Source organism: Pseudoduganella sp. GW821-FHT11H04, from assembly GCF_058807935.1.
Genome location: NZ_JBXARE010000011.1, coordinates 1 through 56,510, shown reverse-complemented (window position 1 = coordinate 56,510; position 56,510 = coordinate 1). Strand labels below are relative to the sequence as shown.

Here is a 56,510-nt window from a genome sequence, read left to right as displayed (position 1 = left end):
GGCGCCAATCATCCAATGATGGCCGCCGCCGTGCTGGCGGTGCTGAAGGCAGGCCTGATCGCCGTGCCGACCATGCCGCTGCTGCGCGCGCGCGAACTGGGCGTCATCATGCAGAAGGCGCAGGTACAGGCGGTACTGTGCGCGCACGCGCTGCGCGAAGAAATCGAGGCGGCGCCGAATCGCCCTGACCGCACCTTCTGGTTCAATGTTCCGGCTGATGCCGCCGCTACGGACCGATCCCTTGATGCGCTGATGGCGTCGCAGCCTTCGAATGCAGCCGCTTGCGACACGGCGGCCGACGATATTTGCCTGATCAGCTTCACCTCCGGCACCACGGGCGTCCCGAAAGGCACCATGCACTTCCATCGCGACGTGCTGGCTATTTGCGACTGCTTCCCGCGTCACATCCTCAAGTCCAGCGCCGACGACCTGTTCATTGGAACGCCGCCGCTGGCCTTTACCTTCGGCCTCGGTGGCCTGCTGCTATTCCCGCTGCGGGTTGGCGCCGCTGCCGTGCTGCTGGAAAAGCTGACGCCGGATACGCTGCTGCAGGCGATTGAAAAGTACCGCGCCACGATCTGCTTCACCGCACCGACGTTTTACCGCCAGATGGCCGTGCAAGCCAACCAGCATGACCTCTCCAGCCTGAAGAAGTCCGTATCGGCAGGGGAGGCGTTGCCAGTGGCCACGCGCGAGGCATGGCAGCAGGCGACTGGCCTGCGCATGATCGACGGCATCGGCGCCACGGAAATGCTGCACATCTTCATCTCCGCCGCCGGCGACGACATCCGCCCCGGCGCCACCGGCAAACCGATTCCCGGTTACCGTGCCTGCGTGCTCGATAACAAGGGCCAGGCGGTTGGTCCCGGCGTCGTCGGCCGCCTTGCAGTGAAGGGCCCGACCGGCTGCCGCTATATGGACGATCCGCGCCAGCGCGACTACGTGCTGAATGGCTGGAACCTGACCGGTGACGCCTACGAGATGGATGCCGACGGCTACTTCTTCTACCGTTCGCGCACGGACGACATGATCATTTCGGCCGGCTACAACATCGCTGGCCCGGAAGTGGAAGACGCCTTGCTGCGCCATCCGGCCGTGGCAGAATGCGGCGTGGTGGGCAAGCCCGATGAAGAACGCGGGCAAATTGTGGAAGCGCATATTGTGTTGAAGCCCGGCTCCGAACCGTCGCCTGAAATGGCGGCGCAATTGCAGGACTTCGTCAAAGAGCAGATCGCGCCGTACAAATATCCGCGCTCGATCCGCTTCCTGTCTTCGCTGCCGCGCACCGAAACCGGCAAGCTGCAACGCTTCAAACTCCGTAGCACCTGAGGAAACGCATGAATATCGTCTGTATTGGCGGCGGTCCGGCCGGCCTGTATTTTGCCCTGTTGATGAAAAAGCAGGACCCGTCGCACCGCATCGTGGTGGTGGAGCGCAACCGGCCTTACGATACCTTCGGCTGGGGCGTGGTGTTTTCCGACCAGACGCTGGGCAACCTGGTGGCGGCGGATGAAAAGACTGCGCGCGAAATCCTGCAGGCTTTCAATCACTGGGACGATATCGACGTTTTCTTCAAGGGCCGGAAAGTCACCTCCGGCGGCCACGGATTCTGCGGTATCGGCCGCAAGCGCCTGCTGAACATCCTGCAGCAGCGCTGCGAAGAGTTGGGCGTGGAGCTGGTGTTCGAAACCGACGTGCAGGATGACCAGGAGCTGGCGGCGCGCTACAACGCCGACCTCGTAATCGCTTCCGATGGCCTGAACTCGCGCGTCCGCACGCGCTATGAGCCGACCTTCCAGCCGATGATCGAAGCGCGCCAGTGCCGCTTTGTGTGGCTGGGTACGACCAAGAAGTTCGACGCCTTCACCTTCGACTTCCAGCAGACGGAGCATGGCTGGTTCCAGGCCCACATCTACCAGTACGACGGCGAGACGTCGACCTTCATCATCGAAACGCCGGAGTCGGTGTGGCGCGCGGCGGGGCTGGAGGACATGTCGCAGGAAGAGGCGCTGGCCTGGTGCGAGAAGTTGTTCGCAGACAGGCTGGAAGGGCACAAGCTGATGTCCAACGCTTCCCACCTGCGCGGATCGAACGTGTGGATCAAGTTCCCGCGCATCGTCTGCCGGAAGTGGGTGCACTGGAATGGCGATACGCCGGTGGTGTTGATGGGGGATGCCGCCCACACCGCGCACTTCTCGATCGGCTCCGGCACCAAGCTGGCGCTGGAAGATGCGATTGAACTGGCGCGTTGTTTTGCCACGCATGGCGCGCCCGCCCCTGCGCTAGCCGCCTATGAGGAAGTGCGTGCCGTTGAAGTGCTGAAGATCCAGAGTGCGGCCCGCAACTCGATGGAATGGTTCGAGAATGTTCAGCGCTACACCGCGATGGAGGCGCCGCAGTTTGCCTACTCGATGCTGACCCGCAGCCAGCGCCTGTCGCATGAAAACCTGAGGGTACGCGACAAGGACTACGTGGCCGGCTTCGAGCGCTGGCTGGCCGAGCGCGCGTTCACCCAGTCCGGGGCGCCAATACCCGCCGCCGGACGTGCGCCGGTCCCGCCGATGTTCACGCCCTTCAAGGTACGCGAACTGGTCCTGAAGAACCGCATCATCGTATCGCCAATGGCGCAATACAGCGCCGTCGATGGCTGTGTCGGCGACTGGCACATGGCCCACCTGGGTTCGCGCGCCATGGGTGGAGCTTCGCTGGTGATGGCCGAGATGACCTGCGTTTCGGCCGACGCGCGAATCACCCCGTTCTGCCCTGGCATGTATGCGCCGGCGCACACCATGGCCTGGAAGCGTATCGTCGATTTCATCCACCACAATACGGATGCAAAGATTGGCCTGCAGTTGGGCCATGCCGGCGCCAAGGGCTCGACGCGCGCAATGTGGGATGGCATCGACCTTCCGCTGGACAAGGGCAATTGGCCGCTGATGGCCGCGTCGCAGCAACAATACCTGGACGGTGTCTCGCAGCTTGCGCACGCCGCGACCGAAGAAGATTTGCGCCGCATCGAGGCCGACTTTGTGCGCGCCACTCTGGCAGCGGAGGAGGCGCGCTTCGACTGGATCGAACTGCACTGCGCGCACGGCTATTTGCTTTCTTCGTTCATCTCGCCGCTGACCAACCATCGCAGCGATGAATATGGCGGCTCGCTGGAAAACCGCTGCCGTTTTCCGCAGCAGGTGTTCGCGGCCATGCGCGCGGTGTGGCCGTCGCACAAGCCAATGAGCGTGCGCATTTCGGCGCATGACTGGGTCGAAGGCGGCATCACGCCTGACGACGCGGTGCAGATTGCGCGTCTGTTCAAGGAGGTAGGGGCGGACATGATCGACTGCTCGTCGGGGCAAGTCAGCAAGCAGGAAAAGCCGATCTTCGGGCGCATGTTCCAGACGCCGTTCGCGGACCGCGTGCGGAATGAGGCTGGTATTCCGACTATTGCGGTGGGCTCGATTTTTGAAGCCGATCACGCCAACGGCATCATTGCTGCCGGCCGCGCGGACTTGTGTGCAGTTGGCCGCCCGCACCTCGCCAATCCGGCGTGGACGCTGGCGGAGGCGGCCAAGCTTGGCTACACGCCGGTGAGCTGGCCGAAACAGTACCTGGCCGGCAAGCAGCAGCTTGAACGCAACCTTGAGCGGGAACGCCAGTTGGCCGCTGCCAGCGCAGGGTTGTCGCCGCAGCAGGTTGCAGCCAAGCTGCTGGAGGGCTGAGCGATGCAACTGCAAGGTCGCCACGCATTTATTACGGGCGGAGGACGCGGCATCGGCCTCGCCTGCGCCCGCGCGCTGCTCGCGCAAGGCGCCAGCGTAACCATTGCCGGGCGCGACGCCAGCGTTCTCGAACGCGCGGCTGCTGCAATGCGCGCCGAAACCGTGCAGACCGGGAAAACCGGTAAACCGGGGTCCGACCCGCAGGGTCAGACCCCTGCTGCGCTACCGCCGCGGGTGGGCGTCTGCGTGCTTGACGTCACCGATGAAGCGGCTGTGCACGCGGCTTTTGCGGCGGCCGCGCAGCAGCTCGGACCAATTGCCATCCTGGTGAACAACGCAGGCCAGGCGCATCCAGCGCCGTTTGCAAAGACCACGAGCCAGCTCTGGCAGCAAATGCTCGACGTGAACCTGACCGGCGCCTTCCACTGCACCCAGGCGGCGCTGCCGCAGATGCTTGAGCAGGGCTGGGGGCGAATCGTCAACATCGCCTCCACCGCCGGCCTGAAAGGCTATAAATACGTCAGCGCTTACGTCGCCGCCAAACACGGTTTGGTGGGCTTGACCAAGGCACTGGCGCTGGAGCTGGCGACGAAGAACATCACGGTCAACGCCGTCTGTCCCGGCTACACCGAAACCGACATCGTGCAGGACGCCATCGCCAACATCATGCAAAAAACCGGCCGCAGTGAAGAGCAAGCGCGCGCTGAACTGGCTGCAGGCAACCCCCAGCAGAAGCTGGTGCAGGTTGAAGAAGTCGCCAACGCTGTGGCATGGCTCTGCCAACCCGAATCAAGCGCAATGACCGGCCAATCCATCGCCGTCGCCGGCGGTGAAGTCATGTAAGGAAACCAGCACAATGCAACTAGACCTGGAAAGCCGCCTGACCAACGACCACCATCAATCACTCAAGCTGTGGCTGCGCATGCTCTCCTGCACCACAAAGATTGAGACTGAAATCCGCAGCCGCCTGCGCACCGAGTTCGGCATTACGCTGCCGCGCTTCGACCTGATGGCCCAGCTCGAGCGTCACCCAGAAGGCCTGCGTATGGGCGAACTCTCCAAGCGCATGATGGTCACCGGCGGCAACGTCACAGGCATCACCGACCAGCTGGAGCAGGAAAACCTGGTCGTGCGCGTGCCCGACCCGAAAGACGGCCGCGCCTTCAGCGTCAAGCTCACACCTGCTGGTCGCAAGGCCTTCACGCAAATGGCCGAAGTCCACGAAAACTGGATCGCCGAACTGCTGCAAGACATTTCGCAAGAAGACAAAGGACAGCTGATCGACCTGCTGTCGCAAATGAAGGGCCACCTCTACGCCCGCGAAGACAAGGACAAACCATGAAATACCTGCAAGGGGAAGCGCAAAACCTGCCAGGCAACCGTGCGCAATTCGCCGGCTACCAGGCCAAACACTTCCAGTTCACGGTGGAGCAGGGCGTCGCCACGCTCACCCTGGACCGACCGGAGCGCAAGAATCCGCTCACCTTCGACTCCTACGCCGAGCTGCGCGAATTGTTCCGCGCACTGGCCTACGCCGACGATGTCAAAGTGATCGTCATCACCGGCGCTGGCGAAAACTTCTGCTCCGGCGGCGACGTGCACGAGATCATCGGCCCGCTCACCAAGCTCGATATGCCAGGCCTGCTGGCCTTCACCCGCATGACCGGCGACGTGGTGAAAGCCATGCGCGCCTGCCCGCAGCCCGTCATTGCCGCGATTGACGGCGTGTGCGCCGGCGCCGGCTCCATGCTGGCATTGGGCTCCGACATCCGCCTCGGCACGGAACGCAGCAAGACCGCATTCCTTTTCACCCGCGTCGGCCTGGCCGGCTGCGATATGGGCGCCTGCGCGCTGCTGCCACGCGTGATCGGCCAGGGCCGCGCCGCCGAACTGCTGTATACCGGCCGTTCCATGTCAGGCACGGAAGGCGAGCGCTGGGGCTTCTTCAACAGCCTGCACGCACCGGAAAGCCTGCTCGCCGCCGCCCAAGCCTTCGCGCAAGGCCTGGCGGACGGCCCAACCTTCGCCCACGGCATGACCAAGAAAATGCTGCAGCAGGAATGGAATATGGGTGTAGACGAAGCCATCGAAGCCGAAGCACAGGCGCAAGCCATCTGCATGGCCACCAACGACTTCCACCGCGCCTACCACGCTTTCGTCGCGAAACAGAAACCATTATTCGAGGGCGACTGATATGGCCGACAAATCCTACCTTGGCTGGCCGTTCTTCGAACCGCGTCACGCCGCACTCGAAAAAGAACTGGATGCATGGGCCGCTGAACACGTACGCGATGCCCATGGCAGAGACACCGACGCGCAATGCCGCGACCTGGTGCGCGCGTTGGGCGACGCCGGCTGGCTGCGCCGCGCCATCGGCGGCGCCGCATATGGCGGCACGCTGGACGCCATCGACACCCGCGCCATCTGCCTGATCCGCGAAACCCTGGCCCGCCACAACGGCCTGGCCGATTTCGCCTTCGCCATGCAGGGCCTGGGCTCCGGCGCCATCAGCCTGTTCGGCAGCGAGGCCAATAAACAAGCCTACCTGCCGCGCGTCGCAAAAGGGGAAGCGATTGCCGCCTTTGCACTGTCCGAACCGCAAGCCGGTTCCGATGTCGCCGCCATGCAATGCGCCGCCGTGCAGGATGGCGATCATTACGTGCTCGATGGCGAAAAGACCTGGATCAGTAACGGCGGCATCGCCGACTTCTACGTCGTCTTCGCCCGCAGCGGCGAGCAGCCGGGCGCTCGCGGCATCAGCGCCTTCATCGTCGACAAGGACACGCCAGGCTTCGAGATCGCCGAGCGCATCAACGTGATCGCCCCGCACCCGCTGGCACGCCTGAAGTTCACCGCTTGCCGCATCCCGGCGAGCAAGCGCCTGGGTGAAGGAGGGCAGGGTTTCAAGGTCGCCATGGCCACGCTGGACGTGTTCCGCACCTCCGTCGCCGCGGCCTCGCTGGGCTTCGCCCGCCGCGCGCTGGATGAAGCGTTGGCGCACGCACAAAGCCGCAGGATGTTCGGCCAGACCCTGGCCGACTTCCAGCTCACGCAAGCCAAGCTGGCGCAGATGGCAACCGGCGTCGATTCCTCGGCGCTGCTGACCTATCGCGCCGCCTGGCAGCGCGACCAGGGCCAGAAGGTCACGAAAGAAGCCGCGATGGCCAAGATGACCGCCACCGAAACCGCGCAGCAGGTGATTGACGCCGCCGTGCAAATGTTCGGCGGCATGGGCGTGGTCAGCGAACACCCGGTGGAGCGCCTGTACCGAGAAATCCGCGCCCTGCGGATTTATGAGGGCGCCACCGAAGTACAACAATTGATCATCGCGCGCGAACTGCTGCGCGAAGGCTGAAGGAGTTTCTATGCAAGTATTACAACCGCCAGGCTGGGCGCGTCCACGCGGCTATTCGAATGGCATCGCAGCCACGGGCCGCATAGTCTTTATCAGCGGCATGATCGGCTGGGACGCCAATGGCGAGTTCCAGACCGACGATTTCGCGGGGCAGGTGCGCCAGGCCATTGAAAATATCCTGGCCGTATTGAAGGAAGCCGGCGGCGGCCCTGAGCACATCGCCCGCATGACCTGGTACGTGGTGGACAAGCACGAATACATCGGCGCGTACAAAGACATCGGCGCCATCTACCGTGAGCTGATCGGAAAACACTACCCCGCCATGACTGCGGTCGAGGTAGCGGGCCTGCTTGAGCCGCGCGCCAGGGTGGAAATCGAAGTCACCGCAGTCGTGCCCGCGTAAATTGAGCGAAGTGCTATATTCCGGCCGTGGAGGTGAATGCCATGGCCAGACTTCTCCCGCGCCTGCTCGGCGCATTCTTACTGTTGATCCTGTCGACGGCGCAAGCGACAACGCCGCTGCTGACACCGTCGGACATTGCCTAGCTGAAGACTTGGCTGGGAGGTCCGTTCACACTGGTGCGCTTGTATGAAAAGCGCGACGGACAAACCGCAGCGGATTTCCACGCGGCGGTGGACGGCAAAGGCCGCACCATTACCGTGATGGAGGCGACCACCGAACTTGGGGAAACCTTCAAGGTCGGCGGCTATAACCCGCAAAGCTGGGATTCCTCAGGAGCCTTCCATATCACGACGGAAGATGAACTTCGCACCGGATTCCTGTTCAACCTAAGCTCGCGCCAGGTGCACCGCCAGACGCCGCGTACTTACGCGCTGGATACGGTTGGTTCCTTCCAGACCTGGAACGACGCCAGGACCGGTCCGGTATTCGGCGCCGGCCACGAACTGTACGTAGGAGGGGATTTGACGACCGGCGGCTACTCGTCGATGTATTCCTATATTGACCCCGCGCGCAGCGACTTCGATTCAAGCCTGCTCGATGGGCGTGACTATTCGGTGCCGAATGTCACTTACGGGGAAATGGAAGTGTGGCGCGTGTTCGCGGTGCCGGAGGCGGGAACGTGGATGATGCTGGTGGCGGGCCTGTGCGTGATCGGCTTCATGCGTTGGCCCCTAACTTTGCTTGTGGTCCCCCCGACTGGAATCTGATTCCGTTTAAAATCAAGTGCTTATATTATTGTGTCGTAAATGCGTCGTAGTTCGGGTCAGCAATCTACACAAGATTCGCTGGCCGTAGCATTTGCCATGTCGTGCCATATTGTGCCTGAGCGTAGCAAAATAGCATATTATCTGTGATACACTGCCCGCGCTTAACAAATCTGGCTAACGGCCTGATAACTATAGGGTTACCAATGACAGCTTCACAGTTCTTAGCAGTACCTCGCCGTACGGCGGTGCACTTTAAGAGAAACTTTGTCCGCAATGCGATCTGTGAGCTGCGATTCCCAACCCTGTTCGAGCTTGAGGCGGCGCGTCCTCCTCATGCGCTCTCAGCAGCAATGCGCAAGGACTTTCCGCACTATGAATTCCTAAACGGAATCAACATCAACGCTGGCAGTGTTGCGTCTGCGAATGCTCATATGTTTAAGTCGCGGAAGGGCGAGTGCCAAGTCACTGTTCGTTCATCTGCGATTACACTCGAAATGCAACAGTACCAATCTTTCGAGAACTTTGCAGTTTGGCTCGAAAGCCTGATCAAAGCAACAGCAGGCGTTATTGACAGCGATTTTTACACGCGTGTCGGCTTGCGATTCGTCAATGCGGTGCCTGTTCCGCGAGAGGCGAGGCTCGAGGATTGGATCCATCCGAAACTAATTGGAGGTCTTCCCGATGGGACATTCGGCTTAGTGAGCGAATATTCGCAACGGATTGCTGGCAAAATCGAAAATGGTGCCTACTTATTCCAGCATGGTGTCGGTGCAGTTATTGGTCAGCCAGCTATGGCTGTAGTCAACGATAGCAAAGTGGATTACGTGCTCGACTTTGATTTCTCGTGTGAAGATGTCTCGATTGGAGACGCAAAAAGCGTGGTTCAACAGCTGAACTCACGGATGTTTGATTTGTTCTATTGGAGCTTGGGAGCCAAGGCAATGGAGTATTTGGGATCATCCGGTAAGTAAGGGGGCACGCATGTTTGTTGATTACGTACCAATGGATTACTCTTCGACCAAGCCCGATCTGGTGTCATTTGCACCCGTTGGGCGTGGACAAGCCACCGAAGTAGCAAACGTTGAAGGTGCGAACCACACAGGTCGCGCTGCAAGTGGCGCCGAGTTCATTCGTCGCGTTAGCGACGGGACGTTTACTCTGCAAGAACTGCGGAATCGTGATCAAGGGACGGCTGCAGCACATTCGCAGGCCCCAGTATCTGACGACATGTTTCGAAATCGAACTGCTCTCCTTGTGCAGCAGCACAATGGCGTGAAGTCGCGAGAGAACTCGGTGCGCTTGAAAATGCTGACCGAGAGAATTCGAGTGTTGTCACCCAGCGTGGATAAAGAACAATTGGACGTACTGAGCGACATCGTTGATCAAGCGGAGTCAACATCTGATCGCCTGGCGCAAATAAGGAACCGCTTTAATTTGCGAGCATGACATTCAGTTACCCAAAGACTCGGCATGTGCGTACGCAGGCGCCTAGGGAGTATGCGAGCTACAAGTCGTATAAGCCGTTCCTGCGAGTTGAGTTTGAGCGCCGCTGTGTCTACTGCCGTATGCCTGACACGCTCAAGGAAGACCAGGCCCATTTCGGTGCAGATCATTACAAGCCGCAAAAGATATTCCCGCAATTAGCCACGGCCTACGCCAACCTCTTCTATTGCTGCAATCGATGCAATTCGCGGAAAGGAGAGTACTGGCCTGCTAATAACGAGGCTGACTCCAAGTTCATTCCGAACCCATGTGATCACTCAATGTGGGCGCATATGCGTTATCGTGGGCCAGAAGTTGAAGCGCGCACTGATGCCGGAGCGTTTACCGTTGAGTTACTTGACCTGAATGATCCGGAGCTCGTCGAGTACCGACGTGATGTAATGCACATGGTCGAGGTTATGGAAGATAAGATTTCCGAAAGCCGAGCCTTGCAGGTGGAGATACGTACGCTACGAGCGGCCGGAGGAATTTCCGATGCTGAGTTTGACGAGGCGATGATGGAAATTGAAGGCGAAATAAACAAATCTCGTCGCTCACTTTCTCGGCTGAAGGGTGAGTTGGCGCCACCTGCTATCCAGTGACTCAGCTACGATAAAAGTCAGGGGGCAGATTGCCCCCTGACTTTTTTCCAAGTGTTAGTGACGCTCTTGGTGCTGATTAACCCAGGCAATCACTTCTGAGGCCTTATAGAGGGGCTGTGCGCGGCCTCCTTTGGTCGGCAGGCGTATGGCCTTGGGAAAGGACGGCACACACGCCATGCGCTCGCGTACGACCTGTGGATCGCGTTTTAGGTATGCTGCAATCGTGGCAATGTCCCAAAGATCGATAGACAGTGGAATCGCAGGGCGGATCTGCTTTGCCACTGCCTCGGCAAGCATTGTGATCATGTCGATTTCTTGAGTTGCTGTCGCGTTCATGCAGCGCCTTTCTTGTCTTCAGTTGCAACCTGGTTGGTACGCTCCGATTCGGCGAGGAGCTGTTCCAGGTGCTCAATATGGTCTGCGGCCTCCAGATCCAGTGCTGGTGGCTTGATGCGACTTTGGCCGGCGACTGTGCGTAATCGGCGGACAAGATCGCGGCTTACCCCGGCGCGCGGGCCGTATGCCACGCTGTTTTTTTGCTGAGCGAGGTATAGCTTCGACATGCTCATTACCGCGCCGCGCTCTGCATTACGCTTGAGATCCTGGTCGATCACGCCGCGTTCCTGCAGATCTGCCATGGCGTGAAGTAACGTGGACATTGGTGCGAAATGGTGCAGCGTGTTAAGAACCTCGCCGGCAGCGTGCAGTTCACTCGCCAAACTGGCAATTACCCGGTGTGCCGGCACTGGCTTGGCCGGTGCCACGGTCGTCGTATGGTTGTTAAATGCGTTCATATGGTTTCTATCGACAGACTTGGTTAAGTGGTCGCCATCAGCGTGATCAACGTACTGATGGCGGCAAGGATCGCGAACATGATTACGTCCAGAATCCGTTCGTTGCTCATCGTTCAGGCCCTTGGCGGCGTTGGGAAGGGCCAAGCTTCGGCGGGAGTCAGTGCGGCAGCTGCTTGCGCGGCGCGATCCTTCTTTACTTTGACGATAGGGCCTGCGGAATCTTGTTTCAGGCCTTCAGTCTTCGTCTTCAATGAGATCGTCTTGCGTGGCGCTGCCTCTTCGGCGGCTTCGTCGGTACCTGCGGTCTTGGCTGGTCCCTTCGTTTCTTTCTTTTGCCAGCCATCAGTGCTGAAGAAGTAGCCGAGGCTATTGGCTGCAGCTTCTACGTTGCCCAAATGGTGCGGAGCCTTGTCGATGATGTGCGCAGCGACTGCGGCCAGGTGGTCGGCGTTGGCGGCCACAACTTCGCGAACATCTTGAGCGTTGTGCAGGCCTTCAACATCGATGCTTGCCACAGCCAGATCCGCAGGGGTGACGTCGACGCCTTCGGCCTTCGCCATTGTCTCCATGGCCAGCACAGTCGCACGTGGTTCATCGTCGAGATCCCAGGTAGACAGACTGAGACTTTCGCCGATGATCATGTCCATGAGCAGCAGCTGAACCGAAATCAAGTCGGCTTGATCAATGAAAGCACACAGGCCATCATCGCTACGATCTTGGAACGGGTACAGGTCGCCGATCAAGTCGTCAGGTAGGCTATGGTCTGGGCTGTCTAGCACTAACGCCTTGGTCAGTTCGCGTAGCATGTGCAGGGTCACGCCGCTGGCAGCACGTGCACGAAGCTTGCGATAGCGGATCACGCGTTCTTGCGTGATGGCATCGCATTGCTTCTGGCGGTCCTCGCGCTCCTGTTGCTGCTTCTGCATTGCTTCCTGTTGCTTCGTCAGCTTAATTGCCTTCGATGGGTCGGCAGCCTCTTCCTTCAACCGTGCCGCGCGAACGCTTTCAGTTTCGCAGGCGCCTTTCTTCTCCAGTGCGACCTGGACGTCTTTGCGCTTGTAGACTGCGACAACCTCACCGTCGGAGTCTTTGATGTACTTGACTGGCTTGGGGCGTTCATCTGTGGACAGCAAGTCTTCGACGTAACCGCTCATGCCAGTAGCTGGGGCTACGCGTTCGAAGGAACTTAAGTGAGAGGTGCCAATTACAAAAGCGCCGCTGCTGCTCCAAGTGGTGCTACGCAGCTCGGTCGCTTCCTTGCCTTCAAGAACTGGGATGCCGCGCTTATTCGCGTGCACGATGATGGCCTGATAGTGGGCCGCAGTCTTCTCTTGGAAACAGTCTGGGTCGGTGCAAATATTGGCGTGTTTGGCGTCGGCGTAGATTTCGGGCTGATTGCCGGCCCGCTTCGGGCACTTCGTACAATTGCCAGCGGTGGCCAGCAGCTTCGCGTCTTTCGAGTCGAACGGGGCTTCGGCCAGATCTAGGGTATAGCGCCGGGCGATGTATTCCGCTGCAGCGCGATACGACATGGTTTCACCGTTGTATTGCGGCGCCATGATTTCGCTCAGGGCCTTGTCCTGCAACTCTGGCGTTGGGATGCGTGCAATCAGCAGCGCCGTGGAAGCGGGGAAGCGCTTGATATCGTCCAGGAACAGTTCGCGTGCCTTAAGCGACAGCGCGCACAGCTTCAGGCGTCCATACACATACGAGCGGCTTTGCTTGACCTTTACGGCCAACTGGTCGGCGTTGTAGCCGTGCTTCAGCATCAACTGCTCGAAGCCGATCGCTTCTTCCAGCGGATGTGGGTTCTCGCGCTGGATGTTCTCCAGCAGCTGGATCTCGGCGGCCTGCTTATCGGACAAGTGCTTGATGCTGGCCGGCGCGCTGAACAGGCCTGCCATCACGGCTGCGCGGAAGCGACGTTCGCCGGCAACGATCTCCAGAATTTGCGGCGCTTCGAGGGTCGGGGTGACCGGGCGCATGAGGATCGGCTGCAGGATGCCGACTTCGGCGACGTTATCGGCCAGCTGCTGCAGCGCCTCCGGATTGAATCGCGTACGGTTGGTGTACGAAATGCGCACCAGGTGCAGCGGAATTTCGCGGTAGCCCTCTGCGATAAGCTCGTCGACAACGATCACCTGGTCGGCGGGAGCCGGGACAACCGGCGGCGGAAGGACAACAAGTTTGCTCATGGTAGGTCTCTCAGTTAATCGCGGTCATTGGCCGCAAGGGATTTGAAATCGGTGGTAGGAACGCGGCGTACGGGATGCTTGCGCGCATAGGTGCGCAACGCGCGGCCGATCGCCGGATCTTTAAGTGCCGCATCGAGCGGGCCGGAAACACGCAACGCGCGGTACGCCGCAGCTAGTGCCAGGTGATCCGGGTCTGCCGGCGTGACGGTGATGCCGCACGGCGTATCGCCCAGGCGCTCCAACTCGGCTTCCACTGCGCAGGCTGCATTGATGGCGCAGGTGCAGAACGTGGCCGTGCCGGCGCTGGTGCGCACCTTTACGTTGAACTCTTGCACCAAGTGGCTATGAATCGCGATCGCCTGGCGGAGGTCGTCAACAGTGGAGCCCAGCATGTCCGGGAAGCCTGCGCCTACAAGAAGGCTGTTGGCATTGGTAGCTGCGGTCTGCAGCGTCTGCATGCTGGCAAACAACGCCGATGCGTGATCGCTCAATGTGGACTCGGGGGCAGCCATGGTTGTGAAAGAGAGCGGTGCGTTCATTTCGCCACCTGCTTACCGAAAATGTGTGCAGACGTCTGCACACCGGAAGTCGTGCGTGCCGTGAGGTAGTCGTGACCACACAATCCAGCGAATGGGTCGGGCTCGGTTTTGATGATGCGAACTTCCCTCCTAGTTGCAAGGTCGCAGTACAGCAATGGGGCTTCATTACCATTTGAGTAAGTCACAGTGCTCTCCATCAGTTGAGGATGCACGAATATTACTAAACGGTAATTTAGTGTGTCAATACCAAATGGTAATAAATGGTGATAAGCGCGAGGAAAATTTTCGTGGAGACGAAAAAAAAACCGGCATCAAAGCCGGTTTGTGTTGTTTGTAGATTGCTTAATGCAAGTTACGAATGGCTAAAAGGATCTCTTTGGCCATGTCGCGAATTTCGATTGTTTGCTTGTGAACATCGGTGATGCTGGCATCGCGCGGTGTTGACGATAGCCGGGCAATCATTTCGGCATTTAGCGACCGCCCATTGGCTTTTGCTGCATCGCTCAGTTCTTTGTGGAGGTCTTCTGGTAGGCGCAAGCCGGACTTTATGGTTTTATTTCGAGTGGTCATCGCGCGATTTTTGCGCGTTTGTGTACAATGCTGTTGAAAATGCCTCCACTTTGGAGGCACTTTTTTTGTGCGCACTCTGTGTTGCGATCATTGCACTAAGATCAACAAAGTTGCCGATAAGCTAGTTTGGGCGAAATTCGGATATATTTCAGCCTTCACCAACCTGTACGAAGAAAAATGTTGAATACATTGACGCAGGACCAGCGGCGTCTTCTAGAAGCGTATCTGGCTACATCTCCAGCTGCTAGAGCAGAAGTGCTTAAGATCGTTGAGGCGATGGCAGTACGCCATCCCGTCCAGCGAGTGGAATTACGACTGGTTACGACCAAGTAGTGATGGGTTTTTTTCGGCAACGTCAGCGGTTGCCATGATCGCACTCTTGCCGAGTTCGGTTGCCAGGCGGTAGGCCGTGAGCAGCCTGAGTTCTTCTTCTTCGGCCCAGATCAACGACACATTCGCCTTCTCCACTGTCTTGGCCTGAACTACGGCAAGTGAGGGGCGACCCGCGCCTGTTGCATCGGGAACTGCTATTAAGTGGTCCGCCATGTCAGGCGAATCCAGCCAGCCAACAGGAAGGCCGGCCTTTGCCTCCAGTTTTCGGGCTTTCTTTTCGCCGAACGATTTCGTGCGCAGTAGCCCAGAGATCTCTCCCTGGTTCTCTCCAGTTTCCTCAACCAGTTTCGCTTGCGAGCCGTCGTAGCGCTCCCTGATCAATTGGCTGAGCCGTTGGCGGCGAATGTCTTGAATCTCCATATCTGCAATTCTGTACGTCGATTACCTTCTAGTAAATAACCAAACGGTATTGACTATATCCATTACCATTTAGTAATATTCCGGGATGGAAAAATTACTAAAGTTTCTGAACGGTCTACCAAAGATGGACCGAGCCTCATTTTGTGCAGCCTGTGGGACGAGCGAGCGTTACCTGCGCAAAGCTATCAGCATCCAACAGCGCCTCGGTGCTGACCTTTGCATAAATATCGAACGCGAGTCGAAGCAATGTGTCAGGTGCGAGGATTTGCGTCCGGATGTTGACTGGGCATACATCAGAGGCACGGACTGTAAGTGAAGCGAATGGTAGTTGAGTGATTTGTTATCTGAAACCCAAGACATAAGGGGCAATACTGTGGAGTTGTTAGCTGCATACCAAGAAATGATCAAGGTCCACGGCTGGAACGGGACTGCTGCGACCCTAGGCATGAGCAAGTCGGCCCTGGAGCAGCGCGTGTACGAGGTGAAGGGTAGCGGCATGCGCGTGGATACCGCACTGCTTATCCAAAATTACGCCGGTACGAAACACTTTGCGCAGGCGGTCGCACACGCCAGTGGCGGCGTCTTCTACGCGCTGCCAGAGGCGGGCGATCTGTCGGACGTCGACCTGCACGACAAGTTCCATGAGTTGTACGACGAACTGGGCGAGCTGTCGCGCGAGTACACCTCGGCAAAGAAGGACGGCAAGATCGATGCGCGCGAACGCGCAGTGCTGCAGATTATCGAAAACCGCATGCACACGACGATCCGCGAACTGATGTCGCTGATGTTCCTGATGCACTGCCCGATCCCGAATCCTGTCGTATCTGACAAGGAGGCCGCGTAATGTCCACCCGTGATCTTCCACGCCGCGGCAGTCGTCAGGCCAACGCGCTTTCTGCGCTCCTTTCCCTCGGCGGCAAGGCTTCAATTGCCGCCTTGTACCGAATCGCCGGCAAGTCCATTACGCGCCTCAACTTTGATGTGATCGTCATCGAGCAGTTGGTCTTCTATGGCTTGGTGAAAAAGATTGCGGACGACGTCGAGTTGACCGAAGCAGGGCGCGTCCACCTTGGAGTAAGCAAGCCGGCGGACGCATGGATTGGCAAGATGCCAGAGCCTCGCGTCGGTACCGGCTTCAAACCGCTGCGTGCGCGCAGCGCCATGGTTTTCCGCCCTGGTGCTTTTGACTACCGCTCGGCGCCGTCCGTTGTAGGCGGTACCGAGGTGCCATACAAGGGCCCGACGAGCTTTGCAGGAGCGCAGTCGCCTGATGCATGATTTCAATGCTATTCCCCAGGAGCTGCGCGAGCGGCAGCAATGGCTCGTCTGGCGCCTTGAGCAAGACCCAAAGGGCAAAGCCAAAAAGCCGCTGAAGGTGCCGTACTATGCCAATGGCAGCAAGCGCTTCGGTGGTCAGGGTGACGCGAAGGATCGCAAGCGCCTGGTGACGTTCGAGCACGCGTATGCTGCGCTCACGCGGAGAGCAAGCGAATCATTCACCGGGATCGGCTTCGCGTTCTTGCCTGGCGACGGCTTAATCGGCGTTGACATTGATAAGTGCATTGACCTGGAGACCGGCGAGATTTCTGAGCTTGCGCAAGACGCGATCACTGGGTGCAACTCGTACACCGAATATTCGCCATCTGGTTCAGGCGTGCACATCATCGTCTCCGGAGAGACCGAAACCTTCAAGTCGAACAAGATCGGCCTGGAAGTTTTTTCGGGCAGCCAATACTTTACGTTCACGGGTCGCCAGTATGCAGCGACGCCGACAACCATTAATCCGATCTCGGTGACGGAGCTTGAGCGCCTGCGGGTCCAAGTGAAAGGCACGCCTGCTGCTGATCGTCCCCTGAAGTCATCCCCCCCGCCCCCTGGTGCCGTAGGCGACCGTGCGCGGTTGGAAATGGCGCTTGCGAACATTCCATCGGATGGCCATGACGTTTGGATTCGTGTGGGCATGGGCCTCTATCACGCCTTGGGTGACGCTGGATTCGGCCTGTGGGACTACTGGTCCTCGAAAGCGGAAAGCTATGGTGGGACGGACGAATGTCAGCGTCGCTGGGATTCGTTCAAGCGTAAAGGCGTTCGCATTACCGAAGCGACGATTTTCCATATGGCCATCGAGAATGGCTGGAAGCCGCCGCGCTCGTTCAACCTGCTGCCTCCTTCGGCTAACTCCCCCCGCCCCCCACGCGTAAGCGACTCTGGTCTATCCACGTCCAAGACGTCCCCCCCTCCCCCTGGAAGGGAAGGGGCGGCGCTATCCAGCGCGGAGCAAGCTCCGCGAGGTGGAGAAGTAAGGTCAGCGGGGGTGAAGACCCCCGGAACGGAAGCTGCAGCCGAGGGCGATGCCGACTTCGATGCCGCCATTGGGGCGCTGATCGAGCAGGATCTCGACGCGGCATTGCCGCCGGCTGCTACGGATGTTCTTGCCTACGGTGAAAACGCTGCGCTTTTCCCTGGGGGGGAGGGGGACCAGTCCAAGCGAAAAGGCAAGGAGAAGCCAAAGAAGGAATATGGTGACGAGCACTGGCGCCAGGTGGAGGATGTGTGCGACAACTTCGTGCTGATCTATGGCGAAGACTTGGTATGGGATCGACGCCAGCGCATGCTGATGAAACTCTCCGCTATGCGCACCATCGTCCAGAACTCGGACGTTATGAAGTTTTGGAGCGGTGAGGCGCGCAGCTGGGTGCTGAAGAAGAACATCGTGTTTGATCCGACCGAAACTCCGAGTCCGGCCGAAAGCGGCCCGACAGCGACGCTCAATCTGTTCAGCGGCTGGAAGATGAAGCCGAAGGCGGGAAACTGCTTGAAGATCCAAACGCTGCTACTGCACCTGGTCGACAACAACATGGAGTTGTACGACTGGATCTCGCGCTGGCTCGCGTACCCGCTGCGCAATCCGGGTGCCAAGATGGAGACCTCGATCATCATGCACGGTGACGAAGGCTCCGGTAAGAACTTCTTCTTCGAGAAGGTGATTAAGGCCATCTACGGTGAGTATGGCTACGTGATCGGCAATGCACAGCTTGAGGCTAACTTCAACGATTGGGCCAGCATGAAGCTGTTCATGGTGGCCGACGAAGTGGTAACGCGCGCAGAGTTGAAGCAGATGAAGGGCAAGCTCAAGTACCTGATCTCGGGCGATTCCATCATCATCAACCCGAAAGGCCTCCCAGAGCATAGCGAACGCAACCAGATGAACTTCGTGTTTCTGTCGAATGAACTGGTTCCGCTGGCCCTGGACAAGACTGACCGCCGCTACCTGGTGATCTGGACACCGCCAGCGCTGGATCGCGAGTTCTACATCGGCGTAGCTGAGGAGATTGCTGCGGGTGGCATTGAGGCCTTCTATCACTACCTCATGCACGATGTAGATATGGGGGACTTCAATGAACATACGAAGCCGATCTACAACGACGCCAAAGATCGCCTGATCGAGAAGAGCCTGGCGCCGGCCGAGCGCTTCTATCGCGAATGGGCGAACGGTTTGCTGCCGCTGCCATTCCATACCGTAGGCGTTCAGCAGCTGTACGACGCATTCCAGGTTTGGTGTTCGCGGTCAGGTGAATCCAAGTTCACGACCATGACCACGTTCAGCCCCCAAGTCGAGCGCTATGCCGGCGCCACGCTGCGCAAGCAGCCGATCAAGTACGAGTATGGCAGCGTCGTAAAGCAGCGCATCGTGTTCCTGGTGGGCGAGCAGCCAGAAGGGAAGTCGTTGCGGGACTGGGCAGAGGATGCCTGTGCGGCATTTGAGTCAATTTTCCAAAAGTACAGGCGACGCGATTACGGTGATATGGAGGGTTCACCGTCCACATGATAACGAACCCTCCACATCGCAAACCCGCATGAATACTAGGTTTGTGGGGAGTGTTGGCAGTATTGACGGTTATTTTAATCTCCACGCGCGCACGGACAGCGTTGGGAACGTCGGAAACGGTGAAGAATTTTTTACGGTAATTCTATTTTTACTCTCAATACCGTCAATACAGTCAACAAAGCTAGGAAATATCAGGGTTGGCGATGTGGAGGGTAGTGTTGGCGGTGTTGGCAGTTGTGGAAAACGGGCGAAAACAGGAAAGGCAACGAATGGGCGTCGAAATTGTTGTGGATGATGTGAGGTTTGTTGAAGTGGTGGAAGTGGCGCAACCGGGATGGCGCCAGCGTCAGACGCGTGAGGCTAAGCCGGTGCCGCCACGGCGTCAGGAGTTCCAGGCCCGGCTGGCGAACTGGCGTCGTGTGGTGCGTTCGGGCAGTGGACCGGGCGATGCGTCGGCATCCTACTGCGCTGGCTGGGCAAAGCTTTACGTCAAGCTGCGCATCGCCGAGGCTGCGCCGGCAGACGAGCAGCTGGCGGAGAAGATCAGGCCGCTAAGTCCGCTGGTTGCGAGCGATGTGCTTGACGGATGGCTGGTAGAGGCAGCTTGGCGTACCTTGGGCGATACCAACGAGCGCGAGGTGTTGAAGGCGCTGTACATCTACCAGTGGCCGGCAGACCAAGTGCGGCGCTTCCTGCGCGGTGTGCGTGGGCGGCATGTTCCGTTGGTCATTGCGAAGGCTGAGCGGAATCTGCAGGGCGTATTGGACAAGTTGGGTAGTGTTGAAGTAATTCGCGACAAGATCGCTTAAGGGTCTTGATAAGTTCCTTAGGTTGCGGATACCATTCGATCTACAACTTATCTGCCGGGTGTCCCGCGCCTTCAGCCGAATCGGCGTCTCCTGATTGGAGGCGTGCGTTCGACTGAAGAAGATAGGTAGCTTAAGGCCCGCCACTGAGCGGGCTTTTTCATTGTCGCTTTAACCAATGGTTATACTATCTCTCCCAATACTATCTGGAGGATTTTTATGGCGGCTTTTGAAAAAGGCATTGTAGTTAAGCTTAAGAGCGGTGGTCCGAAGATGACCGTTGTCGAAGTTGGCGACTATAGCCCAATCGGGCCAGAGGACGGCGTGCAATGCACCTGGTTCGACGAAAAGCACAAGCTACAGACGCAAACATTTGATGCTGCCGTCTTGGAAATGGTCTAGCTCAAAGCGATCAACTCAATCTTAGCAATTGGTTGAAGTTCTTAGCCGCCGAAAGGCGGCTATTTTCTTGGAGGCTCTATGTCGATTGTTGAAGCGATATTCTCGGCGGCGGATTTAGTTCCGACTTATGCACCTCCTAGCTTGCGCGAGGTAATGCCTGGAAACCGGGTGATGCTGCGTTCCGGTGGGCCTGAAATGATCGTGTGCGACGTTACCGCAACGGGTGCTGCTAAATGCCAATGGATGGTAGATGGAAAGCTTCTGAACCAGGTATTTCCGCCGGAATGTCTGACTTGCTTCGGCGCGAAGTAGGTCACTGCCTTAGCTCGCCAGCACGCGCAGAGCGCCTCGAATTCTCAACGACGAAAGGTGGGTGATCTTGTCTCGATCCGCTCGATAGCGGGGGATACAAGCAGCGTTTCGTTTTGCCTGGGCTTCCCTAGGCTTTTTTATTCCGTGCAGACGTATGCACATTTTGGAGGTTCCATGCCGGTATCTGCGCCACGACCTTGCAGCGCTCCGTGCTGTTCCGTGCTTGTGCGCGATGGAAGCGGTCGGTGCGCTGCGCATCCCCGAGAGGCATGGACGAAAACAACGCCTACGAAGCGAATCACAGGGCGGCGCTTGCAAGCGATGCGGGCGGCGTTATTTCAAAGATCCCCGTTGTGCGCAGAGTGCCAACGCCAGGGGCGTGCAACAGCCGCTACACAGCGTGACCACATCGTGCCTTTGGCCGAAGGTGGGGCCGATGATGAGACCAATGAGCAAGCGCTATGCGATCCCTGCCACGAGGCAAAGAGCGCGACGGAGTCCAAGCGTGGGCGCTGGCACAAGGGGGAGGGCGGGTCCAAAGTCTAGGCCGCCTCAGCGGAAACCGTCAGCTTAGCTAGATTTTTTCGCAGAACAAAAACTACCCCCTGGGGGTTTAAGCAGTACGCCACATAGCGGCACTGCCGACTTCGGCGGCAGTGTCTTCCCACATCAGGAAGCAAACACATGGATATGAAAACGAGCCTCGGCACGGCGCTCCCCGCCGTGGGGGCGTCCGCTGTGCGCCCTGGTGGCGGTGATGTCACCTCGCCCGAACCTCCGCCGGTCATCGGCTTGAACGATGAGGAGTGCGAGATCTACGAATACATCTGCGACTCGCTCCGCGCCGCCGGCATTGAGCATCTGACGGCGGGCATGCCGATCGCAATAATCGTCCGCACATTCGTGGACTGGATCAAGGCGAGTAAGGAATGCGACGAGAAGGGGCGGTCGCAGACCTCAAAGACCGGATGGTCAACACCGACGCCTTGGGCGGATGACGAGAAGCGCCTCAAGATGGAGCTGGGCCAATGGCTGCCGAAAGCATGTTTAACGATTCCGTCGCTGGCGAGGGTCCGCAAAGACACCGGCGTGCAGGGTCAGCAGGACGACCTGTTCGCAAGTCTCGTAAGCCACGCCACCAGCTCACCAAGAAAAAGTTAGATGAGCTGACGCCGGCCCAGCTGGAAGAGTGGGACGAGCAGTACGGACTTCCGGTGCTACGCGGTGAAATTGTCACTGGCAAGTATGTGTACCTGGCGGTGCTTCGTCACTACCAGGATCTGCGTGATGCGCACAAGCGCGGATTCGTGTTTGAGCCGGCGCACGGTTGGCACATCATCCACTACATCGAACGGTTCTTCGTTCACATCAAGGGACCGTTGGCCGGCAAGCCGATCTTGCTGGACCCGTGGCAGAAGTTCTGGACGGCAGTGCTGTACGGGTGGCGGCGCCAGTCCGACGGCATGCGTCGCTTCAGTCGCGCCTATGAGGAGGTCGCGCGAAAGAATGGCAAGTCCACCTGGAAGGGGCCGCAGGGTGCTTACCTGTTCTCGATGGATGGCGAGATTGGCGCGGAAGTGTATGCGGTAGCGACTACGCGCAACCAGGCGATGACGGTCTTCAAGCCGGCGTTCGACAATATCCGTCGCTGGGTGAAGCGCTCCGCTGGCGTCGCCCGGTCGTTCAAGATCTTCGCCGGCATGAACCACGAGAAGGTGGAGCTGGACGACAATTCCATATTTTTGCCACTGCCGGCAAACGCGGAGAATCTGGACGGTCTAAACCCGTCCGCGATTCTGTTCGACGAGCTGCACGCCCAGAAGCACCGGGACGTGTGGGATGTGATGGAGTCCGCCCTGGGCGCACGCGACCAGCCGCTGCTCTCCGCAATCACGACTGCAGGCTTCATCCTGGACGGTATCTGCACCGAGCAGCGCTCGTACCTGATCTCGATCCTAGAAGGTAAGCGTGTTGATGACACATTCTTTGGCTACATCTACACGCTGGACCAGGACGATGACCCTTTCGAGGAGCGCAACTGGATCAAGGCGAATCCTGGCCTAGGTAAGTCAAAGTCGATCGAATACTTGCGCACGCAGGCGCGTAAGGCTGCCGCGATGCCCGGTGCCAAGGTCAACTTCCTCACAAAGGACTTGAATATCTGGTGCAACAGCGCTGATGGCTGGTTCGACATGAACGTGTGGGATGGCGGCAGCAAGAAGTTTGACCCAGGCGTTCTCCTTGGGCGTCGCTGCTTCGGTGGACTCGACCTGGGATCGACGCGAGATCTTACCGCCTTCTCCCTGGTCTTCCCGCCGGATGAAGACGGTGGCGACTGGTACGTGCTGGTGTGGTTCTGGTGCCCCGAAGAGAAAATCGCTGCACAGTCCGCAGACGACGCGGCGCCGTACGAGGCTTGGCGTCGTGCTGGCTGGCTCTCCGCGACCGAGGGCAACGTGACCGACTATGGCCCGGTGCGTGAACGCATCCTGCAGGCGGTGCGGGAATACGACATCGCCGAGATTGGCTTCGATCGCTGGAACGCGCTGCAGCTGGCCAATGAGCTGCTTGATGCGGGTGTCCCACTGGTTGAGGTGCCGCAGAACACGGGCGGCATGTATCCCGGCAGCAAAGCGCTTGAACAGCTGGTGTATGGCAAACGGCTGCGCCATGGCGGCAACGCGGTGCTGCGTTGGTGCGCCGCCAATACTGCGTTGCTGTTCGATTCGAACGGCAACTTCCGGCCCGACAAAAAGAAGTCAAATGCCAATGGACGCATTGACGGCATCGTGGCGTCCGTGATGGCACTGAGCCGAGCATTTGCTGGTGACGAGCTGCAGGGCGACATGGATGACTTCCTCAACTCACCGATACGGACATGAAACAACTATTGAAATCATTCCGCTCCATATGGGGGCGCGGCGGCGCGTTGGCCGACAAGATCGGGGTGCAGGACGCCCTGCCGGGGACTTCCCTGGTGCCCGACGCTTCGCATGTCAATGTCGATGGGGCGCTGCAGATCAGCACTGTGTGGGCGTGCATCGACCGTCGCGCATCGACAGTGGCAAGCCTACCTTGCTTTGTTTACCGGCAGCAGTCGAACGGCGAGAAGATATTGGCCCGCACGGAGCGGCTCTATCAGCTTCTGCACGACGCACCGAACAATCGAATGTCGCCGTATGACTTTTGGCGAGCGCTGATGATGAATCACGATCTGCGAGGAAACGGCTATGCGCGGATCGATCGGGATAACAACGGCGAAGCCTTGGCTTTGTGGCCGATGCCGGCTGACCAGGTAGAGCAGAAGATCCTGGCGGACGGAACCGTCGTCTACGAGTACACCCTTGGCGCGAATGTCGCGGTGTTGGCTGCAGAGAACGTCCTGCACCTGAAGAACCTTGGCAACGGCACGATAGGGCTGCGCAAGTTGGAGTTCATGCGTGCGACGTTGGACGAGGCCGCGAAAGCGCAGACGGATGCCAGCAAGATCTTCGGCGCCGGAGGCAAACCGACCGGCGTGCTGATGATCGACAAGGTATTGAACGACGTTCAGCGTGCAGCGGTGCGGCGGAACTTCGAAGGGATGGCGGAGGGAAGTACGAACCGCCTGCACCTGATCGAAGCGAACATGAAGTACCAGCAGATCACGATGTCGCCGGCGGAGCAGCAGCTGCTCGAAACGCGGCGCTATGGCGTTGAGGAGCTTTGCCGCTGGTTCGACGTACCGCCGGTGTTGGTTCACCATGCGAATGTGACCGCCTGGGGCTCTGGCATCGCGGAGATCCGGGAGGGCTGGTACATCTTCAGCCTGGCGCCGCTCATGGTCAACCTTGCGCAAGCGATACGACGCTGTGTGCTGACGCCGCGCCAGCGCGCAGCGCTGACCGTCGAGTTTTCGCTAGATGCACTGCTGCGCGCCTCGCCGAAGGATCGGGCAGAGATCTATGCAAAGCACGTACAAAACGGCATTCAATCCCGCTCCGAGGTGCGGCAGCTGGAGGGGCTGCCGCCTCGACCTGAGGCCGACGTATTGACGGCGCAGTCCAACCTCGTCCCACTGTCATTGCTTGGGCGGGTACGTCCTGCAAGCGGCGGCAACGGCGACAACATTGCACAGTAAGGAGAATCAATGCTTCTGCGGAAAATGCTCAACCTGGAACTGGTTGATTTGAAAATGGAGGGCGAGACCTGGAAATTCGCCGGTTATGCCTCGGTATTCGGTGGTGTCGACAGCTACGGTGACACCATCGTGAAAGGTGCGTTCGCTTCGACCCTGCGCTCCGGTAAGCCAAAAATGTTCTTCAATCATGAGTGGCGCATGCCGATCGGCAAATACCCGGTCGTCAAGGAAGATGATCATGGCCTGTATGTTGAAGGGGAGCTTACCGAAGGGCTGTCGCTGGCCGTGGATGTGCGCGCGGCGATGCGACATGGCACGCTCGATGGCCTGTCGATCGGCGGCTACGTCAACAAAGGCGACTATGACGAGACCGAGTCGGGCCGCGTTATCCGGAAGTGGTCGAGCCTGATGGAGATCTCGCCGGTGGTCTTTCCGGCGGACGGCGCTGCGCGGATCAACCAGGAGTCGGTCAAGAGTGAAGACTTCGACCTTGCGCTGTCTGAGTGCGCGACCGAGCGTGAATTTGAACGGCTGCTGCGGGATGCAGGGCTGAGCAAGAAGGGGGCGTTGGCGGTCGCCTCCCGTGCAAAGCAGATCTTCACCGGGCGGGATGCCTCGGTGAGCGGTCTCGATGCAAAGACCGCTGGTGTAGTGCTCGAGCGCCTTCAGCGCCTGGCGAAGTAGCTGCTCAACAATCCCTCTTGGCCACCTTCGGGTGGCTTTTTTCTTTCCTGAAAGGTAGATATGAAACGTAATGTATTCGGTATCCCGCTGCGTGCAGCTGTATTGTTGGGCTTCGCCGTTTGTGCCAGCCTGGCGCAGGCCTGCGGTGTCGATGTGACGGCGCTGATTGGCGGCCCGGAAGCGATGGGCGGCCTGGGCATGTCCGCCGCTCTGCTGATGTCCGGTGAAATCGATGCGCAGGGCATCATGAAGGCGCTGGATGGTATCGAGGCCAAAATGACGAACTTGTCCGACAAGGCGACCGAGGAAATTAAGAGCCTGGGTAAGGTCAGTACCGACACTAAGACGGCGCTGGACAATCTGGGCGTCGAACAGCGTTCCCTGGCCGATCGACTGTTGCAACTGGAGCAAAAGGGTGCCGCGACCAAGGACGACGAGCCTGCGGACGAAAGCGTCGGCACGATGTTCATCAAGCACGCGAATTACGAGAACTTCTGCAAGGCAGACGGTCGTCTCAAAACTCGCGTGGACGTTAAGAATACCGTGACCAACACGGTCGGCAACACCTTCTCCGAGCGCCGTCCGTCGATCATCGAAGGCGCCTTCCGCGTGTTCACGCTGGAAGACCTGATGACGCGCATCCCGACGTCCAGCAATGCGATTGATTGGGTGCGCGAGAACGTATTCACCAACGCCGCCGCCGAAACTGCCGAAGGTGCTGCGATGCCGCAGTCCTCCATCACCTTCACGCCGGGCACTATGCCTGTGTCGACCATTGCGCACTGGATCAAGATTTCGCGCCAGCTGGCGATGGACAATGCGGCATTGGCGGCGTACATCAACCGCCGCATGGTCTACGGCGTGAATTTGCGTGTGGAAAACCAGATCATCGCTGGCAATGGCGTTTCGCCGAACGTTTCTGGCCTGACCCTGGCCGGCAACTTTGTCGCTCACGGCTATACCGCTGCGTCGCTGACTGCCTTGGGCCTGGCGAACAATCGCTTTGATGTGATCGGCAAGATGATCGGCGACTGCGCGGCGTCCGACAACCCGGCGGAAGTCATCATCCTGAACACCGCTGACTGGTGGACGCTGCGCCTGGCCAAAGATAACACTGGCCGCTACTTGCTGGGTGACCCTGGCGCCAACGTTGTCCCAATGCTGTTCGGCCTGCCAGTGGTTGCCAGCACCGCGATGGCGGCTGGCAAGGTATGGGTCGGCGCGCTGCGTCAGGCAGTGACCCTGCATTACCGCGAGGGTATTGCGCTGGACCTGTCCGATTCGGACGGTGACAACTTCACCAGCGGTCTGGTGACTATCCGTGCGGAGCGCCGCCTGGCGCAAACCGTAGATAAGCCAGCCGGTTGCCGTTACGGCGACCTGGTGCCTGCTTAATCGCTAACCGGGCCGACCTGAAACAATGGGTTGGCCCATTTGTGCAGACGTCTGCACTGGAGAAATCAATGAACCAGGTCAAAGTACACATTCTCAAAACGACGATCACCGCGCAGTACGGTACCTTGATGGAGGGTGCGCAGCTGCGCACTTCGCCCGAATTCGCGGCCCATCTTGTTGATGACTGCGGCGCTGCGGAATATGTGATCGAGGTGGCGGTGCTAGACAGTGCCAGCGTGGAAGCGGGCGAGGCCGTTGTCGAAACCAAGGCGCCGGCGATTGGCGATGCCAACGCGGAAGCCATCGACACCGAAACCGAAGTAAAGGTGCCGGTCGCTGACGAAGCCAGCGCGGAAGTCAGCGAGACGCAAGCCGAGCTCAAGGTTCCGGCGGCTGCTGATGCCAGCGCGGAGGTCGGCGAAACCAAAGTGGAAGCCGAAACCAAAACCGAGACCAAGGTGCCGGCGGCTGGCGATGTTAGCGCGGAAGTCAGCGAGACCAAAACCGAAGTGAAGGTGCCAAGGGCAAGGAAGCGTGACGCAAGCAAGCCTCCGGTGGTGGCTAAATGACCTTCGTGCGAACTACGGCGCCAACCGTCTTGCCCGTCGATGTTCGCACTGCGGCTGAAAACATGGGCATCGATGGCACCGAGCTGGATGCGCGCATCGAAGGCTGGCTGAAAGGCATTACTGCCACACTGGAGCGCCGCATCGGTCAAAGCCTCATGCGCCAACGCTGGCAGGGCGTGTTCGGTGGCTTTTTGCCTGAGCACAGGCTGCCGCATCCTGTGCTCGAAATTGAAAAGGTCGAGTACCTCGACCCGGAGGGCAGCCTGCATCAATTGGCTCCAACTGACTACCGCCTTGTGCGCCAGGAGTACGACACGTACTTACGGCCACCGGTCGGGCGTCAGTGGCCGTCAGCAATGGCGACGGAAGGCTCGGTCACCATCACCGTTTCGAGCGGCTATGGTGACGACCCGTCAAAAACGCCGGACGACTTGAAGCTGTATCTGCTTGCGAAGCTGGGAGAGCAATTCGATCCTGCGACTGGGGCAGAGCGTGAGAACGTGCAGACGAGCTTTGTGGAGAGCCTGCTAGACCCTTATCGGAGGTTTGATTGACCAGCCTTGCAAAGGAATTGAACAAGCGCATCACGATCCAGCGTAAGTCGCACGCGAAGGATGCCTTCGGTGGCAACGTCGACAGTTGGGCCAGCCTTGGCGATGTGTGGGCTGGCGTTGCTCCAGTATCCCTTACCAGGCGTACTCAAACGAAGCAGGGCGGAGAGGAGTCCATCACAACGATTCCGATCAAGGTTCGGTTTGGCGTCGATGTCGCTGTCGGCGATTGTGTTCTGTTTCGTGGTGCGACCTACGAGGTAAAGCTCATCGAGAACCCTGGGTTCGCTAATCGACTTTTGATTCTGACATGCGAGTCGCTCCCCTTGGGGGCGAACTGATGGCTGGCGGGGTCGATGGGATTGGCGAGCTGCGTAGCGCGTTCCAAGGTGTTCGCGAAGAGATGCGACTCCGAACTTCACGACTGATGGTCGCAGCTGCCGGCGGAGTGGTCCGCAAGGAGGCAAGGGCTCTCGCGCAAGCTCAGGGGCTGCGTCTCACTGGGGCATTGATTAAGAACATTGTGATCAAGCGCGACAAGTCGCCAGATGGCGTCACCCAGTACAACCTGGGTGTACGGCACGGGCGGGCCCTGGGAAAGAAGGCAGCGAAAAAGCTGGTCGTTGGAAAGAATGGCCGTGTCACCAGTGTGTACGTCGACGACCCCTTCTATTGGTGGTTCCTGGAGAAGGGGCGCAACGTCTATCAGGGCAATCGCAGGCGCAAGCGTGATGGAGCGCTTCGCCGCGTTGAAGCGACTCCCTTCATTGCTCCTGCTTTGGATAACCGTCAGCAGGAGGCGATCGATGCAATGGCGCGGCGCCTCGAAGCTTCGATCAGAAAGGCGAACGGCAAATGACCATTGACGAAATTGTGTACGCCGCATTGTCGGCGGTGTTGCCAAACACGCACTCGGTGGAGTTGCCCGATCGTCCTACCTGGCCAGCCCTGGTGTTCGAAATCGATTCGGAGCCTGAATCCGGGTGGGTGCTAAATGGTGGATACGACCAGCACGAAGTCATGGTCAGCACCCTGGCGCGCAGCAAGGGCGAGATCAACGATCTGAAACGGCGAACTGAAGCCGCCCTTGAGGTGCTGGATGGATACCTGGGGCTCGAGCATCAGGGCGACGCGGACTATCAAGGAGAGGCGGGGGTGTATGCCTACGTCCAGAACTTCCGGCTTCGATCGCGGCGTTAGGAATCGATTCACTCAACTGGCCCGATAACGGGCCTTTTTTATTGGAAGGAAACAAAGTGAGCAAACGTACTTCCCCGGTCGGCGAAGAGGTGGCGCCGGCAAGTGCGGCACTGCCAGACGCCTTTGCTGGCCTGGGCGGTAGCTATGTGATTGACCCGGAAACGGGCGCGCGCATGCCCACCGCCGAAACCCTGATTCACCACAAAAACAACGGAAAGGAATCCAATGGCCAAGAAGTCGCGTAATGCCGTGCTGCTGGTAAAGCTGCAGCCGGTCGCTGGAACGGATTCGCTGCCTACAGGCCCGCTCAATGCCATCATGGCGATGAACATTTCCGCGCAGCCGGTATCGGCGGAATTCGCCAAGCGCAACAACATCAAACCGTACCTCGGCAATATGGGTAGCGTTCCTGTCGCCATCCACGCCGAAATCAGCTTCGATGTCGAACTGGCCGGTTCCGGGGCCGCCGGCACTGCGCCGAAGTATGGCCCGCTGCTGCGCGCCTGCGCCTTTAGCGAAACCGTCACGGCTGCCACAAGCGTTGCTTATGCGCCGATCACGAACGCGATGGAGTTCGTGACGCTGTATTACAACCTGGACGGCATCCTGTACAAGATGACGGACGCCAAGGGGACCGTCAGCTTCGAGCTGAACGCCAAGGGCATCCCTGTCATGAAGTTCAAGTTCATCGGCCTCTACTACACGCCGACGGACACCGCGCCGCCAGCTGGCGTGGACTATTCGGGCTTTAAAGATCCCGTGGCGGTGAATAAGGCGAACACGCCAACGGCGTCCTTGCATGGTGTTTCCGGCCGCGTGCAGACCATCAGCATCGATATGGCAAACCAGCTGGTGTACCGCAACTTGATTGGCATGGAAAGCATCGAGATCCCCGATCGTCAGCCGACCGGTTCGTTCGTGATGGAGTTGGATAGCGTGGCAACGAAGGATTGGTACACAACGATCCAGAACGGCGTGCTCGCGGCCCTGTCGGTAATTCACGGTAAGACGGCAGGCAACATCATCGAACTCGCTGCGCCGAAGGTCCAGGTACTGGACCCGTCGTTCACCGATAGCGATGGTATCGCCATGCTCACGACGAAACTGGACATCCAGCCCAATAACGGCAACGACGAATTCGTGCTGACCGTCCGCTAATTCATTCTTGCAAACAACGCAACGGCCCGCTTCGGCGGGCCTTTTTCACTCCAAAGGAAAAATCATCATGGCATTCAAAATCGCACTGACCCCAACCTACCGTACCAAAGTTACCGTGGAAGTCCCCAACGATTCGGGCCGCATCGAAAAGTCCGACTTCACCGTCGAGTTCAAACGCGTCGATATGGAGCGCGTTGATGAGTTGCGCAAGCTGCCGCAACTCGATGTCCAGCGCTCCGTTGTGGTCGGCTTCTCCGGCCTGATCGACGACACCGGCAGCGAAGTGTCCTTCAACCAAGTGAACCTGGAGGCGTTGCTGTCGATCCCGCATGCCCTGTTCTCCATGACCGAAGCGTTCTGGACCTCGATTTACAAGGCAAAAGAAAAAAACTGATCGGGGCGGCGCGGTACTGGGCTGGCGAGCGTCCTCCCGTCCGCCAGGTCAATGCCGATGTGGTCGCGCAGCTGAAAGCGCTGGGTGCGCCGGATGAAGTGATTGCCGACGCGGAAGCATCGGCATCGGAGGTTGAGCCCGAGGATGCTGATTGCCTGGTGTTTGAGGATAACTGGCTGGCAGTCAGCACCTTCTGCACGATGGCCACCCAGTGGAAGATCGTGGCCGGCGCCGCCGATGTTCTTTATGTCGGACTCGATTATGGATCGATTGAGACCGTCTTCCGACTTGAGCAAGTTCCTGCAGGCGAATGGCGCTCACTGTTCCAGGACTTGCGTGTGATGGAGCGTGCCGCTTTGCCGCTCCTGAATGAGCGTCCCTAATTCTCGCTTCACGCCCAGGTCTGGGCATAGTTTTCACTGGAGTCTCCATGTCTGCACTCGGATCGTTGGTCGTCAAGCTCGCGCTGGAATATGCGGAATACACGAAAGGTCTGGATAAGTCCGACCAGGCGTCATTGAAATTCGCGCAAAACGCACAAAAGCACTTCGACACGGCGTCTCAGGCGGGTACTGAGTTTATGACCGGCATGGCGAAAGGCGCGCTTGGCGCCGTAGCCGCGTTGGTTTCGGTTGGTGCTGCGATGGAGGCGGTCAACCATGCCGTTGACCGTCTCGCGGCCTTGGATGACCTGACGCAGAAAACGGGTGCCTCGGTCGAAAACCTGTCTCGAATGCAGCAAGTGGCCAGCGCGTTCGGGCATGACTTTGGCGGCGTTGATGCTGCCTTGTCCAAGCTCGCAAAGGGTATGGCGGGCGTCGACGATGACAGCAACAAGGTGAACAAGGCCTTGCACGCGCTTGGGGTCTCAGCAAAGGACTCTGCCGGCAAGATGCGTGACCCTTCAGAGGTCTTCGTTGAAGCCTCCAAAAAGCTCGCGACTTATGGAGATAGCGCGACTAAGACACGTCTGGTCAATGACTTGCTCGGGAAGTCGGGCGCCGATCTTCTGCCGTACATGAATGACGTTGCGGAGAGCATCGATAAGTTCCAGGGCGTTAGTGCCGATGCGGCAGCGAACGCTGCGAAGTTCCAGGATCAACTGGGTATCACTCGTGCGAAGGTCGAGGCGTTCGTAACGCAGATTGCGACCGGCGCCTTGCCAACGATGAACGACCTGATTGACGTATTCAGCGAGTCCGCCAACAAGGCAGACGGGCTATCGACAACCAAGGTTGCGGACTGGGCCGATGACGTAGCAGTAGGGTTCGCTAGGCTGGTGGATGTGGCGATGCTGATTCCACGCATTCTGTCGGCTATTAGCGGAAGTTTCAAAGTCGTGTGGGCCGACATTAAGCTGATCGCAGAGGTCGCTGATAATCTAGATCCGCTTAGAGTGTCCCGAAAGGTCGCTGCAGGCGGTAATCCGCTCGAAGATGTGAAAAAGGCGTGGGCGGAACATGCCTCCGAGCTGGAAGCCGCAAATAAGAAATACGACGACCTCTGGAACAAGCCTGCTAATGAGATGGAGCAGGCGATGCTCGCAAAAATTGAAAAGCGCAAGCTGGCTGCTGCTGCCGCTGCTGCAGCTGCAGCCAGCGGTGGAGACGAGGACAAAGAAGACCTGGAGTACGAGACCGAGGACAAAGGTAGCAAAGCGAAAAGCGATTACGACAATCTGAACAAGTCCCTGCAGCAGAGACTTGCGCTGGCGGAGCGAGAGATCGCCCTTGGGCGGTCGTTGAAGGAATCGGAGAAAGAGCTTGCTGCCTTGGTCCGTGGGCGTACCGAAGGCACGATAAAGCTGACCGATGCGGAATTCGAAAAGCTGAAGTCGGGCATTGCGCTGTTGGAGGCGGACCAGAGAACTATCGCGGGCCGGCAGAATATCGAAGCGCTCAATAAGCAATTGCAAGACGACAGCCGTAAGGCCGTCCTCGATGCGACTAAGGAAGCGGAGCGCAATGAAGAACTGGCAGGCACGATCGGTCGGACTGCTGCCGAAATCGAGGCGGCAGGCCTGGCTCGTTTGGAGGAGCAGTTGGCACAGCGCTCAACCCTGGGCCTGACGAAAGACGAGATTGATGCGCTGGAGCTCCTAATCGCTGCCAAACGTCGCAGCAGTGCCGCCGCCTCGCGCGTGGAGGAGTTGCAAGCCTCTAAAAAGGGCTTGGACGAATTGAACGCGTATCTCGATCCTGCGAAGGCTAAGAACTTCGGGGAGGCGTTAAGGAGCGCATTCGGTGGCGCTGGGGGAGAGATCGCGAAGTTAACTGGCGCCCTCGAGGACTTCGGTCAGCGCCAGGCTGCAATTGCGAAGCAACGTGGAAATGCAGCAAAGGCGATCCTGAACGATCAGATTAAGGAGAAAAAATACCTCGAGGACATGGCCGCACTGAACGCGGCGGAGACCAAGAGCCGTCTGGCCGGATACGGCGACATGGCGGGCGCTGCAGCAGGGTTCTTCGGCGAGCAGAGCAAAGGCTACCAGGTGCTTATGGCGGTTTCGAAAGTCTTCCATGCTGCTGAACTGGCGATGACCATGGCGGAGTTGGTGCCAAAGGGTATTTCCGCTGTGCTGAACCAGGGCTCAGGCGATCCTTACACCGCGTTCGGTCGCATGGCTGCCATGGCTGCCATCGTTGCGGGGCTTGGTGTGGCTATCGGTGGCGTAGGCGGCGGAGCGCCGCAAAGCGCAAAGGATCGCCAAGAGGCGGCAGGAACGGGCACTGTACTTGGCGACAGTAAAGCCAAATCGGAATCGATCGCGAAGTCCTTGGATCTGATGGCTGATAACTCCGGCATCGAGCTAAGCCACACGGCAGGAATGCTTGATGCGTTGCGCAGTATCGATAGCAATATCGCGGGACTGGGAAATCTCCTCGTGCGTGGCGGCTCGCTTTCCGGTGAGCTGATGCCAGATGAGAAGGGCACGGCGTATAACTTCGGCAACTCGACGGTGGCTATGGCACTTACTGCCGACTTGTGGGGCGCGGCGCTTGACAAGGTTACTAATGGATTCGTCGGTAAGGCTAAGAGCACTATTCTCGGTGCGATTTTTGGCGGGAAGGTATCTACGCTAGACACAGGGCTCACCGCAGACAGTGCATCCCTTGGGGGCGTTCTATCGGGCGGTTTGAATGCGAGCCAATACACGGAAACTAAAAAGAGCGGGGGCTGGTTCCATAGCGACAAGTACAGCACTTCGACCACGTCGCTCGGCGCCGAAGCTAACGCTCAGTTCACGAAAGTGATTGCCGGCCTGGCTGGAAGCATTCAAGAGGCAGGCAAGCTGCTGGGGATCAACGGTGATGCGTTCACCAATCGCCTGAACTCCTTCGTCGTCGAGGTCGGCAAGATCTCGCTAAAGGACTTGACGGGTGATCAGATCCAGAAGCAATTGGAGGCGGTCTTCTCCAAGTTGGGTGATGACATGGCGCGCTTCGGCGTCAGCGGTCTGGAGCAATTCCAGGAGGTCGGGGAGGGCTACTTCCAGACACTCGCGCGAATTGCATCGAACTACGCGAACCTTGATTCAATCATGTCGTCGATCGGAGTGACGTTCGGCGCGGCAGGGATGGAGAGTTTGGCGGCGCGTGAGCGCTTCCTGAAGCTTACTGGCGGCGTCAAAGAGCTGAGCGACAAGACTAGCGGGTTTGCCGATAAGTTCCTGACCGATGCCGAACGCCTGGCACCGTTGCAGAAGTACGTAGCCGAGCAAATGGCGGCGATGGGGCTGTCTAGCGTCACCACAATGGACCAGTACAAGCAGACTGTTTTGAGCTTGGCAAGTTCTGGTGCGTTGGCGACGGAGGCAGGTGCTAAGCAATACGCCGGCCTGCTGGATCTCGCGGATGCTTTTGCAAAGACGCATGAGCAGACGAAAGAAATGGTTCGGGATGCCAAGGACATTGCCGACGAGCGCGAGGGGCTGCAAGCGCAACTGGACGAATTGACCTTGACCTCGGCGCAACTACTGGGACGGCAACGCGATGCGCTCGATGCAAGCAATCGTTCGCTGTTCGACCAGGTGCAGGCTGCCAAAGCGGTGCGGGACGCCCAGGATCAAGCGAAGTCGAGCCTCGGCAGCTTCATCACCAAGATGGAGTCGTTTGCAGCCACGGCGGCAGGATTGAACAACAGCCTGGCCCTTGGCAGTCTGTCGACGCTGACACCCGAGCAACAGTACGCGGAGGCGCGTCGGCAGTTCGAGAGGACGCGACAGTTGGCAGCTGCGGGCGATGCGAATGCGCAGGGCCAGCTCGCGTCGGTGGAACAGGCCTTTCTGCAGTTGTCGCAAAAGATCAACGGCAGTGATGCTCAGTACTCGTCGGATCTGGCGACTGTCATGCGAACGAATGATGAACTGGCGCAGTGGGCGAATGATTCGGTTGATGTTGCCAAGGCCAGCTTGGACGCACTCAGCGACTCGGCTGCCAGCCTTGCTGACATCAGTGCGATCTTGAAAGAGATTGCTCAAAACGGAGGCGTGCAGCCGATCTTGGAAGGTCGTGCTGCAAAACCAGCTACTTTGCAAGCCTCCGGCGCAATCAACTACGCGACGATGGGGACAAGCAACATGGTTCCCTTGGTCGATGAGATCAAGGCATTGCGTGCTTCGAATGAGGCGATGGCGGTCGAACTGAAAGGCCTTCGCGCCGATCAGCAAAGGCAGACTGGTGACTTGATCACGGCTGGTGCCGGCGCGGCACAGCACGCTGCCGAAACGGTCGTGGACGGCGTAAAGCGGGTAGTGACGGATGCCGCGTACGCAGAAGCAAATTCTACGAGGGCTCTCTCTTGATCACAGATGCACAGTTTTTGGATTGGTTGGGGGATAGTGCGGCGCTGCGTGTTCAGCTGTTTGAGGTCGGGGTGAAAAGCGCCGGTGTCGATATAACGCGGTATCTATCGAACAAGGCCTACATCGCGTCGGTCAACACGCCGTACCAGGATGTTGTTGCCGGCGGACTGAAGGTAACGGAATCGATTTCTTTTGATTCGGCAGCAAACCTCTCGGCAGGTGATATCGAGATCCACAACGCCGATGGCGCGCGCGACGCATGGCTGGATGACGTTTGGGTCAACCAGCCTGTGGGCGTGTTCGTCGGAGACGTCCGCTGGGACCGGGCGGATTTTCGCCAGGTTTTCAGCGGCGTCGTGGTGGATATTGCCTGTAGATCGCGCGACCGCTTAAGCCTGCGTTTGGTGAACAAGCTTGAGCGCCTGAATACGCCAGTGTCGGACGTCAAGATCGGTGGGAACGCCACCAATCCTGATGCACTGATGCCCGTTCTGCTTGGCGAATGCCACAACATTAGCCCGGTCCAAACCAATCCGGTAACGCTTGAATACGCTTTTAGCGATGGTGTGTCGGAGGCTGTTTCCGAAATGCGCACTGAAGGGAAACCGCGCGTAGCGGTAACGGTGACGCCGAACACCGGTCGTGTAGTGTTCAACGAGGCTGTCGGACCTGGCGCGGTCACCTGTGATGCGCAAGGAGTGAAATACAACGGCGCCTACGTCAACACGGTTAGTCAGTTGGTGCAGTACCTGGTTACCCAGCGCGGCAAGGCAGCAACCCGGTTCACCGCGGCGGATCTCGATGTTGTTCAGTTGGCTTCTTTCGATGCTGCCAATCCGCAACCAGTAGGCCTGTATCTCACCGAGCGTACAAACGTCCTGATCGCGGGGCAGCAGTTGGCCGGTAGCGTTGGCGCGCAGTTGGTGTCGTCGATGTCCGGCAAGCTGCGCCTGATCCAGTTCGCAATCCCCGCTGTTGCGACGGCTGAGATCCGCCCATCGCAGCAATTGGACCGAAGTATCACGATTGTGCGGCGTACGGAAGTTGCCGCATCGGTCAAGGTGGGCTACTGCAGGAATTGGACGCCACAGGACAAACTTCAAACTTCACTGCCCGATGCGCATAAGACGCTGTATGCACAGCAATGGCTGTCCGTGACCGCCCTCGACGCGGGTGTGCAAGCCACGTACAAGCTGGACGCTGAACCTGTGCAGATCGATACCTGCCTTTTGCGCAAGGCCGACGCGTTGGCCGAGGCGAACCGGCGTCTGGCGATTGTCAAGGTGCCACGCACGACTTTCCGCTTCGAGGCAACGCCCGCGCAGCTGTTGCTTGAACTAGGCCAGGCGGTAAAGCTCTTTAGCAATCGCTTTGGCCTGTCAGAAGGGAAGGTCGGTCTGCTGACTTTGCGTGCAGTGGATTGGGAAACACTACGTTCAACTTTGGAGGTAACCGTCTAATGGCGGCATTTGTCAATGACCGCACGGTGCTGATCATGGCGGCAAACCCGCGTTACGCGCCGCCAACAGATCGTGGGATGTTCCTGACGCCAATGTCCGCTGTGTTCAAGGTGGCCGCTGATGGACAGAGCGCCTCACCGGCCTCGTTTACCTTCAAGCCGACGTTGCTCAACATGTCCGGGGCTGTCACCTTTACCAGTAGTGCGGGGGTGGCACTAGTCATCGTCGGCAACGAGGCCACCGTCACCTACGCGAACTTTACGGCCGTATCGGGAACGGTCACTGCGACCATCACAGTTGACCAGGTGCAGTACTCCGTTACCGCGACGCTTACAAAAGTCGCGGATGGCGCCGGCGGTGCGGCGGGCCAAACAGGCGCGCGAGGTAACGTCGATATTGCGGCGGTGACCACCGGGTCAATATGGTCAGACGCTGAGGCGGTCGCTGCATTGACTGCTGCCGGCTATGGCGCTCCCAAGGCGCGCGATATGGTCACGCTGTACAAGGTGGACCGCACGTTCGGTGCGCAAAAGATGTACGACGGTGCGGCCTGGGTGACCGTGAATTACGTCTACAACGGAAACATCTTTGTCAAAGGCTCGATCTTGCCTGAAGCGATCGACACGCGAGGTCTGGTGGTAAAGGATTCCCTGGGGAATGTGATTCTTGGCGCGGGCTCGGCGTTAGCGCCCTCCTACGCGGCGCCTGGCACGTTGAACGCCGATCAGCAATGGAGCGATGTGAAAGGAGCTGGTAAGCCTGCGGACAATGCCACCGTGGGCGCAACGATCGGTACAAACCTTTCAGGGCAGCTCACGAAGGCGAACATTTCTACGTTTATCCAAGCTGCAGCCATTGGTCTCGCGCAGATTGATACTGCGAGTATCTCGAACCTTTCGGCACTGAGCGCTGTGATCGGTCTGTTGCGGACGGCCACGTGGGGCGGACGTATGGAGATCGAAAACAACACGCAGCGGATCTACGATGACAGCAACAACATGGTTGTGCAAATCGGTCGCCTGGATCCGTAGGAGATTTCTTTATGGCGTATGGAATCAAGACAGTGCGGAACGGTAAAGCCGTACTGACCCCTGATGGGGAGGGAGGTGTGTTTGTTGAGCTTGTCACGTTCGGCACATCGTACTTTCGACGCACCTTCACTGATTTAGGAACAATGAACATTTTCTGCATGGTGTCGCGCGGTGGATATCACCAGCTTGTTACGGGCAGGGACGCGAATGGGTATCCCTACATCGAGGCGCAAGGTTATCCGGTACCGACATGGCGAACATGGCCAGCCGGCGCGTTCGATACGGTCGTTGGGGTATTTGCGCGATGAGTGACTTTGGGATTCGGTTCAATACATCAGCAGGCTTACGGCAGATTGATACTCGCCACATTGTTCCTCAGCTTATAGGCCGTATGGATCTGACTGGCGTCCCGTACTTTGAGTCGGTGGAAATGGATGGGGTGCAGCCGGGCTGGATTCGGCGTGATTATCAAGTTCAGATTCCCACGGCGATTTTGTCTAGACCGTATGTGATGTTTCACTCGATCCCATCATCTGGGCAGGATGTTTATTCGAATGGCCACACCGTGATGTACAAGGCGGGCGCCTCTTTTTCGGCACCGATTCTGTACTTCTTTGCATTGGACTTTGTGACGAAGTCGAACGCTGCCTGGGGCATTCGCGCGATGCGAGCGGACGGGAGCGTGACATACGACAGTGGGAACGCTCACCTCAACCTTTCGTGTATCTATGGCGGGGTCAACTTGAACGTGAGTCATGACGATGCTGCACATGTCAGCTTGGCCGTGGTTACGAATCTTGGCGCGCCACCTAAAGGCATGCCTGGTGCTGCCGCGATCTGCTCGCCTGGCTTTGACCGGTACACGGAATGGGGCGTGCGGTTTGATGGAATTGGCGACGAAAGGTGTGGCATGTTTTACCGCTCTTATGGCGGAACCTTGCAGGCCGTGATGCTGAGAACTGAGTACAACTGGGACGACACTGCGCCGCCAAACAATAGCTATAACCGCACCTACTCGAGCAACGCAACCAACATAACGATACTTCTGATTGATCGCTACATATACGACTGAAAGGGGCGTATGCCAATTCTAAAAGATATCCTGGCGCCAAATGGCGTCAGCATCACTTACCACATGTTGCGCAATGCCAGCATTGATATTCAACTTGGGTTGATCCAGCTGCAGGTACGCAGCTATCCGAGCGAGGAGGCGTTTCTTCAGGATAAGCCACATGCCTGCGCGTTTAACGACATGGTCTTTCCGTTGGCGGCGATTTCCATGAATGAAGACGGCATGGTCGCTGCGCTGGAACGCCTGCTGATCGGCACGGCAGGTGCAGCAGTTCCAAACGCTTTCTACGGTGGTGTCGTCGTCTCAGATCAGAGCGGCACGCTGCAAGCCGCGAAGGATCGCGCTTGGTCGGCGGTCAAAGCGGCGCGTGCGGTCGCGGAGCAGGGTAATTTTAACTATGACGGCGGCAGCTACCAGGCCGACATCGTGCGCATCAATGGCGCGGTGCAGTTGGCCGTACTGGCGAAGACCAGCGGTGCAGTATTTAGCGAAACCTGGACATTGACGGACAACACGACGCGTCAGCTCGACGCCGACCAGGTCATTTCCCTCGGCATTGCGTTGGGGCAGTTCATATCGGACATTTATGCGACCGGACGAACGCTCCGCGTGGCGATCAACCAGGCCGAAACAATTGAGGCTGTGAACGCGATCAGGTGGCCAGCATGAGCAATATGCGTATCGTCTATGACAATGCAGTTGGGCGCGCTGTGCTAGCCGCATCGAGTTCCGCCGGCGCGCTGGTAGCGTCGAATTTGCAATTGGATGCCAAGTCGAGCGTGTGGCGTGCAAGTGCCCTGGTCGCCAAGCTATCAGCGGCCTGGGCAACTGCGGAATCGATTGGTGCGGTCGCGCTTCCGTTCTGCAATTTGTCGCCCTCCGCGACAATCCGCGTACGCCTGACCAACGAAGCACCAGCGACGAACTTACTTGCGGTGCCTAGCGGACAGTTTGAGAACTGGGGATCGGCGCCCGGTTCGGTGCGATATGTGCTAGCGCCTGATGGCACGAACACTGCGGTAGTGCCCAATCCTGATGCCACGACAGACCGTTGGCAGATGACTATTCAAGCGAACACGCACCCGAATGGAACCGTTCTGGTTATATCTTGGTTCCAGAAGATGGTCGTGCCGACTGTCGGATCAGGTCAGGCGATCAGTGTTTCAAATTGGACTGGTGCCACGCCTGGCGTAGTTCAATCGGCGGTTGGTCAGGCGCCCAACGGGTTCACTCGGAAATGGGTTGCTGCAACAATTACGGATACGTCGTCCAGCCAGAACTTGCGCTTCTACACCCCAATTGTTGGTGCGGATGATTTGGCGGCATGGGGTTGGATGATGGAGAAGGCTCAGTATACGTTGGGGCAGGAACAGGTCGTCAACGGTGCTTTCGACTTGAATACTGCGGGGTGGAGTGCGATGAGCGGTGCGACGTTTAACGCCGCTGGCGGAATGGCCACGCTCACCAATTCGGCTTCTGGTACGCAATCTGGATACGCGACGCAGACGATTCCAACCGTGGCTGGGCAGGTCTATATGGCTTCGTGCGATTTTATGAAAGGCACTGCGCCTAAGGGTACCTTGGCTGCGGGTAGCAACCCAGGCGGGGCCATCGATCTCGGTAGCGCATCATCGACTGCATCGGGAAAGCTTACGTTCCTCTTCACGGCCACCAGCGCTACGACGTACTTGGCGGTGTTCCCAGCTGTCACGACAGCCGGCGTCACCAGCATGTACGACAACATCAGTGTCAAGCCGCTCGACATTAAGCCGTCGTCGTACTATCCGACGCTTCAATCTTTTGTGTCGCGCGCAAGCACCGGTACGTTTATCGATAGCGACGGACTGCTGAAGATCGCCGCCGCGAATGTGGCTCGTAACCAGTACAACCCAACGAGACTATCTGATGCCCCGAGGCAGCTGCTGGAAGCGGCGGCGACGAACCTGGTAACTGGGTCGGGAACCCTGACCACCGGATGGGCCGGTGCCTCCGTGGCTGCATCTGCGATCAAGTACCGAGGTCTGGACACATACCAGGTTATTAGCAAAACGTCGGTCAGCGCCAACGAAGCCCGCTCGGTCGGCGCCGGCGCGGTGAGTGCTGGCCAGGTGCTCACGTTGACGATAGCACTTAGGGCGGGGTCTGATAGTCAGCTGACACTGGGCCTCTATGATTCCGGTGGCGGCAACTGGGGAAGTACGGCGGATTCGTCGTGCACGGTCCTTGAGGGGCCTGGTTCGTTCACGCGGCTGGCAGGGGCTGCATTCGATGTTGCCGGGCTGACCGCTACCGAAGACACCGTAGTTCAGATTACCAGGACCTATAGCCTAGCCGGGACTGCAGCGGTGTTCATTTATCCTGGAACCTCATCGGCAACGGTCGTGGGGCGGTCTATCCTGGCAACTCGCGTGCAGGTGGAGAGTGGCGCTTACCCAACGTCGTACATTCCGACCACAAACGCGGCGGTGACGCGCGCTGCTGATGTGTACACCTCGGCGCCAGGTATTCGCCCGCTCGGCTACATCGACAACTGGCAGAGCTATGACTATGACAGCGGCAATATTCCGGCGTGCCCGGCGCCGGCAGTAAAGCTGCGAGGATGGGCTGCAGCGCAGGCGGCAAGTGCCTATGCCTATGGCGGCGGTGCGTACGCTCGGTGCTGGTTGCCATCGAACCAGTCTGCGGTCGGGCTGGCTGTTGATATTTCCGATCCCAATAACATGCAGGGCTACGTTGAGGCTGCATGCCTGGTGGTTGGTCCCTATTGGTCACCGAAGTACAACGCGTCAAATGCGACATTTACCAATGTAGACACGACAGAGCTGTACAGGAACGGCGCGGGCGGGCAAATGGCAGATGCTGGCTATACCTACCGCAAGTTGCCCATTGACTTGGAGCTGATGCCGGCAGCGGACCGGGCGGCGTTTGTAAACATCGTTCGGAATAGCCGCGCGTATCCGATCCTGGTCAGTTTGTATCCCGAAGTCGCGGACCTCGCCATCGAGCGCGACAACATGATCTATGGCAGGCGCTCCAAGGATTCCGACGTCGCGATCCAGTATGCGCTGGCCTACTCGACCACGATCGAAGTAGAGGAGATTTGATGAAGGAACCCACAAAAGGCGGGATCAAGGGCGGCTACGTCACCGTAAGACTGACCAGCCGCTGGCCCTATAACCCTTTGAGCCTGGCGATCGGAGTGCTGTCTGGTTCGCGCCAGTTCAGCCACGCGATTACGATCATCGGCGAACGAGCATACGAGGCATCGATGACGCACGGTTGCCGCGCCGGCCCGATCGAGCAACTGATGGCCGGCGTCGTGGTGTACCGCGATATGCCCGTTTGGGTACCGGACCTTGGCGCCGCGATCCAGTTCGCCGGCGACCAGGTAGGGAAGGGCTATGACTGGTTCGGGGCTGCCGGCATTCCTTTTACGTATTCAGAGGTCTGGTCAGACGACTCCAGCTGGTGGTGTTCTGATCTTGCCTTTGCGATCGTGCTCGCCGGCGGCACGCGCTTGTTCGATCCCGCCGTCATGAAGCGTGTTCGTCCCATTGATCTACACATGTGCGACTACCCCAAAGCAGCGCTCACCAACGTGTAAGCCCAAAACCCTCAACAACCCGTTCCAAAACCTCTATGAAAGAAAGCATGTCAATCGAAGCTACTGCAGGCGGTACCCTGATTAAGATTTTCGGCGTTCCAGTGTTGGCCGGCGCCGCCGCTACCGGCCTAGCGTTTCTGTTTATGTGGCCCAAGTCACTGAAGGAGGCAGCGATCCGTTTTGCTAGCACGCTGCTGGCATCAGCGCTCGGCGGCCCCTTCCTGGTCATTGCTGCGCACAGCTGGTGGCCGAGCCTGTTTTCCTCCGCCGGCCAGGTGGCGGTGATATATGGCCTGCCGGCAGAGATGGGGGTGTTATTCGTCGCCGCGCCTTTTCTCGTTCTGGCAGGCTTGCCTGCCTGGTGGATTATCGGTGGCTTGGTGCTCTGGTTTGATCGCCGCCGTGGCAAGGATCTGGCCGAGATGGCGCACGACGCTGCTGCAGCGGTCAAAGATGTGAGGGGGGCCTTGTGATGACGCCGGCTGAATTTATCGAACACATTCTGCCCGCGGCGCAGGCCTGCCATCGCGCGCACCGAATACCTGCCAGCTTTACCTTGGCCCAGGCGGCGCTGGAGTCGAGCTGGGGCGCACGCGCGCCTGGGTTTAACCTCTTCGGCGTCAAACCTGGCCCGTCGTGGAAGGGGGCGACCGTCCTGATAGACACGCATGAATTTGTGAATGGCGTGCGGATCTCGGTCAAGTGTGCGTTCCGTGCGTACGGCAGCTGGTCGGAATGCATCCAAGACCATGCGGTCTTTTTCCAGCAGAACCTGCGCTATAAGGAGTGCTTCCTGGAGAAAACTGGCGAAGGCTGGGCGCGTGCGGCTGCAGCAGCCGGTTACGCCACGGACCCGGCATACGCGGACAAGCTGATCGCGATCATGCGGGGCCGCAACTTGGCGCGCTTCGACGTTGTCGCTACACAGGTGTCAGCATGATCGCGGCTTTTGGGCGCCTGCAGGGCGCTGTTGTACCAGGATGGGGCAAGTGGTTGGCGATCGCTGCTTTGTGTGCCGCCATGTATGGGTTCGGGCGGCTGCAGGAGGCGCGTCGCGGCGCCGATGCCATGTCCGAGTATTTGTCGGCGCAGTCGGCTCGCACCGTGATGATCGGCCGCGCACAAGCAAAGGTCGTGGTACAGACCGAAATCAAGTACCGCGACCGCATTCAGAAAATTTACCTGAAGGGAGATGTAATTGAGAAACAAGTGCCTGTCTATGTCACTTACGCTGACAACGCTGAGTGCCGTATTAACGCTGGCTTCGTGCGGGCATACGACGCCGCCTGGGCAGGTGAGCCTGCCGGACCTGTCGCCAGCTCTGACCGTGACGCCGCCGGCGTTTCGCTCGCTGAAGTCGCCCAAACCAACGCCTTCAACGCTTCAGCCTGCCTCGCCTGGCGCGAATTAGCGCTTGGGCTGCGGGAATACTACGGGAAGCAGCAGGCGATTTTAAGATAGTGCAAACGTCTGCACTTAGAAAATGGCCTGCCCAGCGTCGCATAGAGTTACGGTGGGGGAGGGGGTGTTCCGCAATTGCTAGTGTTGCGGCGCCTGATGTGCGAATTCGACGCCGTTGATGATCGCTTCCACGACGTTCGCACATTGCCGTAGGGTGGGGACCAAGGACACTTGTCCAAAGCTACTGTCCTTGGGGAAGAATGCGTGGCTGACGAAATTCCTAAGGTTAAAGACTTGGGCGCCGGGGCCCATCACTATCGGCAAAAAAGCTGTTCCCCCAGCGACGCCAAGCGTTAAATCCTCGAACGTATTTCCGTTTAGATCTATGGCATCCAGCGTTAAGCGGGTGAGGCCAAACGTCGGCACCAGCCCAGTATGCTTGTCGCCGATGTCTGCTTGATGAAGTGCCCAAAGCAGCGGGTGGCCTTCTTTGTAGGGCTTGATTTCTTCTTCTATCAGTGAGCAGACGCGATTTCCAAACAGTTGGGTCTCCTTATCGCGCATTCGCTTCGCTAACTTTTCTTTGGTATCGCTTACAGGAAAGTACAACCCTCTTGAGGGCTCCTCCCCAGCCGCCCTAACAAGCTCGACCGCCAATAGGTCCAACGCCGATCGCAAATTATGAATTGCATCGCCCAAAAGTAGTGACAGCTCTTCGGGCATCTGTTTAGCCTCCGCCCTAATCCCACAGGCGTTCGCTTCGACTTTGGTAACTGTTACTTTAACGTTTTCCCCTGTACTGAAATACTTCGCCAGCGCATTGTCCAGATCTTCGATGTGCTGAGTGCCTCGTTTAACTTTGAGACGTGGACCTTCAAACATTTGCAGTACCTTTGGTGTGTTAATAATAAGTTTCGTCATTACATAACACTTATAGAGTCTGCGCAATATGTCATTGAAATTGATGACTAGTCCCAATATACTGTATGCATGTACAGTAAAATAGTTCAGCTATGTTATCGTGGTGAACCTAGGGCCGATGCGGACGTTGCCAACGATCCGGGCGTTCGCGGGGACCTCACAATGGTCTGGTGGCAGGGGCGGTCTAGGTTAATTTGCCAGGCGTGGGGTATCCAGAACGAAAGCGGTCGATTGCTTCCGGCATTACACCAGGTGCGAATGATCGGCTTGTTGGGTAGTGGAATTAAGTTTGAAGGGATTCAGCGGACTAAGCTTGGTGATAGGACATATGCCACTTGCTACCAACAGTGGCAGGTTGAAATACTCGGCATGAAGCCGTTTAGCTCAGATTAGTCGAGGCGGGCGGCTAAGTTCTCTGCGGTCTCGTTGTAATAGATTTGCAGCATCTTCAAGTCGCGATGACCAACCATACGTGCAAGCTCAAGGACGTTGAGCTTGCGCGCGAGGCGCGTGATTGCCTCGTGCCGTGTGTCGTGAAAAGTTAGCCCGTCGATACACGCTGCTTCGCGCAGCTTTCGGAAATTTGCATCCAGTTGGGACGGGGTGAGTGCGAATATTGGGTACCCCTTCTCGACTGGCGGTAAAAAGCCGATGAGTTCGCGGGCGCGTTTGGACAGCGGCACGTCGCGTGCCGTTCCGTTCTTCGTGTCCTGGAGGCGCGCAACGGGGCCATTGATGCCATCGGCTCGGAGTCCGCAGATCTCGCCAGCGCGCATTGCGGTTTCGATCGCAAATAGAAATGCCACTCCCACCCGTTGCTTTACCTGCAGGGCTGACATCTCACAGAATCCTGACGCGAGCGATATGCGTTCGATCTCATCTTCGTCGATTCGCCGGTCCCTCGGAGGCGGATCTTTCGGGCGGCGCACATCACTCGTCGGACTCTTCGCCATCCATTTCCACTCCCCAACTGCCACGGCAAAGACGTTCGATAAAAGGGCGAAGTCGCGATTAATTGTGGAGCCAAGAACTTTGTCGACATTGAGGCGAGTGTCACGCCAGCGCCCAAGCATGTCCGACGTCAATTCGTTGAGATGGACGTCTTTCAGTTGGCGATGGTCGATATGCGCGGCCCCAAGCGCAGCCAGGCGGACCTGTTCCCAGCGCGGCTTTTTCTTGCGAATCGAGACTTCTTTGCCATAGCGTAGAAAGGCGTCGCCAACTGTCTTGCGAGCGTCAATGCCGGTAGCCACCTGGCGGCGAATCTCAGTCTCGCGCTCCGCCGCCCACGCGTTAGCTTCTGCCTTTGTCGAAAAGGATCGGGCTTCTCGGTGGCCTTTGATGGCTACTTGCGCCTGCCACCCACCTGCCGTCTTCTTCAAGCTTGCCACTAGATCTCCGTCGTAAGTTCGTCGTAAATTGATCGTAGATCGTAGCAGAAAAGTGTGTTTTTTAGTGGCGTTTTGCGGTATTCGCTTGCCTAAGGAATAGTCTTTAAGCCATTGATTTTTATTATTTAATGGCGTTTTGTGGGGTCTTGCAGAAATGGCTTCTGGTCCCCCCGACTGGAATCGAACCAGTATCCCACGCTTAGGAGGCATGTGCACTATCCATTGTGCTACGGGGAGGACGCAAAGCGAGCGCAATTATAGCTGACAGGCTGCTAACGGGTAAAATGCTCGTTTTTCCGTCACGAATTGCATTCCAATGGCTGTCATTTCCTTAACATCTGCACAACTGGCTTTCGGCCACCACGCCCTGCTGGACCACGCTGAATTTTCCCTGGAGACCGGGGAGCGGGTCGGCCTGATCGGGCGTAACGGCACCGGCAAATCCTCTTTGCTCAAAATTATTGCCGGCATGCAGAAGCTGGATGACGGCCTGCTGGTCATGCAGCAAGGCCTGAAGATTGTGTACGTCGAGCAGGAGCCGCAGTTCGAAGCCGGCCAGAGCGTGCACGACGCGGTCGCATCCGGCCTGGGAGAATTGCCGGCGCTGCTGAAGGAATACGACGAACTGACCACCCAATTTGGCCAGGGCGACGACGACAAGTTGATGGAACGCATGCACGACATCCAGCTGAAACTGGACGCGGGCGATGCCTGGAACCTGAAAAACAAGGTGGAAACCATCCTGGGCCGACTGAACCTGGATGGTTCGGTGCTGGTCGAAACCCTTTCCGGCGGCACCAAGAAACGTGCGGCGCTCGCACGCGCCCTAGTCGGCGCCCCCGACGTACTGCTGCTGGACGAGCCGACCAACCACCTGGACTTCAACTCCATCAAGTGGCTGGAAGGCCTGCTGCGCGATTTCAAAGGCAGCATCCTGTTCATCACCCACGACCGCTCCTTCCTGGATAATGTGGCGACCCGCATCATCGAACTCGATCGCGGCAACCTGATGTCCTACCCGGGCAATTTCACCACCTACCAAGTGCGCAAGGCGGAACAGCTGGCGATCGAAGAAATCGAGAACGCCAAGTTCGACAAGGTGCTGGCAGCGGAAGAAGTATGGATCCGCAAGGGCGTGCAGGCGCGCCGCACCCGCGACGAAGGCCGCGTGCGCCGCCTGGAGCGCTTGCGTGAGCAGCGCGCTGCGCGCCGCGACCAGCAAGGCCAGGTGCGCCTGGAAGTCGGTACTGGCGAGCGTTCCGGCAAGATCGTGGCGGAACTGGAAAATGTGAACAAAGCCTATGGCGCCAAGGTCATCGTCAAGGACTTCAGCTCGATCATCATGCGCGGCGACAAGATCGGTCTGATCGGCCCCAACGGCGCGGGCAAGACCACGCTGCTGAAGCTCGTGCTGGGCGAAGAACAGGCCGACAGCGGCATGATCAAGCAAGGCACCAAGCTGCAGGTGGCGTACTTCGACCAGATGCGCGCCCAGTTGAACGACAACGCCACGCTGGCCGACACGATTGCGCCCGGCAGCGACTGGGTGGAAATTAATGGCCAGCGCAAGCACGTCATGAGCTACCTGGGCGACTTCCTGTTCGAACCGCAACGTGCGCGCTCACTGGTGAGCTCGCTGTCCGGTGGCGAACGGAACCGCTTGCTGCTGGCGCGCCTGTTCGCCAAACCAGCCAACGTGCTGGTGCTCGACGAACCGACCAATGACCTTGATATCGATACGCTGGAATTGCTGGAAGAACTGCTGGAAGATTACGCCGGCACCGTCTTCCTCGTCAGCCATGATCGCATGTTCCTCGACAACGTTGTCACGCAAGTGATCGTTGCCGAAGGCGAGGGCCAGTGGAAGGAGTATGTGGGCGGTTACAGCGATTGGGAGCGTGTGCGTGATGCGGCGCCGGTCGTCGCACCGGCGGCGAAGAAAGCCGATGAAAAGCCGGCTGCCGCAGCAGTCGCCGCTGCGCCGGTAAAAGGGAAAAAGCTTAGCTATAAAGAGCAGCGCGAGCTGGAAGAATTGCCGCAACTCATTGCCAAACTGGAAGACGAGCAGACGGCGCTGAACATCACGCTTTCCGATCCTGACTTCTACAAGAAGACCCCTGCGGAAGCCAAGCGCCTCAATGATCGTATTGCACAGATCGACGAGGAGTTGATGACCGCGCTCGAACGCTGGGAACAAATCGAATCCCGCAACAACGCTTGAACTAGCTCAATTGCATATTTGAAGTTCCTCACTTTCGTGCGCTTGCGCACGATTGCCCGCTGTAATATCTGACAACCTTAATGCCGAGGCAGCCTTGCTTCGGTATTTCCAACGGGAAGGCAGATATCGTGACGAACCAGCGGCCACCTAAGCGCATTCCCCGGCAACCGCATGCCACTGCGGTTGCAGCGCCTGTCATTGCATTGCATGCGCACGAAGGCACGGTCTTGCCGCGCGTGCTGCCGTTCGCTACCTTCATTGCCTTCATCATCATTGCCGACGTGCTTGAACGCTACGGCACTCCAAGCGGTACGCTGCGCTGGCTGTATCCGGCCAAGGTGGCGCTGTTGCTGGCGATGCTGTTTTTGTGGCGCAAACACTATACCGAGCTGCTCGCACGGCCTGCGCGCCGCGACATACTGGCGGCAACGGCGGTTGGATTTTTCGTGTTCCTGTTATGGATTTCGCTCGATGCGCAATGGATGAGAAGCGGAACGCCGCATCCATTCGATGTCACCGGCGAGGACGCCGGTATTGACTGGCCGCTTGTTGCAGCACGCGCCGCCGGCGCCGCTTTCGTAGTGCCCTTGATGGAGGAATTGTTCTGGCGTTCCTTCCTGCTGCGCTGGCTTAGGCAGCGCGATTTCCTTTCATTGCGGCCGTCCCGCGCAGGTGCTCGCGCCGCGACGATCTCTGTTCTTCTGTTCGGTGTCGAACATAACTTATGGCTGGCCGGTATTGTCGCAGGCATCGCCTACACCTTGTTGTACATGCGCAGCGAAACGCTGTGGACTCCTATCTTGGGACATGCCGTGACAAATGGCCTCCTGGCCATATGGGTCATTGCAACCGGTAGCTGGAATTATTGGTAGTTCTTAATAAGGCTAAAAAACAATATGCGCAACCTGCCAACGCCACTGGCGCTGGCTGCTGCCCTGGCATGCTGTCCCGCCTGGGCTGACTTCAGCGACACCATCAAGCCCTTTGTCAGCGTGGGCTGGACTTATGACGACAACTTGCTACGTCTTCCGGACGATGCGCCACCTGGCATCCAGCGCTCCGACCGCGCCACGCAAGCGATTGCCGGTTTCATGCTTGAGCGACCAATCGGCCGTCAGAAAATCACCGGGCAGGCCAAAGTTTCCCGCACCACGTTCGACCATTACGACCAGCTCAATTACAACGGCAAGGACTTCAACCTGGACTGGGCCTGGGTGCTGGGCAATCATTTCGACGGCAATATCGGCGGCAGCTACCAGCAGGTGCTGACACCGTTCAACGACTTCCACACCGAAGAGCGCAACTTGCGCACGCAGCGACGCGAGTACGCCAGCGGCGGCTGGCGCCTGCATCCGAGCTGGCGCGTGCATGCCGGCTTCCAGCGCGACCGTTTCGACTACGAGCTGCTAGCGCAAAGCCTGAACAACCGTAAGGAAGACCGCACTGAACTCGGCATTGATTACTTGCCGGCCAGCGGCAGCAGGGTAGGGCTGGTAGCGCGCCATATCAAGGGCAACTACCTCAACTCGCGCCGCATCGGCGCCACCTTCCTCGACCAGAACTACACGCAAGACGAGCTGAAGGCCAATATCAATTGGCTGTACAGCGATATCACGCAACTCCAATTGCTGGCTGGCTATGCAAAGCGCAAGCATGACACCTTCACCGAGCGCGATAGCAGCGGCCTGAACGGCCGCGTCACCGTGACTTGGAAGCCGCGTGTGAAGCTGCGCTTCACTGCCGATGCCTGGCGCGAGTTCGCAGCCGTGGAAAGCGTGATCGTCAATAACAGTGTCAACAAAGGCGTCAGCCTGAATGCGGCCTGGGGCGTGTCGGCCAAGGTGCAGGCCAATGCGGGCATCAAGCGCGAGCGGCGCAACTTTGAACGCCTGCCTGGCGTCTTCTTCAATGGCGATCCAAGCGACACCACGCGCAGCACCACGCTTGGCCTGGTCTACCAGCCAGCGCGCAAGGTGCAGTTGAGTGCTACGGCTTTCCACGACCGCCGCACCGGCACGCCTTTGGCAGGCACGGGCAGCTACAAGGCCAAGGGCGTTTCATTGATGGCGTCAGTGCAGTTCTAATCTGAGGAGCGACGATGACGGTAAACGATATCCCCCTGATTTCCTTTTTCCAGCGTGTACTCGATCCGCTGATCATTATGGGAATGTTGTACGCCACCTCGATGGTGTATGGGGAGCCGTTTACCGGATATTCGCTGGTGCTGATGATCCTGGCCTTTTTCATTTCATCGGCCGTGTACCAGCATGTGGACCCTTACCGCACCTGGCGCAGCGGCCGCATCGTGGCTTATGCGCGCGACATTTTCATGGGCTGGTTCGTTACCGCCTTGATTCTGGTTTTCCTCGGCAACGTGAGCGGTCTGGCTTACCACTATGACGAGGCGGTAGTGTTCAGCTGGTTCCTGGCCACGCCGTTTGCATTGCTCATGAGCCACCTGGCTGCGCGCCACGTCGGCACCGACCCGGCCAAGGAGAGCGAGGTGCGCTCCATCGTCATCGTTGGCGCCAATGAAGTCGGTACCAAGTTCGCGCACACGGCGGAACTCATGCCCAACCTTTTCCTTAACGTGCGCGGTTTCTTTGACGACCGCGTGGGCGATCGGATCAAGAAAGACCTGGTGCATCCGATCCTGGGCAAGATGGGCGAGGTAGCTAACTTCGTACGCGACAACCACATCAAGATGATTTTCATCAGCCAGCCGATCTCCGCCCAGCCGCGCATCCGCAAGCTGCTTGACGAATTGCAGGACACCACGGCCTCGGTCTATTTCCTGCCCGATATTTATGTGTTCGACCTGATGCAGGCGCGCTTCGACAGCGTGGGCGGCATGCCGGTGGTGGCGATTTGCGAAACGCCCTTTGTTGGCTTTGACGGCATCGTCAAGCGCGCCAGCGATGTGATCCTCGGCAGCGCCATCCTTTTGATGCTGATTCCAGTCATGCTGGCGATTGCCCTGGTGGTGTGCATCAGTTCACCCGGCCCCGTGATTTTCCGCCAGCGCCGCTACGGCCTGTATGGCGAAGAAATCATCGTCTACAAATTCCGCTCGATGCGCGTGACCGAAGATGGGCCGGTTGTGCGTCAAGCTACCGCGCGCGATCCGCGCATCACGGGGGGCGGCGCCTTCCTGCGCCGTACGTCGCTCGATGAGTTGCCGCAATTCCTCAATGTGCTGCAAGGATCGATGAGCATTGTCGGGCCGCGCCCACATGCCGTTGCCCACAACGAACAATACCGGAAGCTAATCAAAGGCTATATGTTGCGCCACAAGGTCAAGCCAGGCATCACCGGCTGGGCCCAGGTCAACGGCCTGCGCGGCGAAACGGTAGTGCGCAGCGGCCCGAAACTGGACCGCTTGCGCGTGCTGCCGCCGGTGCCGGAATTGAAACAGGGGCGGCGCTTCCTGGTCGGCTACGTCGGCGTGATGGGCGCGCAGGAAGGCATCGACCTGCTGCTGCAAAGCGTGCGCTTCGTGGTGCACGAGATGGGGCGGCAGGACGTGCATTTCGGCCTGGTGGGCGGCGGCACGTCGCTGGAGCAGATGAAGGAACTGGCGCGCGAGCTGGAAGTGGCCGATTACGTGACTTTTACAGGCCGTGTGCCGGACCAGCAGCTGCTGGAAATGCTGAATACGGCCGATGTGTGCGTAAATCCCGACGTCGCCAATGAGATGAACGACAAATCCACCATGAATAAGATCATGGAGTATATGGCGTTGGGCAAACCTATAGTACAGTTCGACCTCACAGAGGGGAGGGTATCAGCGCAGGAGGCTTCCCTGTACGCGGCAAAGAACGATCCTGTCGATTTGGCGCTTAAAATGATCGAATTGCTGGACGATCCGGAACGCCGGGCGCGCATGGGTGCGTATGGCCGCAACCGGGTGGCCAATGAACTAGAGTGGGAGTATGAGGCGCCAAAGCTGCTGGCAGCGTATGAGTGCCTGTATTCCGCACCCGAGCTAATACTTGAAAAGGACAACTCATGAAAGCGATGATTCTGGCGGCCGGCAAAGGCACGCGGGTGCGTCCTTTGACTTACGAACTGCCCAAGCCGATGATCCCTATCCTCGGCAAGCCGGTGATGGCCTACCTGGTCGAACATCTGCAGCGCCATGGCGTAAGCGAGATCATGGTCAACGTCAGCTACCTGCATGAAAAGATCGAGGAGTATTTCGGCGAGGGCCACCAGTTCGGCGTGCAGATCGGCTATTCCTTCGAGGGCTATACCGATGACCAGGGCAACGTGGTGCCGGAGCCGCTCGGTTCGGCAGGCGGCATCAAGAAAATCCAGGAATTCGGCGGCTTCTTCGACGAGACCGTGGTGGTGCTGTGCGGCGACGCGCTGATCGACCTGGATTTGAAATCCGCGCTGTATGAGCACCGCCGCAAAGGCGCGATGGCGACCGTCATCACGCGCGAAGTGCCGTGGGATAAGGTGAACAGCTACGGCGTGGTGGTCAGCGATGCCGATGGCCGGGTGCGCGAATTCCAGGAAAAGCCATCGCGCGACGTGGCCAAATCGAATTGCGCCAGTACCGGTATCTATTTGTTCGAACCGGAAGTGATCGACCTGATCCCGTCCGGCCAGGTGTTCGACATCGGCTCCGAATTGTTCCCTTTGCTGGCCGAGCGCGGCTTGCCGTTCTACTGCCAGACCCGCCGCTTCAACTGGATCGATATCGGCAGCGTCAAGGATTACTGGGAAGTGCTGCAAGGCGTGCTGACCGGCGGCGTGGGCAATATGATTGTGCCGGGCGTGCAGGTGGAAGAAGGGGTCTGGGTTGGCTTGAACACCAGCATCGACTGGAATGGCACCAAGATCGTGGGACCTGTCTATATTGGCTCCGGTTGCCGCATTGAGGCCGGCTCCACCATCATCGGACCGACCTGGATTGGGCATGGAAGCCACATTTGCGGCGGCGCACGGGTAGTGCGCAGCGTGTTGTTCGAATATACTCGAGTCTTGCCAGAAGGCTCGCTCGACGAATTGATCGTATTTAAAGATTACAGCGTTGACCGGGCTGGCGAAATGCGTCACGTTTCGCAGGCCGAATGCGGCGGGTGGATGAATGCGCGAGACCGTCGCTCGACCCGCCGTACCGCTGAAAATGTTGCCAAATAAACAACTTTAAATATGAAAATCTACCCAGTCATCTTGTCCGGCGGCGCCGGTACCCGCCTGTGGCCTTTGTCGCGCGCGGCCTTGCCCAAGCAGCTGCTGCCCCTTGTGTCGGACAAGACGATGCTGCAGGAGACCGTGCTGCGACTGGCGGGCCGCGAGGGCATGATGGCGCCGCTGGTGGTTTGCGGTAATGATCATCGCTTCCTGGTGGCTGAACAGATGCGCGAAATCGGCGTCAATCCGCTGGGCATCCTGCTGGAACCTGCGGGCCGCAATACCGCGCCGGCCGTTGCCGCTGCCGCCCATTACCTGAAAGTGATCGACCCGCAGGCGGTGATGCTGGTCCTGCCGGCGGACCATGTGATCCAGGATGTGGATGCGTTTTACGCCGCCATCCTGCGTGCCGTAACCCAGGTTGAAGGCGGTGCCCTGGCCACCTTCGGCATCGTGCCGACAGCGCCGGAAACCGGCTATGGCTATATCCAGAGCGGTGAAGCTTTGCCGGCCGAAGGCTGCTTCAAGGTCGCCAAATTCGTCGAGAAGCCGAACCGCGAAACGGCGCAGGGCTTTATCGATGCAGGCAACTTTGTCTGGAACAGCGGCATGTTCCTGTTCCGTGCCGACGCTTACCTGAAGGAGCTGGCGCAGTTCCAGCCGGAGATGGTCAAGTCCAGCGAAGAAGCGGTGAGCAAGGGCTACCGCGACCTGGACTTCTGCCGGCTGGACGAAGCAGCCTTCACGGCCTGCAAGTCCGACTCCATCGATTATGCGGTGATGGAGCACACCAAAATGGCCGTCGTGGTTCCAGCTTCGATCGGCTGGAACGACGTGGGATCCTGGTCGGCGCTGGTGGACGTGCTGGAGGCCGACGCCAACGGCAACGTGACGCGCGGCGATGTGTATACCGATAACGCCAGCAATTGCCTGGTGCGCGCTGAAGGCCGCATCGTGGCGGCCATCGGCGTGCAGGACCTGGTGATTGTGGAGACTGCCGATGCGGTGCTGGTGGCGCATAAGGACCAGGTGCAGCGCGTGAAGCAGGTGGTCGAACACCTGAAGGCCAATGGCCGCACCGAGCACCTGCACCACACCAAGGTCTACCGTCCGTGGGGCAGCTATGAGGGCATCGATATGGGCGACCGCTTCCAGGTCAAGCGCATCATCGTCAACCCGGGCGGCAAGCTGTCGCTGCAAATGCACCATCACCGCGCGGAGCACTGGGTTGTGGTGTCGGGCACCGCACGCGTGACTTGCGGCGAGAAGGTCATGCTGTTGACCGAGAACGAGTCGACCTACATCCCGATCGGCATGAACCACAGGCTGGAAAACCCGGGCAAGCTGCCGCTGCACCTGATCGAGGTACAGTCGGGCAGCTACCTCGGCGAGGACGATATCGTCCGTTTCGAGGATGTCTACCACCGCGGCTAAACGCTGCGTCTTTGCCGCGCTCCTGCTGCTGGCAGCCGGGGCGCGCGCCCAGCTTCAGCCGGCCCAGCTTGGGCTGGTTGTCAATGATGCCGATCCTTCCAGCGTGGCTATCGCCGATTACTATCGGCTGGCGCGCGGCATACCTGCACAGCAGGTGGTCCATGTGCGCTTGCCTGGCTCGCCCCGCAAACTCGACGCGGCGGCCTTTGCCGACTTGAAGCAACAGGTCGACAGCCAGTTGGCGCCCTCGGTGCGCGTGGTGCTGTTCGTGTGGACGGCGCCGTATGCGGTGGAATGCAATGGCCTGACTGCCGCCTACACCCTCGGCTTCGATGCGGCGCAATGCGGCAAGCCTTGCGGGCCGGGGCGTGCGAATCCTTACTTCAATAATGGCCAGCTGCCGCAAGGCATGCGGCTGTCGATGCTGCTGCCTGCCGCAGAAGAAGCGGTGGCGCGCGCCGTGGTGGACCGGGGCCGGGTGACCGGGTTCAGCACGCCGGCGGCGGGCGCCTACTTCCTGCGGACCAGCGATAAGGCGCGCAATGCGCGTGCGCTTTTCTTCCCGCCCAGCGCCAACGTGCAGGCGCGGCGGCTGCACATCCATACGCTGCACCAGGATGTGCTGGAGGGCGTGGACGACATCATGTTTTACCAGACGGGCGCCGCGCGCGTCGACAAACTGGAGACGCTGCATTTCTTGCCCGGCGCGCTGGCCGACCACCTGACTTCCTGGGGCGGCGACCTGCTGGGCGACCGGCAAATGAGCAGCCTGCGCTGGCTGGAGGCGGGCGCCACCGCCAGCTATGGCACGGTCAGCGAGCCATGCAGCCATTGGCAAAAATTCCCACATCCCGAAATCCTGTTGCGCCATTACCTCGGTGGTGCGACGGCGATCGAAGCTTATTGGCGCAGCGTGGCCTGGCCCGCGCAGGGCGTCTTCATAGGCGAACCGCTGGCCCGCCCTTACCAGCGTTGATTCCGTTAGTCCGTTCGGACTAATGGGCTGTCACCAAGCAGTCATACCAGACAGATAATATGTAAAGAACAACAAATATATCTTTGGAAAACACTTTTGGGGCATTACATGGACAAACGCATTACCTTGCGCGCTACCGCGTTGGCTGCCTTGCTGGCCTGCCAGCCGGCCTTCGCTGCCGACGTGGTCATCAGCCAGATGTACGGCGCGGGCGGCAATAACGGCGCTACCCTGCGCTACGACTACGTTGAACTGTTCAACCGCGGCAGTAGCACCGTGGCCGTGGGCGGCTGGACCATCCAGTACGCATCCGCTGCCGGCACCAGCTGGGGCAAGGCCGAACTGCCGGCCGGCACCAGCATCGCGCCGGGCAAATACTTCCTGGTCAAACTGGCCAGCAGCAATACCTCCGTTGGCGTAGACCTGCCGGCAGACTTCTTTAGCGGCAGCGTGAATA

59 protein-coding genes, 1 tRNA gene and 1 pseudogene (1 of these 61 running past the window's edge) are annotated in these 56,510 nt (G+C 58.7%); 52 read left to right on the top strand and 9 right to left on the bottom strand.

Annotation, left to right across the window (positions count from 1 at the left end; genetic code table 11):
- The 11 genes from AC1RTP_RS21355 to AC1RTP_RS21305 form a co-directional block, all read left to right on the top strand.
- Positions 1 to 1,329 carry the 3' portion of a benzoate-CoA ligase family protein gene (locus tag AC1RTP_RS21355; RefSeq protein WP_498610238.1) on the top strand. Its footprint begins 306 nt before the window's first position, so 1,329 of the gene's 1,635 nt are visible here — the last part of the coding sequence; its start codon lies beyond the left edge, outside the window; it ends in the stop codon at positions 1,327 to 1,329.
- Positions 1,330 to 1,337: 8 nt separating this feature from the next.
- Entirely contained in the window at positions 1,338 to 3,716 is a 2,379-nt protein-coding gene (locus tag AC1RTP_RS21350; protein ID WP_498610236.1) for a bifunctional salicylyl-CoA 5-hydroxylase/oxidoreductase, read from the top strand.
- A gap of 3 nt (positions 3,717 to 3,719) precedes the next feature.
- Positions 3,720 to 4,559, top strand: a complete 840-nt coding sequence (locus AC1RTP_RS21345; RefSeq protein ID WP_498610235.1) for an SDR family NAD(P)-dependent oxidoreductase — start codon at positions 3,720 to 3,722, stop codon at positions 4,557 to 4,559.
- Between the two features lie 13 nt (positions 4,560 to 4,572).
- Positions 4,573 to 5,058: a MarR family winged helix-turn-helix transcriptional regulator gene (locus tag AC1RTP_RS21340; RefSeq protein ID WP_498610233.1), complete on the top strand. Its 486-nt coding sequence runs from the start codon at positions 4,573 to 4,575 to the stop codon at positions 5,056 to 5,058.
- Positions 5,055 to 5,909, top strand: coding sequence for an enoyl-CoA hydratase family protein (locus AC1RTP_RS21335; RefSeq protein WP_498610231.1), 855 nt, complete (start codon positions 5,055 to 5,057; stop codon positions 5,907 to 5,909). The genes AC1RTP_RS21340 and AC1RTP_RS21335 overlap by 4 nt, the downstream gene beginning before the upstream one ends.
- 1 nt (position 5,910) lies before the next feature.
- On the top strand, positions 5,911 to 7,071 hold the full coding sequence (locus tag AC1RTP_RS21330; protein ID WP_498610229.1) for an acyl-CoA dehydrogenase family protein: 1,161 nt from the start codon (positions 5,911 to 5,913) through the stop codon (positions 7,069 to 7,071).
- 10 nt (positions 7,072 to 7,081) lie between these two features.
- Positions 7,082 to 7,474: a RidA family protein gene (locus tag AC1RTP_RS21325; RefSeq protein ID WP_498610228.1), complete on the top strand. Its 393-nt coding sequence runs from the start codon at positions 7,082 to 7,084 to the stop codon at positions 7,472 to 7,474.
- A gap of 143 nt (positions 7,475 to 7,617) precedes the next feature.
- Entirely contained in the window at positions 7,618 to 8,241 is a 624-nt protein-coding gene (locus tag AC1RTP_RS21320) for a PEP_CTERM-anchored TLD domain-containing protein (protein ID WP_498610447.1), read from the top strand.
- A 203-nt stretch (positions 8,242 to 8,444) separates the two neighbouring features.
- Complete coding sequence (locus tag AC1RTP_RS21315; protein ID WP_498610226.1) at positions 8,445 to 9,212, top strand: TIGR04255 family protein; 768 nt, start codon at positions 8,445 to 8,447, stop codon at positions 9,210 to 9,212.
- Positions 9,213 to 9,222: 10 nt separating this feature from the next.
- Positions 9,223 to 9,687 (top strand): hypothetical protein, encoded by a 465-nt coding sequence (locus tag AC1RTP_RS21310; protein ID WP_498610224.1) that lies wholly within the window; start codon positions 9,223 to 9,225, stop codon positions 9,685 to 9,687.
- A gap of 119 nt (positions 9,688 to 9,806) precedes the next feature.
- Positions 9,807 to 10,325: a hypothetical protein gene (locus AC1RTP_RS21305; RefSeq protein WP_498610222.1), complete on the top strand. Its 519-nt coding sequence runs from the start codon at positions 9,807 to 9,809 to the stop codon at positions 10,323 to 10,325.
- A gap of 54 nt (positions 10,326 to 10,379) precedes the next feature.
- Here the strand turns inward: AC1RTP_RS21305 and AC1RTP_RS21300 are convergent, their stop codons facing one another.
- From AC1RTP_RS21300 to AC1RTP_RS21275, 6 genes are all read right to left on the bottom strand, one after another.
- The gene (locus AC1RTP_RS21300) at positions 10,380 to 10,661 is read right to left on the bottom strand and encodes a hypothetical protein (protein ID WP_498610220.1); all 282 of its coding nucleotides are present in this window, start codon (positions 10,659 to 10,661) and stop codon (positions 10,380 to 10,382) included.
- Complete coding sequence (locus AC1RTP_RS21295) at positions 10,658 to 11,119, bottom strand: hypothetical protein (protein ID WP_498610218.1); 462 nt, start codon at positions 11,117 to 11,119, stop codon at positions 10,658 to 10,660. Before AC1RTP_RS21295 ends, AC1RTP_RS21300 begins: the two co-directional genes overlap by 4 nt.
- Before the next feature lie 113 nt (positions 11,120 to 11,232).
- Positions 11,233 to 13,314: a ParB/RepB/Spo0J family partition protein gene (locus AC1RTP_RS21290; protein ID WP_498610217.1), complete on the bottom strand. Its 2,082-nt coding sequence runs from the start codon at positions 13,312 to 13,314 to the stop codon at positions 11,233 to 11,235.
- A gap of 14 nt (positions 13,315 to 13,328) precedes the next feature.
- Positions 13,329 to 13,853 (bottom strand): hypothetical protein, encoded by a 525-nt coding sequence (locus AC1RTP_RS21285; protein ID WP_498610215.1) that lies wholly within the window; start codon positions 13,851 to 13,853, stop codon positions 13,329 to 13,331.
- 342 nt (positions 13,854 to 14,195) lie between these two features.
- Positions 14,196 to 14,423 (bottom strand): Arc family DNA-binding protein, encoded by a 228-nt coding sequence (locus AC1RTP_RS21280; RefSeq protein ID WP_498610213.1) that lies wholly within the window; start codon positions 14,421 to 14,423, stop codon positions 14,196 to 14,198.
- Between the two features lie 309 nt (positions 14,424 to 14,732).
- Entirely contained in the window at positions 14,733 to 15,176 is a 444-nt protein-coding gene (locus AC1RTP_RS21275; RefSeq protein WP_498610212.1) for a hypothetical protein, read from the bottom strand.
- An 85-nt stretch (positions 15,177 to 15,261) separates the two neighbouring features.
- On the opposite strand from AC1RTP_RS21275, the gene AC1RTP_RS21270 reads away from it, so the two are divergent.
- The 32 genes from AC1RTP_RS21270 (at position 15,262) to AC1RTP_RS21115 (ending at position 44,028) form a co-directional block, all read left to right on the top strand.
- Positions 15,262 to 15,492 (top strand): transcriptional regulator, encoded by a 231-nt coding sequence (locus tag AC1RTP_RS21270; protein WP_498610210.1) that lies wholly within the window; start codon positions 15,262 to 15,264, stop codon positions 15,490 to 15,492.
- A 57-nt stretch (positions 15,493 to 15,549) separates the two neighbouring features.
- Positions 15,550 to 16,020 carry a YmfL family putative regulatory protein gene (locus AC1RTP_RS21265; protein ID WP_498610209.1) on the top strand — a complete coding sequence of 157 codons (471 nt, stop codon included), beginning with the start codon at positions 15,550 to 15,552 and terminating at the stop codon, positions 16,018 to 16,020.
- Entirely contained in the window at positions 16,020 to 16,454 is a 435-nt protein-coding gene (locus AC1RTP_RS21260; RefSeq protein ID WP_498610208.1) for a hypothetical protein, read from the top strand. The genes AC1RTP_RS21265 and AC1RTP_RS21260 overlap by 1 nt, the downstream gene beginning before the upstream one ends.
- Complete coding sequence (locus tag AC1RTP_RS21255) at positions 16,447 to 19,005, top strand: DUF5906 domain-containing protein (protein WP_498610206.1); 2,559 nt, start codon at positions 16,447 to 16,449, stop codon at positions 19,003 to 19,005. The genes AC1RTP_RS21260 and AC1RTP_RS21255 overlap by 8 nt, the downstream gene beginning before the upstream one ends.
- A gap of 296 nt (positions 19,006 to 19,301) precedes the next feature.
- Entirely contained in the window at positions 19,302 to 19,814 is a 513-nt protein-coding gene (locus tag AC1RTP_RS21250; protein WP_498610204.1) for a hypothetical protein, read from the top strand.
- 216 nt (positions 19,815 to 20,030) lie between these two features.
- The gene (locus tag AC1RTP_RS21245; RefSeq protein WP_498610202.1) at positions 20,031 to 20,213 is read left to right on the top strand and encodes a YodC family protein; all 183 of its coding nucleotides are present in this window, start codon (positions 20,031 to 20,033) and stop codon (positions 20,211 to 20,213) included.
- 78 nt (positions 20,214 to 20,291) lie between these two features.
- Complete coding sequence (locus AC1RTP_RS21240; protein WP_498610201.1) at positions 20,292 to 20,525, top strand: YodC family protein; 234 nt, start codon at positions 20,292 to 20,294, stop codon at positions 20,523 to 20,525.
- A gap of 174 nt (positions 20,526 to 20,699) precedes the next feature.
- Positions 20,700 to 21,071, top strand: a complete 372-nt coding sequence (locus tag AC1RTP_RS21235) for an HNH endonuclease (protein WP_498610199.1) — start codon at positions 20,700 to 20,702, stop codon at positions 21,069 to 21,071.
- 138 nt (positions 21,072 to 21,209) lie between these two features.
- Entirely contained in the window at positions 21,210 to 21,686 is a 477-nt protein-coding gene (locus tag AC1RTP_RS21230) for a hypothetical protein (RefSeq protein WP_498610198.1), read from the top strand.
- The gene (locus AC1RTP_RS21225) at positions 21,569 to 23,407 is read left to right on the top strand and encodes a terminase large subunit (protein WP_498610446.1); all 1,839 of its coding nucleotides are present in this window, start codon (positions 21,569 to 21,571) and stop codon (positions 23,405 to 23,407) included. The genes AC1RTP_RS21230 and AC1RTP_RS21225 overlap by 118 nt, the downstream gene beginning before the upstream one ends.
- Complete coding sequence (locus AC1RTP_RS21220; protein ID WP_498610196.1) at positions 23,404 to 24,645, top strand: phage portal protein; 1,242 nt, start codon at positions 23,404 to 23,406, stop codon at positions 24,643 to 24,645. Before AC1RTP_RS21225 ends, AC1RTP_RS21220 begins: the two co-directional genes overlap by 4 nt.
- A gap of 9 nt (positions 24,646 to 24,654) precedes the next feature.
- Positions 24,655 to 25,329, top strand: a complete 675-nt coding sequence (locus AC1RTP_RS21215; RefSeq protein ID WP_498610195.1) for an HK97 family phage prohead protease — start codon at positions 24,655 to 24,657, stop codon at positions 25,327 to 25,329.
- A 60-nt stretch (positions 25,330 to 25,389) separates the two neighbouring features.
- Entirely contained in the window at positions 25,390 to 26,724 is a 1,335-nt protein-coding gene (locus AC1RTP_RS21210) for a phage major capsid protein (RefSeq protein ID WP_498610193.1), read from the top strand.
- Between the two features lie 68 nt (positions 26,725 to 26,792).
- Positions 26,793 to 27,293, top strand: a complete 501-nt coding sequence (locus AC1RTP_RS21205; RefSeq protein WP_498610191.1) for a hypothetical protein — start codon at positions 26,793 to 26,795, stop codon at positions 27,291 to 27,293.
- Positions 27,290 to 27,847, top strand: coding sequence for a head-tail connector protein (locus AC1RTP_RS21200; RefSeq protein WP_498610189.1), 558 nt, complete (start codon positions 27,290 to 27,292; stop codon positions 27,845 to 27,847). Before AC1RTP_RS21205 ends, AC1RTP_RS21200 begins: the two co-directional genes overlap by 4 nt.
- Positions 27,844 to 28,185, top strand: coding sequence for a phage head closure protein (locus tag AC1RTP_RS21195; protein ID WP_498610187.1), 342 nt, complete (start codon positions 27,844 to 27,846; stop codon positions 28,183 to 28,185). Before AC1RTP_RS21200 ends, AC1RTP_RS21195 begins: the two co-directional genes overlap by 4 nt.
- On the top strand, positions 28,185 to 28,703 hold the full coding sequence (locus tag AC1RTP_RS21190; protein ID WP_498610185.1) for an HK97-gp10 family putative phage morphogenesis protein: 519 nt from the start codon (positions 28,185 to 28,187) through the stop codon (positions 28,701 to 28,703). The genes AC1RTP_RS21195 and AC1RTP_RS21190 overlap by 1 nt, the downstream gene beginning before the upstream one ends.
- A complete protein-coding gene (locus AC1RTP_RS21185) occupies positions 28,700 to 29,044 on the top strand; it encodes a hypothetical protein (RefSeq protein WP_498610183.1) in 345 nt (114 codons plus the stop codon). Before AC1RTP_RS21190 ends, AC1RTP_RS21185 begins: the two co-directional genes overlap by 4 nt.
- Before the next feature lie 56 nt (positions 29,045 to 29,100).
- Positions 29,101 to 29,289 carry a hypothetical protein gene (locus tag AC1RTP_RS21180; RefSeq protein ID WP_498610181.1) on the top strand — a complete coding sequence of 63 codons (189 nt, stop codon included), beginning with the start codon at positions 29,101 to 29,103 and terminating at the stop codon, positions 29,287 to 29,289.
- Positions 29,270 to 30,202 carry a phage tail tube protein gene (locus tag AC1RTP_RS21175; protein WP_498610179.1) on the top strand — a complete coding sequence of 311 codons (933 nt, stop codon included), beginning with the start codon at positions 29,270 to 29,272 and terminating at the stop codon, positions 30,200 to 30,202. Before AC1RTP_RS21180 ends, AC1RTP_RS21175 begins: the two co-directional genes overlap by 20 nt.
- Positions 30,203 to 30,269: 67 nt before the next feature.
- Positions 30,270 to 30,596, top strand: a complete 327-nt coding sequence (locus tag AC1RTP_RS21170) for a hypothetical protein (protein WP_498610177.1) — start codon at positions 30,270 to 30,272, stop codon at positions 30,594 to 30,596.
- Positions 30,597 to 30,655: 59 nt separating this feature from the next.
- A complete protein-coding gene (locus tag AC1RTP_RS21165; protein ID WP_498610176.1) occupies positions 30,656 to 30,979 on the top strand; it encodes a DUF1799 domain-containing protein in 324 nt (107 codons plus the stop codon).
- Between the two features lie 47 nt (positions 30,980 to 31,026).
- Positions 31,027 to 35,400, top strand: coding sequence for a hypothetical protein (locus AC1RTP_RS21160; RefSeq protein ID WP_498610174.1), 4,374 nt, complete (start codon positions 31,027 to 31,029; stop codon positions 35,398 to 35,400).
- The gene (locus AC1RTP_RS21155; protein ID WP_498610173.1) at positions 35,397 to 36,860 is read left to right on the top strand and encodes a hypothetical protein; all 1,464 of its coding nucleotides are present in this window, start codon (positions 35,397 to 35,399) and stop codon (positions 36,858 to 36,860) included. Before AC1RTP_RS21160 ends, AC1RTP_RS21155 begins: the two co-directional genes overlap by 4 nt.
- Entirely contained in the window at positions 36,860 to 37,891 is a 1,032-nt protein-coding gene (locus AC1RTP_RS21150) for a hypothetical protein (protein ID WP_498610171.1), read from the top strand. Before AC1RTP_RS21155 ends, AC1RTP_RS21150 begins: the two co-directional genes overlap by 1 nt.
- 391 nt (positions 37,892 to 38,282) lie before the next feature.
- A complete protein-coding gene (locus AC1RTP_RS21145) occupies positions 38,283 to 38,963 on the top strand; it encodes a hypothetical protein (RefSeq protein ID WP_498610169.1) in 681 nt (226 codons plus the stop codon).
- A gap of 9 nt (positions 38,964 to 38,972) precedes the next feature.
- Positions 38,973 to 39,632, top strand: a complete 660-nt coding sequence (locus AC1RTP_RS21140; protein WP_498610167.1) for a DUF4376 domain-containing protein — start codon at positions 38,973 to 38,975, stop codon at positions 39,630 to 39,632.
- Entirely contained in the window at positions 39,629 to 42,067 is a 2,439-nt protein-coding gene (locus tag AC1RTP_RS21135; RefSeq protein ID WP_498610166.1) for a phage head spike fiber domain-containing protein, read from the top strand. The genes AC1RTP_RS21140 and AC1RTP_RS21135 overlap by 4 nt, the downstream gene beginning before the upstream one ends.
- Entirely contained in the window at positions 42,067 to 42,567 is a 501-nt protein-coding gene (locus AC1RTP_RS21130; RefSeq protein ID WP_498610164.1) for a hypothetical protein, read from the top strand. Before AC1RTP_RS21135 ends, AC1RTP_RS21130 begins: the two co-directional genes overlap by 1 nt.
- A gap of 47 nt (positions 42,568 to 42,614) precedes the next feature.
- Positions 42,615 to 43,040, top strand: coding sequence for a hypothetical protein (locus tag AC1RTP_RS21125; RefSeq protein ID WP_498610163.1), 426 nt, complete (start codon positions 42,615 to 42,617; stop codon positions 43,038 to 43,040).
- Positions 43,040 to 43,507 carry a glycoside hydrolase family 73 protein gene (locus AC1RTP_RS21120; protein WP_498610162.1) on the top strand — a complete coding sequence of 156 codons (468 nt, stop codon included), beginning with the start codon at positions 43,040 to 43,042 and terminating at the stop codon, positions 43,505 to 43,507. The genes AC1RTP_RS21125 and AC1RTP_RS21120 overlap by 1 nt, the downstream gene beginning before the upstream one ends.
- Positions 43,504 to 44,028, top strand: a complete 525-nt coding sequence (locus tag AC1RTP_RS21115) for a hypothetical protein (RefSeq protein WP_498610160.1) — start codon at positions 43,504 to 43,506, stop codon at positions 44,026 to 44,028. Before AC1RTP_RS21120 ends, AC1RTP_RS21115 begins: the two co-directional genes overlap by 4 nt.
- A gap of 78 nt (positions 44,029 to 44,106) precedes the next feature.
- On the opposite strand, the gene AC1RTP_RS21110 is transcribed toward AC1RTP_RS21115, so the two are convergent.
- The 3 genes from AC1RTP_RS21110 to AC1RTP_RS21100 all read right to left on the bottom strand — a co-directional run bounded on the left by AC1RTP_RS21110 (position 44,107) and on the right by AC1RTP_RS21100 (position 46,517).
- On the bottom strand, positions 44,107 to 44,889 hold the full coding sequence (locus AC1RTP_RS21110; protein WP_498610159.1) for a hypothetical protein: 783 nt from the start codon (positions 44,887 to 44,889) through the stop codon (positions 44,107 to 44,109).
- A 389-nt stretch (positions 44,890 to 45,278) separates the two neighbouring features.
- Positions 45,279 to 46,280 carry a tyrosine-type recombinase/integrase gene (locus AC1RTP_RS21105; RefSeq protein ID WP_498610157.1) on the bottom strand — a complete coding sequence of 334 codons (1,002 nt, stop codon included), beginning with the start codon at positions 46,278 to 46,280 and terminating at the stop codon, positions 45,279 to 45,281.
- A gap of 162 nt (positions 46,281 to 46,442) precedes the next feature.
- Positions 46,443 to 46,517: transfer RNA gene (locus AC1RTP_RS21100), tRNA-Arg, on the bottom strand.
- 79 nt (positions 46,518 to 46,596) lie between these two features.
- Here AC1RTP_RS21100 and AC1RTP_RS21095 point away from each other — a divergent pair.
- The 9 genes and pseudogenes from AC1RTP_RS21095 to AC1RTP_RS21055 all read left to right on the top strand — a co-directional run.
- Complete coding sequence (locus AC1RTP_RS21095; protein WP_498610155.1) at positions 46,597 to 48,501, top strand: ATP-binding cassette domain-containing protein; 1,905 nt, start codon at positions 46,597 to 46,599, stop codon at positions 48,499 to 48,501.
- Between the two features lie 236 nt (positions 48,502 to 48,737).
- Positions 48,738 to 49,373 carry a CAAX prenyl protease-related protein gene (locus AC1RTP_RS21090; protein WP_498610444.1) on the top strand — a complete coding sequence of 212 codons (636 nt, stop codon included), beginning with the start codon at positions 48,738 to 48,740 and terminating at the stop codon, positions 49,371 to 49,373.
- Between the two features lie 24 nt (positions 49,374 to 49,397).
- On the top strand, positions 49,398 to 50,585 hold the full coding sequence (gene epsL, locus AC1RTP_RS21085; protein ID WP_498610153.1) for an XrtB/PEP-CTERM-associated polysaccharide biosynthesis outer membrane protein EpsL: 1,188 nt from the start codon (positions 49,398 to 49,400) through the stop codon (positions 50,583 to 50,585).
- A 14-nt stretch (positions 50,586 to 50,599) separates the two neighbouring features.
- Positions 50,600 to 51,886: pseudogene (locus AC1RTP_RS21080) on the top strand (undecaprenyl-phosphate glucose phosphotransferase); the annotation flags it as partial.
- Positions 51,887 to 52,513 carry a glycosyltransferase gene (locus AC1RTP_RS21075; protein WP_498610442.1) on the top strand — a complete coding sequence of 209 codons (627 nt, stop codon included), beginning with the start codon at positions 51,887 to 51,889 and terminating at the stop codon, positions 52,511 to 52,513. It abuts the pseudogene before it with no gap.
- Positions 52,510 to 53,649, top strand: coding sequence for a nucleotidyltransferase family protein (locus AC1RTP_RS21070; protein WP_498610151.1), 1,140 nt, complete (start codon positions 52,510 to 52,512; stop codon positions 53,647 to 53,649). Before AC1RTP_RS21075 ends, AC1RTP_RS21070 begins: the two co-directional genes overlap by 4 nt.
- A 12-nt stretch (positions 53,650 to 53,661) precedes the next feature.
- On the top strand, positions 53,662 to 55,077 hold the full coding sequence (locus AC1RTP_RS21065; RefSeq protein ID WP_498610149.1) for a mannose-1-phosphate guanylyltransferase/mannose-6-phosphate isomerase: 1,416 nt from the start codon (positions 53,662 to 53,664) through the stop codon (positions 55,075 to 55,077).
- A complete protein-coding gene (locus AC1RTP_RS21060) occupies positions 55,058 to 56,053 on the top strand; it encodes a TIGR03790 family protein (protein WP_498610147.1) in 996 nt (331 codons plus the stop codon). Before AC1RTP_RS21065 ends, AC1RTP_RS21060 begins: the two co-directional genes overlap by 20 nt.
- 108 nt (positions 56,054 to 56,161) lie before the next feature.
- A partial coding sequence (locus tag AC1RTP_RS21055; protein WP_498610146.1) for a lamin tail domain-containing protein occupies positions 56,162 to 56,510 on the top strand: 349 nt, incomplete at its 3' end.

Bases quoted from the DNA above. Each gene is read 5' to 3' on its own strand.
- AC1RTP_RS21350 (WP_498610236.1), top strand. From the start codon at position 1,338: ATGAATATCGTCTGTATTGGCGGCGGTCCGGCCGGCCTGTATTTTGCC.
- AC1RTP_RS21345 (WP_498610235.1), top strand. From the start codon at position 3,720: ATGCAACTGCAAGGTCGCCACGCATTTATTACGGGCGGAGGACGCGGC.
- AC1RTP_RS21340 (WP_498610233.1), top strand. From the start codon at position 4,573: ATGCAACTAGACCTGGAAAGCCGCCTGACCAACGACCACCATCAATCA.
- AC1RTP_RS21335 (WP_498610231.1), top strand. From the start codon at position 5,055: ATGAAATACCTGCAAGGGGAAGCGCAAAACCTGCCAGGCAACCGTGCG.
- AC1RTP_RS21330 (WP_498610229.1), top strand. From the start codon at position 5,911: ATGGCCGACAAATCCTACCTTGGCTGGCCGTTCTTCGAACCGCGTCAC.
- AC1RTP_RS21325 (WP_498610228.1), top strand. From the start codon at position 7,082: ATGCAAGTATTACAACCGCCAGGCTGGGCGCGTCCACGCGGCTATTCG.
- AC1RTP_RS21315 (WP_498610226.1), top strand. From the start codon at position 8,445: ATGACAGCTTCACAGTTCTTAGCAGTACCTCGCCGTACGGCGGTGCAC.
- AC1RTP_RS21310 (WP_498610224.1), top strand. From the start codon at position 9,223: ATGTTTGTTGATTACGTACCAATGGATTACTCTTCGACCAAGCCCGAT.
- AC1RTP_RS21305 (WP_498610222.1), top strand. From the start codon at position 9,807: ATGCCTGACACGCTCAAGGAAGACCAGGCCCATTTCGGTGCAGATCAT.
- AC1RTP_RS21300 (WP_498610220.1), bottom strand. From the start codon at position 10,661: ATGAACGCGACAGCAACTCAAGAAATCGACATGATCACAATGCTTGCC.
- AC1RTP_RS21295 (WP_498610218.1), bottom strand. From the start codon at position 11,119: ATGAACGCATTTAACAACCATACGACGACCGTGGCACCGGCCAAGCCA.
- AC1RTP_RS21290 (WP_498610217.1), bottom strand. From the start codon at position 13,314: ATGAGCAAACTTGTTGTCCTTCCGCCGCCGGTTGTCCCGGCTCCCGCC.
- AC1RTP_RS21285 (WP_498610215.1), bottom strand. From the start codon at position 13,853: ATGAACGCACCGCTCTCTTTCACAACCATGGCTGCCCCCGAGTCCACA.
- AC1RTP_RS21280 (WP_498610213.1), bottom strand. From the start codon at position 14,423: ATGACCACTCGAAATAAAACCATAAAGTCCGGCTTGCGCCTACCAGAA.
- AC1RTP_RS21275 (WP_498610212.1), bottom strand. From the start codon at position 15,176: ATGGAGATTCAAGACATTCGCCGCCAACGGCTCAGCCAATTGATCAGG.
- AC1RTP_RS21270 (WP_498610210.1), top strand. From the start codon at position 15,262: ATGGAAAAATTACTAAAGTTTCTGAACGGTCTACCAAAGATGGACCGA.
- AC1RTP_RS21260 (WP_498610208.1), top strand. From the start codon at position 16,020: ATGTCCACCCGTGATCTTCCACGCCGCGGCAGTCGTCAGGCCAACGCG.
- AC1RTP_RS21255 (WP_498610206.1), top strand. From the start codon at position 16,447: ATGCATGATTTCAATGCTATTCCCCAGGAGCTGCGCGAGCGGCAGCAA.
- AC1RTP_RS21245 (WP_498610202.1), top strand. From the start codon at position 20,031: ATGGCGGCTTTTGAAAAAGGCATTGTAGTTAAGCTTAAGAGCGGTGGT.
- AC1RTP_RS21240 (WP_498610201.1), top strand. From the start codon at position 20,292: ATGTCGATTGTTGAAGCGATATTCTCGGCGGCGGATTTAGTTCCGACT.
- AC1RTP_RS21235 (WP_498610199.1), top strand. From the start codon at position 20,700: ATGCCGGTATCTGCGCCACGACCTTGCAGCGCTCCGTGCTGTTCCGTG.
- AC1RTP_RS21230 (WP_498610198.1), top strand. From the start codon at position 21,210: ATGGATATGAAAACGAGCCTCGGCACGGCGCTCCCCGCCGTGGGGGCG.
- AC1RTP_RS21225 (WP_498610446.1), top strand. From the start codon at position 21,569: ATGTTTAACGATTCCGTCGCTGGCGAGGGTCCGCAAAGACACCGGCGT.
- AC1RTP_RS21220 (WP_498610196.1), top strand. From the start codon at position 23,404: ATGAAACAACTATTGAAATCATTCCGCTCCATATGGGGGCGCGGCGGC.
- AC1RTP_RS21215 (WP_498610195.1), top strand. From the start codon at position 24,655: ATGCTTCTGCGGAAAATGCTCAACCTGGAACTGGTTGATTTGAAAATG.
- AC1RTP_RS21210 (WP_498610193.1), top strand. From the start codon at position 25,390: ATGAAACGTAATGTATTCGGTATCCCGCTGCGTGCAGCTGTATTGTTG.
- AC1RTP_RS21205 (WP_498610191.1), top strand. From the start codon at position 26,793: ATGAACCAGGTCAAAGTACACATTCTCAAAACGACGATCACCGCGCAG.
- AC1RTP_RS21200 (WP_498610189.1), top strand. From the start codon at position 27,290: ATGACCTTCGTGCGAACTACGGCGCCAACCGTCTTGCCCGTCGATGTT.
- AC1RTP_RS21190 (WP_498610185.1), top strand. From the start codon at position 28,185: ATGGCTGGCGGGGTCGATGGGATTGGCGAGCTGCGTAGCGCGTTCCAA.
- AC1RTP_RS21185 (WP_498610183.1), top strand. From the start codon at position 28,700: ATGACCATTGACGAAATTGTGTACGCCGCATTGTCGGCGGTGTTGCCA.
- AC1RTP_RS21175 (WP_498610179.1), top strand. From the start codon at position 29,270: ATGGCCAAGAAGTCGCGTAATGCCGTGCTGCTGGTAAAGCTGCAGCCG.
- AC1RTP_RS21170 (WP_498610177.1), top strand. From the start codon at position 30,270: ATGGCATTCAAAATCGCACTGACCCCAACCTACCGTACCAAAGTTACC.
- AC1RTP_RS21160 (WP_498610174.1), top strand. From the start codon at position 31,027: ATGTCTGCACTCGGATCGTTGGTCGTCAAGCTCGCGCTGGAATATGCG.
- AC1RTP_RS21150 (WP_498610171.1), top strand. From the start codon at position 36,860: ATGGCGGCATTTGTCAATGACCGCACGGTGCTGATCATGGCGGCAAAC.
- AC1RTP_RS21145 (WP_498610169.1), top strand. From the start codon at position 38,283: ATGGATCTGACTGGCGTCCCGTACTTTGAGTCGGTGGAAATGGATGGG.
- AC1RTP_RS21140 (WP_498610167.1), top strand. From the start codon at position 38,973: ATGCCAATTCTAAAAGATATCCTGGCGCCAAATGGCGTCAGCATCACT.
- AC1RTP_RS21135 (WP_498610166.1), top strand. From the start codon at position 39,629: ATGAGCAATATGCGTATCGTCTATGACAATGCAGTTGGGCGCGCTGTG.
- AC1RTP_RS21130 (WP_498610164.1), top strand. From the start codon at position 42,067: ATGAAGGAACCCACAAAAGGCGGGATCAAGGGCGGCTACGTCACCGTA.
- AC1RTP_RS21125 (WP_498610163.1), top strand. From the start codon at position 42,615: ATGTCAATCGAAGCTACTGCAGGCGGTACCCTGATTAAGATTTTCGGC.
- AC1RTP_RS21120 (WP_498610162.1), top strand. From the start codon at position 43,040: ATGACGCCGGCTGAATTTATCGAACACATTCTGCCCGCGGCGCAGGCC.
- AC1RTP_RS21115 (WP_498610160.1), top strand. From the start codon at position 43,504: ATGATCGCGGCTTTTGGGCGCCTGCAGGGCGCTGTTGTACCAGGATGG.
- AC1RTP_RS21110 (WP_498610159.1), bottom strand. From the start codon at position 44,889: ATGACGAAACTTATTATTAACACACCAAAGGTACTGCAAATGTTTGAA.
- AC1RTP_RS21095 (WP_498610155.1), top strand. From the start codon at position 46,597: ATGGCTGTCATTTCCTTAACATCTGCACAACTGGCTTTCGGCCACCAC.
- epsL (WP_498610153.1), top strand. From the start codon at position 49,398: ATGCGCAACCTGCCAACGCCACTGGCGCTGGCTGCTGCCCTGGCATGC.
- AC1RTP_RS21070 (WP_498610151.1), top strand. From the start codon at position 52,510: ATGAAAGCGATGATTCTGGCGGCCGGCAAAGGCACGCGGGTGCGTCCT.
- AC1RTP_RS21065 (WP_498610149.1), top strand. From the start codon at position 53,662: ATGAAAATCTACCCAGTCATCTTGTCCGGCGGCGCCGGTACCCGCCTG.
- AC1RTP_RS21060 (WP_498610147.1), top strand. From the start codon at position 55,058: ATGTCTACCACCGCGGCTAAACGCTGCGTCTTTGCCGCGCTCCTGCTG.